Below are 57,411 nucleotides of genomic sequence, written 5' to 3' on the forward strand. Positions count from 1 at the left end.
GTGCCCCTCACGGACGAGATTTTTGAGAACCTTCACCACCTTGACGAGGCCCGGAAAATTGCCCGCTATCACCATGAGACCTTTGACGGGAAAGGGTACGTCATGGGCCTTAAAGGCGAGGAGATCCCTGTAGGTTCGAAGATCCTCGCCATCGCCGATGCCTTTGATGCAATGACGAGCGACCGCCCTTACCGGAAGGCCTTCACCGTGGAGGAGGCCCTCACCATCCTTAATGATCCCAACATCACCCAGTGGGACAAGCATCTCATAGGCCTCTTCGACAGCTTTCTCCACGGTGATGAATTCCTCAGGCTCGCCGAGGAGCGCGGCATGATAAAATACACCGATGAAGAGAGAATCTTTTACGACAGGGAATCATCGATTCTGCGCTTCAGGGACCTCGGGAAATTCTTCCAGGGGACTCCCACCTTAGAAGCCCGCTTCAGGAAAAAGAAAAAGATGGGCCGGGGCGGGAAGATAAAAATATCAGAGGTAAGCCGTATACGGTAACCCTCTGATAGTATCTCCGCTCTTTTTCCATGACGCCGCTATGCGGGCACCTTTGCCTTTACTTCAATGAGCTCCTGGGTGAAGAGGTTGTGGCCCTCCATCACCGTTGACTGGAAATTCGAGGTAAAGCTCGAGTTGATCATTGATTTCACCAGGAAGCCTTCCTTGTGGGCAAAAAGGATCTCTCCCGTGGTCTTGATTGAGTACTTGATGGTATTGACACGGTCCGGCGCAATTATGTCAAGGTTTGCCTCCTCTGAAGCCACGCTTATCTTTGCGCACTGATAGGTTCCATGGGTCTCGAAGCCCTGGAGGGTGAAGGTGCGCATCTGCCTCACGGGTTGAGGAAGGCCGGGAAGCTCCACGTCGGTGCTGTCCTGCCAGGTATCGCCTTCCTTGAGGGCGCCGTCGGGAAAGTTCACGATTCCCTGGAATCCTATTCCCGATGCCTCAAGAATGATGCCCCTGGTGTCCATGAGCACGTAGATAATCTGCTTTTTATTAAGCACGCCTATCATCTGCGCCTCCATGGGGATTGAAACGGGGGTGCTTCTGTAGATGATATGGGCCTTTTCCCCGTCCTCTATCTCAAGAATGCGCTGATCAATCTCGATTTCCCACGCAGCATTCTGCGTGCCGATGTCCCTCCCCTTTTCCAGGTCCCTTGCCTTGTTCTTTATCTCTGTTTTTGAGCGGTATGTGATGACCTGGCCCTTGTCAAAGAGATTCCTGAGAATGACTTCCATCGTGTGCTCTCCTTTCGTAGCGAACCCTACTTCTTTTTTCTCTCCTTGGCGTAATCCACCTTGAGTTTCCGCGATGAAAACTCGTAGTTGTTGAACTTCGCAATGGCCTCACCGGCCTCCTCGTCGGCTGAGAACTCGACGAAGGCAAAGCCTTTTGAGGCTCCCGTCGAGGGGTCCCGGGCGAGCTTCACTTCCGTGACTTTTCCGATGCCGGAAAAAAGCTCCTCTATATGACCTTCCGTGAGTTCATAGGGAAGATTTCCCACATATACTTTTCTTTTCATGATCTCCTCCCGATGCAGAGTTTCCTTTAGGTAGTTCTCACACTGGAAGATATTATCCTTCTTGGTGCCCTCCCCGGTTCCCCCGGTATGGGCACTGGCGTCAAGAGGGGGGGCTCATTGAGGGAAAATGCTCCCAATGAGAGGGACGAGTTCCCAAGGGGACCTGACTGAATGGTCAGGGGCAGCCTTGAGGAGCTTTTCCAGGGTGTTCCACCCGTAAAGAACGGCAATATTTTTTATGCCAAGGGCTCTTGATGAGGTGATGTCCATCACCGTGTCGCCGATCATTACCGCTTCATGGGATTCTCTGCCCAAGGTGGTGAGGACAAGCCCGATCTTGCTCTTTTTCTCGCTGGTCCCCTCGTCACCTCCCGAGATCAAGGCGAAGAGGTTTTCGAGTCCCTCAAGGGAAAGCTTTTTCCTGATATCGCTGCTTTTTGTAGTCGAGGCGATGGCAAGGGTATAACGGCCCGCCATGTCGGCGATGACTTCTTTTATGTCGGGGAAGAGAGGGATGGTATTGTAGTCGGTGAGGGATGCCTGGTACTCAAGGAGGGCCGGGATGTCCTCTTCAGGGAAACCAAGGTTCAGGAAGTTGTTTTCCCAGGCTGAGTCATACCATTCCCGGAATTCCTGGAGGGTGCCGCAGGGGAAGGTCCGCCCGAAATGCTCTGTCATGAGGCGGTAATTCCTGAAATAGAAGGGGCATGAGTCTACTATGACGCCGTCAAAATCAAAAATGACCAGTCCTGCCATGGAACCACCTTCCCCGGAGTGAGTAGTGTGCAGGTACTTCGTGGCGCACCGGTAAACCCCTTTTTCAGCCTATCCAGAGCCCTTCAAGCCTCACCTGGATCCCCTCGGCCGTCTTGCTGAGGTAGTTGACGAGGCCGCTGTGGCGCCACTGGAGCATGCACATCCTGGGCTGGAAGTAATAGCGCATCCCTATCTTTATCTCTGTGCGCGTCTCATGGATCAGTCCCTCGTAGCCCTCGGCGGAGTAGTACCCCAGGTCCTTGTAACCTTCGCTTCGCGGCTTGAGGGGGCCGGTGACGCACCAGACGATGACTCCCGTGGTGCTGTCCACGTTGCTCACTATGCCGCAATGGGTGATGGGGCAGCCGCATGACATTCCCAGAGGCCTCCCGATGAGGGTGTCACCGATTTGCACGGAGAGCTCCCTCGTCCTCATAGGATTCCGCGGGATTATGATCTCACGGGGTCCCGGGTCCTCGGGAAAATGCTCAAGGTAGAAATCAAAGTCCCTTCCCAGGCTGTCGCGCCATTTTTCGGCGCTCTCCGCATAGAGGTATCTCCCGTCACCGGCGGGGCTTGCTTCGGCAGGGGCGGCAGGGCTTTTTACGGTTTCTTCCGGCTTTACCGAGAAGCTTTCCTTTGAGAGGTGGATGCAGCGCTTGATAAGGTCAGGTTTTTCATCAAGCTTCTCCGAGAGATCGCTGCAGAGCCTGTAGCCGCACAGCCCGCAATCCAGCCCCGGAAGTCCTTTACGTAGCTCCATACGAGTGCTCCTTTCCCCTGCTGTTCTTTATTCCCCACGGTAAAACATCTGGTTTTCCAGCGACCGCACGACGCCAAAATGCGACTGCCACCCTATCTCCTTTTTCCCCACGCAGATCGTGCAGGTGCCGACAGGGGGGCTTCCCCTCAGCAGCAGGAGCTGCCCCGCTTCAGGCGTTGCAATGAGGGCTTCCACAAGGGGATCGATGCCGATGCCGTGGAGGGCGTTGACTTCGCGGATCCTCACCTGCGGCGCCACATCCTGTATTCTTGCCCTGAAGACCTCCCTTTCCGCCTGGGAGACGCGGTCCACCTTGGTGACGACGGCTATATCAGCCAGCGAGAGCATAGGCCCCACCTTGAGGGGGAGATTGATGCCGCTCGTGGCTTCAAGGACCATGACACCCAGCCCCCCGTCCACGTAGGGAGAGCACCGCAGGCAGAGCCCTGCCGTCTCCACGAGCAGGATCGCGCAGCCTAGGCCCTCGGCCCATTTTATCGCGTCCCCGAGGACCATCACGTTGCAGTGATCAGGGCAGAGCTCCCCCGAATAGACCTTCCTGGTGGGGATACCGTAGTCCCTTGCTATCTCTTCATCCTCTTCTGCGTACTGCACGTCAACCTTCAGATATGCCGAAGAGCGGCCCTCTGCTTTCAGCTTCCTGATGAGGTGCTTCATCACCGCGGTTTTGCCCACGGTGGCAGGTCCTGCAAATATTGCCAGTTTCATGCGAGTCCCTCCATATCTGAGACTGTGAGCCTTTCGCCGAACCGGATCTTCTCACGGAGCACCGCGAGGATATTGTCGAGCTTGATGACGGTGTGGAATATTTTCTTTTCCTCCTCGTCGGCCTCAAGAATCTTCATGATGGCGCCGTTTTTCATCACCACCCTTATATCGGCAAGGAGGGAGATTCTGGGATCATGGGTGACGAAGACAAAGATCTTCCGGAATTTTCTCAGGAGCTCCAGGGCCTTGGAGCGGTTGATCCCCGCGTTTTCCACCTCGTCGAGGAGTATGACGGGAGCCTCGCAGAGTATGGTGGCATCGGCGATGAGAAGGGCTCTGGTCTGCCCTCCCGAGAGCTCTGTCATCCTGTTGTCGATGATGATGGGCTCGCCGGTGAGCTGGTTGGCAAAACCGAGGGTTCTCTCCACTTTTTCCGAGACACAGGTTTTGTCATGGGAGCGGATCCGTGCGTGGGTTTCGAGAAAGTCCTTGACGGGAAGGTCGGAAAGAAATGTCGTGTGCTGCGTGATGTGTGCCACAGGGTGCATTGAGGGATCATCACGGAATTCAGGCGGCGCCACGAGGCCATTGATGAGAATCTTCCTTCCCGTGGGCGTGGTGCCGTCGGCAAAAAGCTCAATATCGTTGATCAATGTCGTTTTCCCGGAACCTGTAGGGCCGACAATGCTCACTACCGTGCCCATTTTAAGCTCAAGGCGCTGTACAGGCTCGATCTCTCCTGATTTGTTTTTGCCCCCCAGTATGGTGATGGTGTCAATCATGGCAGTACCTCTCTTTCCGGTGCGTCTTTACACTACGTCGGCCAGGGTGGTGCACTCAAGCTTTGATGCCACCATATCCCTTATTCCCCTGAACAGATCCACAAGGGCCCGCTCCTTCTCTATAGGCGTGCGCCCATAAAAATACACGCTTACTGATTCGGTAGGAGCAAGGGCCCCGTCGATCAGTCTTATGATTTCCGCGATGGTGATGGATTCTCTCCGCTTCGCGAGGCGGTACCCCCCGCCATGGCCCTTGCTGCTCTTCACATAGCCCCCTCTCTTGAGGGTAAGGAGTATCTGCTCCAGGAACTTGGAAGGGATATGCTGCGAGTCTGCAATGGTTTTTACGGAGATAAAGGCGTCGTCACCGCAGCGGGCAAGGTGGATAAGGGCCAGGAGGGCATATTCACTCTTGTTGGTGAGCTTCATGGAATGGTCCTCAAATATGACAAATCCTATCATATTTATAACATATTTTTGGAAATAGTGCAAGAGCCGAAAGTACCCGGCAAGGCGGGAAATTCACAGGAGAATAATTATCAAAAGTTACTTGTAAGGGTAATGCATTTCGTGTATAATGAAAAAGATTGAATCATTCTATCTTGAAATCATCTAAACCACTATGAACGTACCACTTTTCCAGAAGCCCTTCATGAAAGTGGTCTTCTGGATTTTTCTTGCCGTTTCACTTGGGCTGGGAATATATTACCTTTCAGGCGCCGGCTCTGAGAAGGTTGATTTCGGAGGAAATGCAATCGAGACCAACGTGGCTGAAGACCCGCCCGTAGAGTTTACCGCCACCCTCCCAGGATATGGTGATCCCGGTAACACAACGCCTGAGCCCACGGAAACACCGGGGATTCCCAGGAAGACTCCCAGGGCCACGAAAAGCCCCAAGGCCTCCAAGTCCCCCCAGGGAGGGCAGAACCAGATCCTGACCCTCCCCTATCTGTCACGGGTGCCCATTGCGGTCAGGGACAGGGGCAAATCGGGCGTCATGACCTATAAGGAAAAGGAATGCTACGACGGCCTCAACCTCTATGCCTCCAAGTGGAGAAGCGAGGCCCGCCTCATGGACATGCGCGGTAAAGTAGTCCACCGGTGGGCCATCGATTCCAACAATGAGTGGCAGAATACCGTAGTGGACCCCCAGGGCAACCTTTACTTTCTGGAAGTGGGTGTCAGGGTGGGAAAGCTGGACTGGTACTCCAATTATCTCTGGACAAACGACCGCGAATTTCACCACTGGATTGACATAGCCAAGAATGGCGATATCTACACACTAATATGGGATAAGTACGAGCTCCAGTATGACAACAGGCTCGTTCCCGCCCTCACAGACTTCCTTGCGGTGCTCTCACCGAAGGGGGAGATGAAAAAGGCCATTTCTGTCTACGAGCTGCTGGGCTCCCAGATCCCCAAGAAAAGGCTCAAGACCCTTTCCGAAAGCGTCTATATGACTCAGCAGAACATGCCGCCCATGCCCGGAGGCGACTTTGATCTCTTTCACACCAACACCATTGTGAAAATAGAGCGGGACATCCCCGGCCTGTGCAAGAAGGGTGACATGCTTATCTGCGTGAGGCAGCTTGATACGGTCGCCATTGTCGATCCCGACAGGAAAAAGGTGCTATGGCAGTGGGGCCCCGGGGTGCTCAGCATGTCCCACAGCCCCGTGCTTCTTGACAACAATAATATTCTGGTCTTTGACAACGGCACGGTGGAGAAGCATTTCAGCAGGATCGTGGAAGTCGATCCCTTTACCAAGAAAATTGTCTATGAATACAAGGGAAATCCCCCTCAGGACTTCTACACCGTAGAAGCCGGAGCGGTGCAGGCACTCCCCAACGGGAACATGCTCATCACCGAGTCCAACAGAGGGAAAGTCTTCGAGGTCACAAGGAGCGGGAAAGTGGTGTGGGAGTTCTATAACCCCGATATAGAAAGCAACCAGCGCTCCACCATCTTTCGCATGACAAGGCTTGACAAGGCATTGTCCGAAAAGCTTCTCAAGAAAGTGAAAAAAGACGAATCATCAATGCCGGGGCAGCAGATGCCGGGGCAGCAGATGCCGGGGCAGCAGATGCAGGGGCAGCAGATGCCGGGGCAACAGATGCCGGGGCAGATGCCGGGACAGCAGATGCCGCCGGGACCGGGACCCGGGGGATTTTAAGCGCGGAAACAACCAGATGGAATATCTTGACGAGCTCGAAAGCAAAAGCATCTTTATCATACGGGAGGCTTACAGCCGCCTGAAGAACGTTTCCCTTCTGTGGTCCATCGGGAAGGATTCCACTTCCATGCTCTGGATTGCCCGGAAGGCCTTTTTCGGGTCCATCCCCTTCCCCGTGATGCATATCGACACGAGCTACAAGTTCGGGGAGATCTATGAATTCAGGGACAAATATGCGAGGGAGTGGGGGCTTGAGCTTCTCATCAGCAGGAACGATGAAGCTCTCAAGGGGGGGATGTCCCCCGAGGTGGAAAAGCTCCAGTGCTGCAATGCTCTGAAGACTGAAGCCCTGAAGGGGACCCTTGCAAGCCGCCGCTTCCAGGGGCTGATCCTTGCCATCAGGAGGGATGAGCACGGCATAAGGGCCAAGGAGCGGTACTTCTCCCCCAGGGACAGCGACTTTCAGTGGAACTATCAGAACCAGCCTGCCGAGCTCTGGGATTATTACTCGGGGGAGCCTTCCAGGGAAAAGCACTTCAGAATCCACCCTATGCTCCACTGGACAGAGCTTGACATATGGCGCTATGTCCAGAGGGAGCGCATTCCCATAGTGAGCCTCTATTTCGCAAAGAAGGGGAAGCGGTACAGGAGCATAGGCTGCGAGACCTGCTGCAGCCCCGTTGACTCCCAGGCCACCACCGTCGCCAAGATAGTGAAGGAGCTGGAAACCACCAAGGTTGCCGAGAGGAGCGGTCGTGCCCAGGACAAGGAAGATACTTACACCATGCAGAAGCTGAGAAGCCTGGGTTACATGTAACTATGAAAAGAAAGACGCTCAAGATAATAATTATCGGCCATGTGGATCATGGCAAGTCCACCCTCATAGGCCGCCTGCTCCTGGATACCAACTCGCTCCCGAAAGAGACTGTGGCTGAGCTCAAGAAGATTTCAAGGGAGCTGGGGCGGGACACGGAGCTTGCGTACCTCACTGATCAGCTCAAAGAGGAGCGCGAGCAGAGAATCACCATTGACACGACGCAGATATTTTTCAAGACGCCTAAAAGGGATTATGTAATCATTGACGTGCCGGGCCACGTGGAGTTTCTGAAGAACATGATAAGCGGCGCCACCCTCGCCGAGGTGGCCGTCCTTATCGTGGACACCAACGAGGGCATCATGGAGCAGACAAGGCGCCACGCCTATATCATCAAGCTCCTTGGGATAGAGAGGGTCATCGTCCTTTTCAACAAGATGGACCTTGTAGGATATGACCGTGCAAGATTTGAAGCGGTGCGCAGAGAACTGCTGCAGTTTCTCGAAAACCTCGCCATTGTAAACCCCATTGCCATCCCCGTTTCAGCCTGGAAGGGCGACAACATCTCAAAGCCTTCCCGGGCAATGGCCTGGTATGAAGGCCTCCCCTTCCTGGCTGCCCTGGAATCGGTGGAGAGCGGAGAGAAAAAGGCAGGGAGATACTTCAGGTTCCCCGTCCAGGATGTCTATGAACGACTTGGCGAGAGAGTGATGGTAGGAAGGATTGCCTCGGGCACCGTCAGGGAGGGAGACAGGGTCCTCAGGCTTCCCGAAGGCACCGCGGCAATGGTAAAGAAGATAGCGGTCTACCCCGCCACGAAGCCAAGCGCCGATGAAGGGGAGAGCGTGGGCATCATTGCGCCCGAAGCCCCCGGGGCGAAAAGGGGCGACGTGCTTGGCGATATAAATGATCCCCCCCTTGTGACCACGTCCTTCACGGGTAACGTGTTCTGGATGTCCCAGGAGCCCCTTGAAGCGGATAAGCCCGTGACGCTTCTGCTGGCCACGCAGGAAGCCACGTGCCGGCCCATCTCCATTGAGAAGCGTATCAACTCTTCAACGCTTGAAGTCATCGAGGAGCATGCTCGAAAGCTTGAAATGAATGAAGCAGCCATCGTGAAGTTCGCTGCCGAGTCCCCCCTGGTGGTGGAGCTTTTCTCCCATGTCGAGGAGCTCGGAAGGTTTGTCATCGAGAAGGACTACACCGTAATGGGCGCAGGAATAGTGACTGCAATTGATGCACAGGGGCATCCACGAGCGCGCTAGAAGAGCGGTGTGCCGTCAAGATCGCATTTTTTCAGTTCCTCGTCGCTCATCCCGCAGATTCTCAGCAGCGTAGGGGTCACATCCATGATGGAAGGCTTTTCCCTGGTGATTTTCCTGTTTGAGAAGAGGACTCCGGGGATGAGGGCCGGGTCAAAGAGGTGATCGCCTGACCATTTCTGGAGGTTGTCCTCAAGGAGCGCCGGGGGCACCCCGCCCAGGGCGGTCTGCCACGAAGCCCTGTAGCCCGTGTTGAAGCCGATGAAGAGGTCGGGCGTCTGCTCGGCCTTATTCCCCCAGAAGATTTCCTCCCTGGTGTAGACATTGTGAATGACGGGCTGCAGGTACTGGCCGTCTCTCCAGTTTTTCATCTTCTCCTTGAGCTCCTTCTTGAGGCTCTCGGCTTCCTCGCCGGGAGTCACGATGCCGTCCCTTTCGCGGCCTTTCAGGTTGAGGTAAAGGGCGCCGAACCCTGCGGCGTACACCCTGGTCTTTGACCAGTCGATATCCTTGAGAAGTTCCACACCCGAAGGAGCCTTGGGATCCCGGAGCTCGAGGTAGCCGTTCTTCCTGAGCCACGTGTTGACATGGACCATTCTCCTGAAGGAATTGAAGCCATGGTCGGAAAGGACTATCAGGATGTCCTCGCCGCCCATCTGAGCCAAGACTTCGCCCAGCACGGCATCAAGCTTCTTGTAGGAATCCTTGATGGCGTCGCGGTATCGGGGAGGGGCGTCCCTTTCGAAGAGAGGGTGGCTGCTGTCAATGTAACGCCAGAACATGTGAGAAGTCATGTCGGCTGTTTCAAAATAGGAATAAAGGATGCCCTTGGTAAAGCGCTTCAGCTCAAGGGAGAGAAGGGCCATTTTTTCTCTCTGCACCTCGTCAATCTGAGCAAGGAAGGGGTCCTCAGGGAGGATGTTCTGGTTGAGGGCCCACGTGTCCATGGGCATGCCCATGGTATAAAAGAGCCCTGTCTTTGAAGAGACCTCCTTGCTGTAGTTCCTGGGGGCTGATATGTCAAAGAGGGGATCACGGGGATCAAAATTGATGGGGCTGATGTAAAGCTTGAAATCGGGATTCGCGCCGAGAAGGTAGAATTTCACTATCCCCTTGGCCTTCCTGAAAGTGCCGATCTTGAAGGTCACGTCCTTGAAGTCGCTCCAGCGGTCCTTTTCAAGATCGAAGCTGTTGTTCTGGTATTCAATGGTCACCTTGTCGCCCTGGGGAGGAACGGTAACCTTTATCGGCACTTTCACGTTGTCAGACTTTCCCCTGGCGCTCGCGACCTTGGGGCCGATGAGGTTCATTACCATTACGGGCGCCTTGGCCACATGGAAGAAATTCCCCACGGAGACCTCGTCTTTCTCCACCTTCTCCGAGGTGTAAAGGGTAAGAGTGCCTTCCGTGCCCAGGATGTCGGGCACGCCCATGCCGGAGAGCATGCGGCCCATGATCCTGTCGGGGGGGAAGGTCACGGGGCAATGGAGCACCGTGGCGGGAATCCTTTTCTCGGTGGTGTAGTTCCAGAAGCATTTGCCGTCCACCACGCGGATGAAGCGGCCTTTGTCCATTTTCGAGAGGGAGAGGCTCAGGCCGTAATTGGCGGGGTCTCTCACGATGAAGTCAAAGAGGCCGTTCTTGCCGGGGTTCCTTCCTGTGGAAAATCCTGTCCAGGCCACGGGGGACTGCGAGGGATTGGTGGTGGAGAGGCGGCGGTAGGAGCCGGTTTCACTCAGTTTCTTCAGGTTGGGGAGCTCCCCCTTTGCCATCATGGGCTCCACGAGGTCGGGGGAGAGGCCGTCAAAGCCCAGGATAATCACCTTTTTATTGAAGTTCGCTGCCGGTTGGTTCATATACACTCCTGCCGCTATGGCAATCGCCAGGATAAGAATGAGAATGATCAGGAAAAGCTTGCGGTGATCCCAGAAGAACTTGAAGATCTTCTTGAAAAAGAGGCCTGCCGCGCCGAAGAGGCCCAGGATGAAGAGGAGTATCCCCGTCCCTGTTCCCACGAGGGTCATGCCCGTTCCCGGATCAATGTAGCCGAAGTCCATCGATGCCCCTTTATGCCGCGATGATAATGGTTTTCGGAAAAGTACTTTGCTGTTGTGCCCTCATGTTCCTCTGTAATGATAGCATAAAAAGGTTTTTCCCACAATCCTGCCGGAGAGGGAAATGGAGAGGATTCCCCGGGCATTCCCGTGGGAAAGGCCTCCACGACCCAGCGCCTTGAAAGCGCAGGTCTTTGCAGGCAGGAGTATCACCTTGATTACGGCCTGCAGACGGGGCAGGGAAGATACCCTCTCCTGAGGGCCTGCTCTCTCGTGAGAGAGGTCCCGCCGGTGAGCTTCTTGCAGGACATCTTGTGAAAGAACTTGCCGCTGCTCCCGATGAAGACCGTGGTGGTCCTGTCAGCGGGAGTGGTAGTGGCCGGTTTTTTTATCACCACTGTGCGGCGGGGCTGAACGGCCTGCGCAATGAGGCTGCCGGGGCGATCCCGTGAGTCGGCAGAGGCGGTGGCACAAAGGGGCAGCACGAGTGCCAGCGCCATGACGAGGATCATAGCTCCTTTGACAAAAGTCCTCCCGAGAATGCCGCTTTCCGGTGGGGGCTTATGCATGGCCCTTGTTCCTCCTGGTTTTTTACCTCTTGAAATAATACTCAAAGATAAAGGAGTTCGTCGGGAGCCCTCTTTCCCCTCCAGGGAGGGGAACCCTGAGGCAGGAGCCATGGTCACGGTCGATAATCCCGGGAAGGCTCGAAAGAGGAACGGAAGGATCTTCAGAGAAAGATGAGGGGTGTAGTGCTCAAATCGCTCTTGAGAAAGGTGAGTGACGGTATGGGGAGCCTCTTTGGAAAGAAGAAGGAACCCGCGGCTCCGGCGGGGCCCGTGGTGGTGCTCGAGACAGGCCAGGGTATCATCGAGATAGCCATCTGGCCGCATGTGGCGCCGAAGGCATGCGAGAACTTCACCAAGCTCGTGGAAAAAGGCTATTATAATGGAACAACCTTTCACCGGGTCATCAAAGGCTTTATGCTCCAGGGCGGCGACCCCGAGGGCACGGGATCGGGGGGCTCGTCGATATGGGGGAAGCAGTTCGAGGACGAGACAAGCCCCAGGGTGAAATTTGACAGGGAAGGGCTTCTTGCCATGGCCAACAGGGGCCCGAACACTAACGGAAGCCAGTTTTTCATCACCACTTCAAAACCGTCGCACCTCAACATGAAGCACACCATATTCGGAGAAGTGATAACCGGCTATGACGTCGTGAAGAAGATAGAGAACACGCCGACAGAAAAGCCCCAGAACAAGCCTGTGACACCGCAGAAGATCCTGAAGGCCTCACTGAAGCCGAAGCATTAGCCTGTCAGGCCCGCGCTCCCTCTTTTTCCGGTAGGGTAGGCCTGGTATAATGAAAGGAGCATTGATGGGAACTACGAGCGGAATATTCTCAAAGGCATGAATTTTCTCAAAAAGCTTTTTCCCGGAAAGAGGCAGTCCGCCGCGGCCAGGGATTCAGGACTTTTCCCCGAGAGCACCGTCGTCTTAACCGTTGATGACCACGCTGTCATCAGTGCCAGGCCGGGAGGGCTCACGGAGCGGGTCACATGGGACGAGCTTTCCCGTGTGGAGATCATGACTACCGATGAAGGTCCCCTGGTGGCCGATGTATTCTGGGTGCTCCATGGGAAGGACCGGGGATGCGTGATACCCCAGGGTGCCACCAACGAGCATGACCTCATCGAGAAGCTTGTCAGGCTTCCAGGGTTCAACCACAACGAAATGATAGAAGCCATGGCCTCGACGGAGAACCGCACCTTTCTGGTCTGGGAGAAAGGGGGAGAATCCCGCTAGAGCTTTCTCTTCACCCTGTCGCCGGTCCTGGCGGTGCCGCTCCCTGCGATTTTTTCCGCCGTGCTCTCGTTTTTGTCCACAAAGGTCACTTTAAGATCACAGGAGGCCGCTCCCTTCTCCCTGGGGATCAGGGTAAAGATCATGCCCTCCAGGACTCCCTTGGTCTTTCCTATGTCCAGCGTGACTCTCCCCTTGGTCACATCCAGCACGTAGCCTTCAAGCGCGGCCTGATGCGGGGCTTTCTTGAGTTTCATTTTCTCAATTTTCACTGAAAGTTCCCGGGCGAGGGCCACAAAGCCCTTGCCCAGCGATGATTCCTTGAATGTCTCCGTTTTATAGGGGAGGGCCGTGCCCTCCTTGAGGTCCTCTGCAGGCACCTCGATGGTCTTCTCGGCTTCAACACCTCCGGCGATGAAGCCCCCTTTTTTGTCGGTGAAGGTGAGGGCGCAGGCCACCGTGATATTGGTATTGTCGCTCTTGGCGAACTTCGTGACGGTGCCCCTCACAAGGTAAACTGGAGTACCGGCTTTCGCTCCCTCGGGGGTACTGCCCAGCACGAAGCGCTTTGATTTTTTTATCTGCCCTTCCATAAGCCTGGAAAAGAGTGTCGCGGGGTCAAGGGCGTCGCCCCACCAGGGCGAAAATCCCGTGGCCACCTTAAAGGAGTCTATCTCCACGGGAGTTTTCACTGGCGCCGCTTTGGGTGCTGCGTCACCGGAGGGCGCCGCCAGGGTGAACAGGGCTGCACACAGCAGTGCTGCAGAGATGATTTTTCTCATGGGATGGTTATTCTCCTTTCCTTAATTCATCCCTTACCCTTCGGCGCGGTTGTACCCCATGCCTTCAATGGTAAAACGGCATGGATGCCACTGGGAAAAGGGGCCGTCCCAGAAAAAATTGGAGGTCCCCCTGCGGGGGGTATCCCGGTAAATTCTCCGCTTCAGCTGCTTTCCCTCTGTGGTAAAACCAGGGGCTTGCAGGAGAAGAGGAAAAGGCATGGAAAAGTCACGGGATAAATTTTCTCGAGGAGGAAGTCGGCGATGAAAAGATCTTTCTGTCAGGCCCTCGCGGCAATCCTTATCCTGGCAGCCCTTGCAGCGGGGAACAGCGTTTATGCGGCGCCGGTGAAGTTTCAGGACAAGATGCTCTGGATACAGCTGGGGAACCAGATCAAGGACATTGATGACGCCATGCTGGAAAAGATAGCCGAGTGCGGCTTCTCCAAGGTGATTCTGCTGCACTCTTCAATCAATGAGCAGGGCTACTTCCCTGTCCTCCGATCCCTCACGAAGCGCTGCCATGCAAAGAAGATCAAGGTGAGCATGGGGACTCTTGTCTTCAAGGACACCTACCAGAAGCCTTACTGGCTCCGCAACCCGGGCCTGAGGAAATGCGACAGGGACGGGAAATACAGCGACACCAAGTATTATCACTACCAGATATGCCCTAACAACCCTGTAAACCATGAGTACGCCGCGGGCCTCCTTCTCAGGGAGGCACAGGAGGCCGGCGTGGACGAAATCCATATCGACTATGAGATAGAGCCCTGCTTCTGCCCGTACTGTGTCGCCGATTTCCAGGAGAAGCACAAGAAGGACCCGCGCGTGCTCTCTGACAAGGACAGGGACTGGCTCGTGTGGCGCTCCCGCAAGACCCGCGATTTCTTCGAGGTGCTTGCCCGCAAGTGCTACGGGAGCTTCCCCACCTTCCTCATCTCTGCCACGGCGCCCGTCATCGGCCTTCCCGGCGGCTTCACGGCCTATGGCACAGACCTGCGCTATGAGGATCTCACCCAGTATGTGGACGAGTTCCAGCCCATGATCTACCTTTCGGTGAAGACAGACCCCTCCGTTGCCGGCGACAAGTTCGCTGCCATCCAGCGCCGTGTGCTGGACAAGTATGTGGTCCCCGGCATCATTATCAACGAGGAGGGAACGATGCAGATAAAGACCAGGGACCGTCTGATGGCGGAGCTTGAAGGGCTCGCCCGCAAGGGGGCAAAAGGCATTGCTGTCTTTGAGGTTCGTTACATCAACGATGAGCTTAAGGGACTCCTGCGCGACCTTTAGCCCTCGCGGTCCAGCGCTTCCCTGATGGAGCGCACAAAGTCTCTCACGGTGCTGCAAAGCTTTTTTCTGTCGCCACGATGTTCCTCGATGATGGTGGCGAGAGCGCTTCCCACTATGACGGCATCAGCACCCGTTCCCCTGAAGAGAGCCGCATGGTCCGGCTTTGAGATGCCGAAGCCCACGGATACAGGTGTATCCGTCACTTCCCGCACTTCGTTGATTTTCCCGATGGTCCGTGCTGAGACGGAAGACCGCTCGCCCGTGACGCCCAGCACCGCCACGAGGTAGATATAGCCTGTCGTAAGGCCTGCAATGTCCCTGATGCGCTCCCGCGGTGTCGTGAGGCCCACCATGAACACTGATTCAAGATCATTTGCCGCAAGCCCCTCCATAAGAGGGGCAGCGCTCTCTGGAGGGAGATCGGCCGCCAGCACTGCATTGACGCCGCAGGCGGCGGCATTACGGCAGAAAGCCTTGATGCCATAAGCATGGATGAGGTTGTAGTAAAGAAGGAGCCCCAGGGGCACCGGTGAGAGCTTTCTCACCCTTTCTATCAGAGCAAGGCATTTTCCCGGCGTCATGCCGGCGGCGAGAGACCTTGCCGCCGAGCGCTGGAGCACGGGGCCGTCGGCGATAGGGTCGGAAAAGGGAAAGCCCAGCTCGAGGCCTTCGGCGCCTCCCTCAAGAGCTGCCGAGATAAGGGCAAGGGATGTCTTCTCGTCGGGATCTCCCAGGGTGAAGTAAGGGATAAAGGCCTTTCCGGCCCCCGGGGTCTCTCTCTTTTCCAGCAGATACCGGCGGAATCCCATAGGTCACCTCTTCATGGCAAAATAGCTATCCAGGTCCTTGTCGCCTCTCCCCGAGAGGTTGATGAGCATAAGGGAGCCCCTGTGCTCCCCTGCCGCGGCAAAGGCCGAAGCGAGGGCATGGGCAGGCTCAAGGGCAGGGATAATCCCCTCAAGGAGCGAGAGCGTCTCGAAGGCCTCGAGGGCCTCTTCGTCGGTCACCGTCACGTAGCGGACGCGCCCCCTGTCGCGAAGTGCGCTGTGCTCGGGTCCCACGCCGGGGTAATCAAGGCCTGCCGCCACCGAATGGGTCTCCTCAATCTGCCCGTGGGGGTCCTGGAGGAGATAGCTCAGGCTCCCGTGGAAGACCCCGGGCCGCCCGAAGGTGAGGGGGGCGCCATGATGGACACCGTCGCCTTTTCCGCCGGGCTCGACTCCCACAAGCTTCACCTCACCGTCACCGAGGAAGGCGCTGAAAATTCCCATGGCGTTTGACCCGCCGCCTACGCAGGCATAGACATAGTCGGGGAGCCGCCCTTCCTTCCGGACTATCTGGCGGCGCGCCTCGCGGCCGATGACGCTCTGGAACTCCCTCACCATGAGGGGGAAGGGATGGGGGCCGCAGACGGTGCCGAAGAGGTAATAGGTGGTTTCCACATTGGCAATCCAGTCGCGGAGGGCTTCATTGATGGCGTCCTTGAGGGTGGCTGTCCCCGAGGTGACGGGAATGACCTCGGCTCCCAGCAGTTTCATGCGCTTCACGTTGGGGCTCTGGCGCTCTATATCGGTGGCGCCCATGTAAATGTGAGTCTTGATGCCGAAAAGGGCCCCTGCCATGGCGGTGGCGACCCCGTGTTGCCCGGCGCCTGTCTCAGCGATGAGGCGCCCCTTGCCCATCTTTTTCGCAAGCAGCCCCTGGCCCAGGCAGTTGTTGGTCTTGTGGGCGCCGCCGTGGAGGAGATCCTCCCGCTTGAGGTAGATAGTGGCGCCCAGCCGCTCAGAGACATTGGCGGCAAGCGTGCAGGGTGTGGGCCTCCCGGCGTAGTCCCTCAGCAGGGCGGCAAGCTCACTCCTGAAGGCTTTCTGCCGCGCTATGTCCAGAAAGGCGCTCTCGACCTCCTCGAGGGCAGGGATGAGGATCTCGGGCACATAGAACCCGCCGTACCGTCCGAATTTTCCAGTTTTGCGCATGGGTGCTCCTTTTCAGCGCGGCGAAGACCGTGCAAGGATGGCCGTGAACTCCCTCAGGCACGCCTCGGGATCTCCTCCCGCCATGAAGGCCGAGCCTATGAGAAATGCCCCGGCATAGGGCATGAGCTCCTCAAGGTGATCTCCTGAGGTGATTCCCGATTCGCTTACGATGAGGATTCCTTCCGGGATGAGGGGGGCGATCCTTTTTGTCGTCTCCCTGGTAATGGTCATATCTTTGAGGTTCCTGTTGTTGATGCCTACCATGGGGGGGCTGAGGGGAAGGACATGCTCCAGGGACACTTCCTCGTGGACTTCCACGAGAGCCTCCATCCCGAGCTCTCTCACAAGGGAGTAAAGGCCGGCAAGCTCGCCGGCTTCGAGGGCTTCGGCAATGAGAAGGACGGCATCGGCACCTGAAGCCCTGGCTTCGTGAACCTGGTAAGCGTCAATGATGAAATCCTTCCTGAGGAGGGGCAGCTCCACGAGGCGGCGCGCCGTGAGGAGATCGTCGAGACTCCCCGAGAAGTGGTCCTCTTCAGTGAGGACGCTCATTGCATCGGCATAACGCCCGTAAAGGGCCGCCTGTGTGGCAAGGTCAGGGGCGTTATGAAAGGTGCCTCTTGACGGCGATGCTTTTTTGTACTCGGCGATGAGGCCATGGCCTTTCCTGCTGAGAGCTCCTGCGAAATCCCTGGGAGGAGGTGCCTCGCGGTCCCTCAGTTCCCCGAGGGGCACCCTCTTCTTCGCCTCGGCAAGACACTCCCGCTTTCTCTCCACGATGCGATCAAGGATCACGGCTTTCTCACTCCCTCCTCCCCCCGGGAAAGCGAGGCCTGTATCGTGAAGGCCTTGATCTCCTCAAGCTTTTGAAGGGCTTTCCCCTTTTCTATGAGGTTTCTTGCGGCATTCACGCCTTCCTTGATGGATGGCGAGTGGCCCGCCACGTAGAGGGCCGCCCCGGCATTGAGGAGGGCCATGTCCCTTTTGGGGTCCTTTTTCACCTTTCGCGGCGTCAGCACATCCCTTATAATCCCGGCGTTCTCGGCGGCGTCGCCGCCCAGGAGGCTCTCGTGCCTGGCCCTGGTGAGGTCGCATTCCTCGGGGTAGAGGATCTTTGCCGTGATGCGCCCGTCGCGGACCTCAATGTACCGTGAAGGCCCCGTGACAGTAAATTCATCGGTGCCGTCGCCGTGGACGACAAGGGCCCGCCTTGTGCCCAGCCTTTCCAGGACATGGGCCACTGTCTCAAGGTGATCGGGCGAGAAGAGGCCCACGACCTGGTGCGTGGCCCCCGCGGGGTTCGTGAGGGGGCCCAGGAGGTTGAAGACGGTCCTTATTCCCAGGTCCTTGCGCACGGGGGCAATGGCCAGCATGGCCTGGTGGTGCTCCCTGGCGAAGAGAAAGCAGAAGCCTGTCTTGAGAAGGCATTCCACGAGCTTTTCCGCGGGAAGGGAGAGGGAAAAGCCCAGGGCCTCAAGGACATCGGCGCTCCCGCTCTTTGATGAGGCGGCCCTGTTCCCGTGCTTGGCCACTCTTATTCCCGCCGAGGCGGCAATGAGAGCTACCGTTGTCGAGATATTGTAGGTGCCGACACCGTCGCCACCAGTGCCGCAGGTGTCCAGCAGGGGCTCTTTCGTGGGAAAGTTGACGCGGTGGCAGAAGGTGTGCATGACGCGGGCGAAAGCAGTGATCTCATCGACGGTTTCCCCTTTTATCCTGAGAGCGGTGAGAAGTGCACCGGCCATCACGGGGCTGTATTCGTTCCGCATCATCTTTTCCATGAGGTGTGCGGCCTCATCGGCAGTGAGATTCTCTTTTCTTGTGAGCTTGTTCAGCATGGCCTCATCCCTCCCTGCCGGAAAGCACGTTGTCGATTATGGCACCCCCTGCGGCAGTGAGAATGCTCTCAGGGTGAAACTGCACTCCCGTGACCGGCAGGCTCTGGTGTCGCACTGCCATTACAATGTCTTTCTTGCGCGCCGCCACTTCGAGGACCAGAGGGATCTCGAGGCCCGCGAGGGAATGGTAGCGCCCTACGGGGAGAGGTGAGGGAAGCCCTGAGAAGATCCCTTTCCCGTCGTGAGTGATGAGGGACGTTTTCCCATGGACGATCTCCCCGGCATGGCCCACTTTCCCTCCGAAGGCCTCGATCATGCACTGGAGGCCCAGGCAGACGCCGAACATGGGGACTTTCCCGGCGTAAGTCTTGATAAGGTCTATACTGCACCCGGCGTCACGGGGTGCCGAGGGCCCGGGGGAAAAGACCAGCAGATCGGGCGAAAATTCCCTGAAGAGGGCTTCATACTCATCCATGGCAAGGTTATTCCTGTATATTTTCACGAGGCAGCGGCGTTTTTCAAACTCGTCCACCAGGTTGTACGTGAAGCTGTCGAAATTGTCGATGAAGAGTATCTTTTTCATCTCTCTGCAGCTCTTTTCAATGCCGTGAGCGGGGCGGCAAGCTTTTTTTCCGTCTCCTCGTATTCGCTCTCCGCGATGGAATCGTAGACAATGCCTGCCCCTGCCCGCAGGTGCGCCTTTCCCTCCAGAATCCTCATCGAGCGGATGATGATGCAGGAGTCCATCTCGCCGTTCCGGCTGAAGTAGCCGCAGGCGCCGCCGTAATAGCCGCGCTTGAATTTTTCACAGCGTCTCAGGAGCTCCATTGCCTTGAGCTTGGGTGCCCCGGTGAGGGTCCCGGCATTCATCACCGAGAGGTAGGCATGGAAGGCGTCAATATCTTCCTTGAGCTCACCCTTCACCGTGGTCACAAGGTGCTGCACATGGGAATATTTCTCCGTGCAGTACGGCGACTCGACGACTCTCGTACCGGGCTTTGCCACGCGGGCGATGTCGTTGCGCGCCAGGTCGATGAGCATGGAGTGCTCGGCAAGCTCCTTGAAGTCAGTCTTGAGGGAGACCTCGTACCGGGAGTCAAGGTCGGCATCAGGGACTCCTGCAGCGATCCCCCTGGGCCTTGTACCCGCGATGGGCCTCGTCTCTACGATTGGCTTTTCTGTGCCGGTGACCCTGAGGAGCATCTCGGGCGATGCCCCCAGCAGCACACCGCGCCCGTCGTTCATGTAAAACATGTAAGGTGAAGGGTTGAGGGAACGGAGCTCTCTGTAAATTGCCCAGGGGTCTGCTATGCCTTCTGCAGTGACGGTCCTGGAAGGGACGGCCTGGAACACATCGCCCTCGACGATATGGCTTTTCATTGTCTCTACGAGGCTCATGTATTCCTCCCTGCTGAACTCCTGGGAGGTGGTGATGGCTCCCCCGGTGCTCCCCGCCTCAGGAGGTGCGGTGCCGTTGAGAATGAGGCGCTCGATACGTTCTATCACTTCTGTGGCGTGGAGGAACGCGCCGCCTGCCTCTTCGTCGGTGATGACCATGGCGTTGGAGACTATGGCAAGCTCATGCTTCGCATGGTCTGCCACGAGCAACGTGGTGCCATAATAGAAGGTGAAATCATCCTCATTAAGGGGATCGCTCAAAGGCGGGGGAAGGCTCTCGAAGGTGTCTATGAAGTCGTAGGTGAGGGCGCCGAAGAGGCCGCAGAAAAGGTGGCCGGGCCAGTAAGCCGGCGTGAGCTTCCCGAGGACAAGGCGGAGCACGTGAAAGGGTGTGATGGCTCTCAGCCTCGCCTGCTCGTCAATATGGCGGGGAACAGGGGGAAGAATTCCCTCTGCAAGCGAAGGCTCATTCCTTATCACGCTCCCCAGCAGGGCAAGATCGGGCATCAAGGCATCTATGAATCTTATACCAAAGCGGTCAAGCGCTTCCAGGCGGTAGCCCGTTCCTCTCCCGCAGATGCGCAGGCACGGCTCGATGACCATGATGCTCATTTTCCCATAGAAGGGCACGATGTCGGCCGATTCCAGGAACATGGCATGGGGTGCATGGCCTCCTCCCGAGACCAGCGAGAAGATCTCCGAGGCATCACGGGTGAGGGCGATGCTCTTCACGACGGGGATGAGGCGGAGAGAGCCTCCGGGCTTCACTGTTTCTCTCATTGGCACTCCTTTGCTGAGAGGTGCATGAGCTTCTCGATTTCGCCCACGAGCTTCGAGAAGCGCTCCGTCGAGATGGTCTGCTTGCCGTCGCTTTTTGCCCTGTCGGGGTCGGTGTGGACCTCGATAAGGATGCCGTCGGCGCCTACGATGGCCGCCGCCTTCGCCATGATATAGGCCAACTCCCTGTCGCCGGTACCATGGGATGGATCCACCACGACGGGAAGGTGGGTCTCGCGTTTGAGATAAGGGACAGCGGCGAGATCCAGGGTGTTGCGCATGGCCGTCTCAAAGGTCCTGATGCCCCGCTCGCAGAGGATTATCCTGGGATTTCCCGCAAGGGCAATATACTCGGCGCACATGATGAGCTCCTCGAGCCGCGCCGAGAGCCCCCTCTTGAGGAGCACGGGCTTGTCAATCTTCCCTGCCTCAAGGAGGAGGTCGTAGTTCTGCATGTTCCGGGCCCCGATCTGCAGGATGTCATAATAGTCGTAATAGCGCTCCACATCCTTTGTGTGGATTATCTCGGTGCATATGGGGAGGCCTGTGACAGCCCTTGCCTCCTTGAGGTATTCCAGGCCTTCCTCCTTGAGGCCCTGGAAGGAATAGGGCGAGGTGCGGGGCTTGAAAGCGCCTCCCCTGAGCACGTGGCCCCCCTTGTCCTTCACTTGTCTTGCGATCTCGATGATCTGCTCGCGGCTCTCGACAGCGCAGGGGCCGGCGATGAAGGTGAAGGTCCCTCCCCCGATGGCGTGGGCGCCCAGGGTGATAACGGTGCTCTCGTCGTGGAACTTCCTGTTCACAAGCTTGTGGGGCTCCAGGATGGGAATGACGCGCTCCACGAAGGGGAGGGCTTCGAGCTGGAGGGCCTGGAGCTTCCGCTCGTCGCCGAGGGCGCCTATCACAATCTTCTCCGAGCCGGGGAGGTAAAGGGGCTCAAGCCCCAGATTCTCTATCCCCTTGAGGATGCTGTCGGATTCCTGTTTTGTCACGTTCTTGCGAAGCACAATAATCATAAATAGCTCTCCGGAAAAATACTGCTTATGATTATAGCCCTTCGGGCATGATCTGTCAATTTCCGACGGCAGGCGGCCTTCGCACCTGCCCCCTCCCGCGATGCTCAAAGTGCTTCAGACTCCGCAAGATTCTCATACTGCATAAGGGCGTCCAGAATGGGGCGGGTCAGCGCCTCGCCGTTTCCCTGCCCGGAGGTGATGGCTTTCCACAAAGTCTCGCGCGCCGTGGTCTCTGCCTTCTGATAGGGCTTGCTTTCCGGGTTTTCAATGCCCCAGGCCTCACAAAAGGTATGGGTTGCCCGATTGGTGCCATTTTCTAAATATCGGAGTCTGTTCCCATTTTTCCCCTTGATCGAAGTGGTTAATGCTGGTATAATTATTTCTGAATTTTCCTGAAGGGACGATGGACCACGAGCAAGGTAAAAGGGAACCTGCTGGGGCTCAAGCCCCGGCAGAAGCACCTGCTGGAGAAGATTTACGAGCGGCGCATCCCGCCCCGCCGCGTCATTACCCCCGAGGTGGCGCGATACCTCACTGAGCTTTCTCATGAACTGGGCAGGCAGGTGGGGATCCTTGTGGACCGCCGGGGCCACGTCTATGATGTCTTCGTGGGCGACGCGAAGGGCATCGAGATCTCGGGCCTGGGGCGCTACCGCGCGGGACGCTCCCGCTTCAGGGGGCTGCGCTTCCTCCACACCCATCTCCGGGGCGAGGAACTCAGCACCGATGACCTCATGGACCTGGCTCTCCTCAGGTTTGACCTCGTGGTCGCCCTTGAGGTGCTCCCTTCGGGTCTCCCCGGCCTTGTGCGCATGGCCCACCTTCTCCCCAGGGACTCACGGGAGAAGCTTTACGAGGTCCTCGAGCCTCTGTCGGTCCATGAGCTGGACCTTGACTTTCACCAGTTCATTGAGTCCCTCGAGGAGGAGTTCGCTCTTTCGGCAAAGAGCTCCGACATATTGGATGGAAGAAAGCGCGCCCTCCTTATCGGCGTCACGACGCGAAGCACGGAGAAGGCCAGGGAATCCATGGAGGAGCTCTCGGCACTGGCCGAGTCGGCAGGCATTGAAGTGCTCGAGACCATCATCCAGCGCAGGCAGACCATAGACAACCGCTACGTGATGGGGAAAGGGAAGATCAAGGAGATTTTCATCACGTCGCTCCAGCTCGGCGCCACCCTCATTGTTTTCGACAGGGAGCTCACGGGCTCGCAGATGAAGTCCATCTCCGAGGCCACGGACCTCGAGGTCATCGACAGGACGCAGCTCATCCTGGACATCTTTGCCCAGCGCGCCCGCTCAAGGGAAGGCAAGATCCAGGTGGAGCTCGCCCAGCTCAAATACTCTCTTCCCCGCCTCGTGCTGAAGGATGACTTTCTCTCACGCATCACAGGGGGCATAAGGGCCAGAGGGCCCGGCGAGACAAAGCTCGAGATTTACCGCCGCAGGATCAAGGAGCGTATCGACCGCCTCAACAGCGACATTGATGAGATTGTGAAGGGCCGCGATGAGCGCAGGAAGGCGAGGGAGAAAACGGGCATCCCCGTCCTCTCCCTCATCGGCTATACCAACGCGGGCAAATCCACGCTCCTCAACAGCCTCACCGAGAGCAGTGTCTTCGTGGAGAACCGCCTCTTCGCCACGCTTGATCCCACGACGCGAAGGCTTCGCTTCCCCCGTGAGCGGGAAGTAATAATCACCGATACCGTGGGCTTCATAAGGGAGATACCCCGCGATCTGCTGAGCGCTTTCCGCTCAACCCTCGAGGAGCTGCGCGAGGCCCACCTCCTCATTCACCTCTTCGACGCGAGCGGCCCGACCTTCAGGGAGCACATCAGCGCAGTCAACGACATCCTCCAGGAGCTTGCCCTGGACAATATCCCCCATCTCCTCGTGGGGAACAAGGCGGACAAGCTCACTGACGAGGAAAAGCAGCGCATAGAGGAGGAGCTGGGCTGTATCACTATAAGCGCCATAAAGAAGGAGTCCCTGGGCGTTCTCACCAGCCTTATGGAAAAAGAGATATGGAAAGACGCTTAGTGCTTATACCTTCATCACCACGAGGGTCATGTCATCCTTCTGCTCGAGGCCCTGGGTGAACACCTCAACTTCATCAAAGAGTGCGTCGAGGATCTCCTGGGCGGACTCGTCCTGGTGGACCGCCACAATCTTCTCGACGCGCTCGGTGCCGAAGAACTCCTTGCTCTCGTTCTCAGCCTCGACAATGCCGTCGGTCATGAAGATCAGGATATCCTTGGGATAGATCTTGATGCGGAACTCCTTGTACTTGATGTTGGGACGGAAGCCCAGAATGGGGCCCTTGCCCTTGAGCGGGCGGGCATTGAGCTCGGTTGCCCTGATGAGGAGCGGCGGGTTGTGGCCCGCATTGGTGAAGGCAAGGGTCTTGTCCGTGGCTCTGTAAGTGCAGTAAAAGAGCGAGGACATTTTTCCGAAGCTTACGAAATCGTTGTAAAGCACGTTGTTGATAGCCGTGACCACCTCGCATGGGGCGTCTATCTGGGAAGCCTGTGATCTCAGCACGCTCCTGAGGAGGCCCATGATTAGGGCGGCCCCCATGCCGTGCCCTGTCACGTCGCCGCAGGCAATGCCGATTGACCCGTCGGGCGTCGTGACAAAGTCGAAGTAGTCGCCGCCCACCTCGCTCGCCGAAATGCAGCGGCATGCTATGTCCGCACCCTTGACGGGCGGCGCTTTTTCCACAAGGAGGGCCTTCTGTATCTTTGAGGCGAGCTCAGCCTCGAGCTCCAGGCGCTTTGATTTCCTCACCTTTTCCATGAGCCTCATGGTGTAAAGGCTGATGAACGTGAGCTGCGAGAGGGCCATCATCATCTGGAGCTCCTGGGAGGTGAAGCTCTTTTTCTGGAGCTTCAGGACGCCGTAGTGGACATTTTCTCCCATCATGAGGGGGACGACGAGCGAAGAGGTGGTAAAAAGAGGCTTTTTTGCCTTGATCATGGCGTTTATCTCGCCTTCGTAGAGGCTTGGGGTCTCTTCGGGAGGATAGCAGAAGGCTTCACGTCCTTCGGGACCTGCCCGATCCTCCCTGTTGATCATGAGGACGCCGCGGGTAATGCTGAGGGGCTGGCATATCAGGGTGAGGAGGGAGTTTCCCCAGTCGGGACTCTCGCTGTCCTCTATGGATTTCTTGACGATGGTCCTGAAAGCCTCGAGGTGCGCCTCGGTCTGCGCCTGCTTTTCCTCGGGCGATGTGTAGGTGCTGATGAAGAAGATGCCCGTGATGAGAAAAAGAAAGGGAAAGATGTCAAGGTAAGTCGAGAAAGCCATAAATACCAGGACTGTCAGGACAAGGTAGGCAGCGGCGGCGGCAGGGAAAATCCTGCGCATTCCCCTGAGCGGCGAGTGGAAAAAGAGAAAGTAGCAGCCGCCGCCAAGGACGAGCAGGATGATGTCGTAAAGGATCACGGGGATGTGAAAGAGGACGGGGCCTTTTACCACCGAATAGAGAGCCTGTGCGAAGATCTCGCAGTCCGACATGATGCCGAGGGGCGTCATGGTGAAATAGCGCTCCATGGGATCGATTGAGCCCAGCAGTACGATTTTCCCCTCGATCTCGGCAGGCGGCACTTTCCCGCCGAGGAGCTGCTCCATGGAGAAGTAGGAATAGGTCCTGCTGGGCCTCGCGTTAAATCCCATGGTGGCCGAAGTGAAGTAATTGATGAAGAACTGGTTTTTCCCCTGGAGAGGAAGGCTCTTGGCAGTCCCCAGGGACACGGAGCTCCCCAGGATGGTGCTCGAGAACCTGATATCTTCTTTTTTTATCCTGTAGTAATGGGCGAGGGTCTCCAGCACAAAATGGTCATATTCCTTGCCTTCAACGTTTTCGCGCAGCGGAATGAAGCGCATCTTCACGTTTGAGCTCACCTCGATGAGCCCCAGGTCTCCTGCAACCTTTTCCAGGGCCTGGCCGGGGCTCCCTATGATCGTTGCCGTTTTCCCGCTCCGGTAAAAAAAGGCAGGGAACAGAAGGCTGCCCTGGGAAGAGGCGTCAGGAGGCTTCAGGCTCTTTGTATCAAGCGCCGGGGGAATGAAGTTGAGGGCAATCACGGCGGCCTTCTGGGAGCGGAGGATGTTGATGCTCTTGGTATAGGCTCCTTTAATCAGCTCAGTGTCTTTGTATTTTTTCTGCATTTCCTGGTAGGAGGGGATGGCGATGACGATGACAGGCGAGGGGGATTTCTTTGAAAGCTCCTCGTAGGTGCCCTTCAGAAGCGAGGAGCGCAGCTGAAGAAGCCTGTCAAGCCAGAGGTAATCAAAGCTGTCCAAGAGGGAAAGGTGGGTGATGACAAGCACGGCAAGCACCAGGACTGCGTAAAAGATGACATTGATTCTGAGTTTCTTCACCGTGCACTCCCCTGACGGAACACTCGAAAACCCTGCTGCCCAATAGTTCGAGGTAAGGGCCCGGTCTCCCTTCTCGCCGGCACTCTCCCCAAGGTTTCCGCCCTTTATTCAATAAAAGAGAGGCCCCCTTTGGCAGGCCTCTCACAGTTGCGGTACCTTCATTACCTCAGTCCCTGTTGCGGAGCGCCAGGAGGTAGAGAAGCTGCGCCACTGCCGTGAGGGCGGCGGCCAGATAAGTGAGGGCTGCCGCACCGAGCACATCGCGCACAGCCTTTTCCTCGTCTCTTCCGACAATTCCCTTTTCCGTGAGGAGCGCCACTGCCCGGGAACTGGCGTTGAACTCCACGGGAAGGGTGATGACATAGAAGAGGACCGCGCAGGAAAAAAGCAGGATTCCCAGGTTCAGCATGAAACCCGACTGAAAGGCAATGCCTATTACTGCCATGATCCACCCGGCGTTGCTCCCGAAGCCTGCAACAGGCACGAGGCTTGAGCGCAGCTGGAGGGGAAGGTAGCCCTGGGAGTGCTGGAAGGCGTGGCCCGTTTCATGGGCTGCAACGCCAACGGAGGCAAGAGAATTGCCCTCATAGACTTCCGGGGAAAGGGAAAGCCTCTTTCTCAAGGGATCATAGAAATCGCTCAAAAAGCCGCCTCCCTCCTCGACGGCCACGTCCTGGAGCCCTCCCCCGTTCAGAAGCTCCCTTGCCGCCTGGCTCCCTGTAAGGCCCGACCTTGCCGGCACCTGCAAGTATTTCTTGAAAGTTGTCTGCACCTTTATGCTCGCATAAAGTGAGAGAAGCACAAAGGGCATCACAATGATGAGGTAAAGGGGATCGAAAAACATAATGCTTCATCTCCTCTCTTTTCTCACTAAAGAAGCACCATAGCCATGATGCCCCCTTAATTTCTCCTTGTGACGATGCCATTCCTCTTGGAAAGATTCTGTACCCCGGGCAAGGAAGGTGAGAGAGAATCACTGCAAGAATAAGGAAGAGAGGTGATAAGCGTGGGAGCGACAGTGGTCACGGGCGCCAGTGGGCGCGTGGGAGCCTCGATAGTGAGGAAAGCCTCTGCACAGGGTCTCGAGCTTTGCGGCCTTTATCACTGCCGCTGCCTGACCTCTCCCGGCATCGAGGCGTACCAGGCCGATATTGCGGACAGGCGGTCACTTTTTACCCTTCTTGACAGGATAAGGCCTGAAAAGATTATCCACTGCGCCGCCATAGCTCATGATGACGAGGAGGAGCGCCTCAGGTGCGTCAACATAGAGGGAACAGCCAACCTTGCCGAGTATTGCAAAGCCCACGGCGCCTATCTTGTTCACCTCTCAACGGATCTTGTCTTTGACGGGGAGAAAGGCCGTTACCGCGAGGATGATGAGCTTTCACCCGTGGGAAGGTACCCCCTCTCCAAGGCCCGCGCCGAAGAGGCTGTCCGGGAAAGCGGAGCCCGGGCCTCAATAGCCCGTATCCCTATTAATTACGGATGGTCCCGCGACGGAACAACCTTTGCCGAGTGGATCCTCTCCAGGATGAGGCAGGGGGTGCAGGTCCCCCTCTTTGTCGATCAGTTCCGCTCCCCAATTTATCTCGGGAACCTGGCGGAAGCCCTCCTGGAGCTGGCCCGGCGGGAGTGCCCCGGGACTTTCCATCTTGCCGGGGCAGACAGGATTACCCGTTATGACTTTGGCCTCAGGATGGCCGATCTGTTCCGCTTCCCCCGCGAACTTCTCGCAGGAGTAAAAATGGAAGAGGTGGCCTACCGGGGGAGCCGCTCTAAGGACTGTTCCCTCGATGTCACCAAGGCGCGAAGCCTCCTTGCGACGCCTCTCCTCGGCGTCGAGGAGGGCCTCAGGGCCTTCAAAGAGGAGGAAGGGCAAGCGGTTATGCCATGAGGGGGACGACGGCCTGCTGAAGGGGCTGCCCAAAGACCTGGACGGTCCTGTTCCCCACATAGACGTCAATTTCGCTCCTCACGCCGAAGTCTCCCTCGAGGTAGATCCCCGGCTCCAGCGAGAAACAGCAGCCGGGGAGGATGAGGCGCTCGTCCTGGGTTTCCAGGTTGTCAATGTTGACGCCTGTGCCATGCACATCCTCACCGATTGAGTGGCCTGTCCTGTGGATGAACCTGGGGCCGTAGCCGGCGGCTTCTATGAGAGCTCTGGCCCTGTCATCGATTTCCCAGCCGCGGAGCTCCCTGCCGCCGGTGACGCGCTCTTCCACAAGGGCCAGCGCGCTTTCGCGGGCTCTTTTCACGATATCAAATACCGCCGAATATTTTGGCGGCACCTCGGTGCCTGCGAAGGCAGTCCACGTGATATCGCCATAGACGGCCAGAGGAGCGTCCTTCTTCGCCCAGATGTCCAGCAGGATGAAATCGCCGGCCTTGAGGGCTTTGGAGGAGCCCTCAAGGGGTTCGTAATGGGGATTGGCAGTGTGCTCGTTGAAGGCAACCACCGGGTAGTGATGGGTGATGAGGGAGCGCTCTCTGAAGCGCTCGAGCACAAACTGCTGGAGGGAATATTCCGAGGCCGTGAGGTTCTCCGCTATGTGGCGCCTTATCTCTCCGAAGGTGAGATCCACGATCCTCCTGAGGTCTTCCACCGCCTCGCGGTGGCTTGCGAGCTGAGACTCCGTGAGGAGAGACTCGAATCGCTGTATGAGATCGGCAGAGGAGACGATATCGACGCCGAATGAGCGGATAAGCTCTATGGTGCCCCCGTCCACGGTCGAGACATAAGGGATGGCGTTCATGGGGGAATATTGCATGGCCACTCTTCTCGCCCCATGGAGTGCCTCCCTGAGGCTGCGGTGAAGCTCTTTCCATGAGAGATAGATCTTTTTTTCTCCCGGCAGGGCGTCAAGCTGCCCCTCCTCGATGATATGCACGATCTTCACCGGTTCCCTGCGGGCCGGGAGGTAGTAGAACCATCGGCGCGTAGAGGCTCCCTTTTCTTCGAGACGGAGCACCCTCGACGCATAGGGATCGCTTCCCCGGAAGCTGCAGAAAAGCCAGCCGTCAAGGTCCATCTCTGCAAGGGTTTTCTGGATATCCTCAATATGGGTTAAGACAGTCATGGTTCCTCCTTTTCAAGACAATAATCCCCCAGAGGGCATACGATGACTTTTTCACCAGGGAGCAGGATAATCCCTCTGCTGCCATGGTGGTGCGAGAATTCTCTTTTCCGGGGCAGGTAAAAAGGAAACTTCATAGAATCTCTAGAATCTCCGGGTTGGCTTTGAAAAGAGCCAGCAGGCCTCTGGCATAAAAGGCAAATCTCTGCTAAGATAAAAAGGGGGCCTCCCGCCACACTGTGAAAATGGGGTGATAGTATGAAAGGATCGTTCCTCTCTGGAACAATAGGAGCCATGATGCTCCTGACAACGGCGCTCTGCCATGCAGGAGGCGATGTGCAGATCTACCGCTCATCGAAAATGGACACCCAGGGCAACGAGGTGCTTGTCATTACCAACAGATCCGCCCAGAATATTGACCGGTATGTGCGCCGGACCGGCAGCGGCAGTTATATTTACAAAAATTACACTTCTCTTACCCCCAGAAGCGCTTCCACAGTTCCCGCAGCGCCTTCGTCGCCGGCAGCCCTCAGGGGACCTTACTCCGATTATGACGTGTCACACAGCGCGAACAGCAGCAGATATCTGGAGCCCATAATCGTGCCTTATCCCGGCACAGCAGGCGGGACAATAGATATCGCACCAATAATTTTCATGGAGGCACGGCGCTATAACGTCGATCCAATTCTTGTGAAGACCGTGATCAAGTACGAGTCAGGATTCTGCCCCTCGGCCATCTCGCCGGCCGGTGCCTGCGGCCTCATGCAGCTCATGCCGGGCACTGCCGAGGCGCTGGGGGTGAGCGATGTCTTTTCACCCCATCAGAATATATCGGGAGGGGTGCAGTACATCAGGCGCCAGCTCGACAACTTCGGCAACAACGTGGCCTATGCGCTGGCAGCCTATAATGCCGGCCCGGGAGCCGTCTCCACTTACGGCGGCATTCCGCCCTTCGAGGAGACGCGGAATTACGTGAACATGATTCTCTCCGACTATCTGCAGGAGGCGAGGGTCACCAGGAAGCGCACCGGCACTGCTACGGCAGTAACGGCTCCATACCGCGAGCCCAGGAAGATTGACGTGATATCAACGCTCTCCAGGATGCAGAATACTGCAGGGGACGCCGGAAGCCGGGGCATCCCCGCGGGGGGAGAGAGGGCGGCACAGGAATCGTCACAGGTTCTTCCCCTCACGGGAAGCCAACCGTCGCAGCAGAACCTGCTGGAGAACAGGCTGACTGTTCAGGGGAATCCTTTTGAAAACAACCCGTCGGTGAAAGTACCCGGTTATTAGGAGTCATGAAGAGCGACAGAGTGCTTTTTTACGCACCGGTGAGGGCTTGTTGCGCCGCCATTCATTGCCGCGTCCCATGCCTTGTCCTTGCCCTCTATCTCCTGGCGATTTTTTCTTCATTGGGGGCATATTCCCAGCAACAGAGCCCTCAGGAGAATGACAAGGCCCCTCTCGCGCTTCCTTCGTCCTCATCGATCCTCTGCACTGTTGACTTTACCAAGGCTATGGGGGATTTCCCCGGAGGCTCCATCGTAATGGCCTTCCCGGCAGACTCCTCGAGGGGTGGGGAAGCCGGGGCAGGGCCTGTCGATGTGGTGAAAGCTTCAGGTCTTGACGTGATGCAGCTTGAAATAGCAGAGGACTTTTACAATGTCTTTCCCGATAAAAGCCTGGATCCTTCGGCTCCCGGGAGCTATCGCTTTGCCGATCTTGATAACACCATCATGAAGGCCAGGGAACAGAACCTCTCTCTGGTATTCTCCTTCAAAGCTTCCCGGTTTCCCGACGATGTGGGAAAATTCAGAACGCAGCTTGAGCAGGTGATGAAGCACCTTTGCATTGCCCTGGGTCCCGGAAAGGCTCTCAAGGCTTTTCTCTTTGACGCCCGGCCCGATGAGCCCGGTTCATACTGGAACGGCAAGGACGATGAATGCCTCCGCCTTTACACGCTTTTTGCAAGGTCAGCCCGAAAAATCGATTCTTCAATCCCCGTGGGGGGGTGCGGCTTTCTCAATGTCTTTGCCGGCGAGAGCGAAGGCACCTTCAAGGACGTCTCACCACGGCTCCTCCAGTGGATTGACGGTATCACACGGGATAAGGTGCCATGCGATATGCTCTTTTTCCGCCATTGTGGCTTGATCCCTTACGGATTTTTCCTTGTGACCCGCACCCTCGAGGAGAAAGTGCTCCGTGGCCGCCCTTCCCTCTCGACCCTGTTCAGCAGGCCAAAACTCTATTGTGCCATAGAGGCCCTCCCTGAAAAGGCTCCGTCTCTTTTCAGGGCAACGGTAACAGTCAATGCCCTCATATGTGCCATCAAGGGCGGTGCAAATTATGTGGCCATAACAAATGGCTCAGGTGAGGTGAGCGATCCCCTCACGGCGGCACTCAAGGAGTGCTGCAATTTTTCGCGGTATCCTGTGCAGCTGGAGACAGTGGGGCTTGACCGCCTCTGCTTCATTATCATGGCCTGCCGCTCAAAGGATGGGAAGTCGCTGTTCTTTACCCTGAGCGGCAACAATCCTACAAGCTACCTGCTCTCCGGTGAGGGAGGCGAAGATAAGGCTGCCATGGAGAAAGAGTACCGCGCATATGTTGACACCTTTACCGAAAAAGTATTCCCTCCCCTTTACGAGCGCTATCATCTCAACATAGAGGGCCTCCCCTGGGGAGGGCAGCCCATCCTTCTCAGGAGGTACATGCTGGAAGGGCAGAACGGGCTTCGCCTCGCTGAAGAGAAAGTCCTTGCGGGGAACAAGCAGTTCTACTTCAACAAGAACTTTACCCAGCCCGGAATACAGTTTCTCCACCTGGAGGTGCAGGAGAAGCCGAAAGAGGAGAAGGCGCAGCCTTCTCCGGTGAATCCTCAGGAAAAGAAGGGAGTGGTGCCATGAGGCTCCTTACACGGTCTGATTTTGACGGTCTCGTATCGGCAGTGCTGCTGAAAGCCGCGGGAGTCATCTCGAGCAGGCAGTTTGTCCATCCCAAGGATGTGCAGGATGGGCTCGTGGAGGTCTTCGAGGACGATGTCCTTGCAAACATCCCCTATGTAAAAGGCTGCGGACTCTGGTTTGATCACCATTCAAGCGAACAGGAAAGGCTGGGCAATCTGGGGAGTTTCAAGGGCGCTTATGAGGTCGCTGACAGCACCGCGAGGGTCATCTTCAACTATTATGGAGGTCATGAGAAGTTCGGCCACCACTATGACGATCTTCTTGAGGCGGTAGACAAGTCCGACGCCGCCAAGTTCTCCATGGATGAGGTGCTGCACCCCCGGGGCGGCGTCCTCCTCTCTTTCATCATTGACGCCAGGACAGGCCTGGGACGCTACAAGGATTACCGCATCAGCAACTATGACCTCATGGATAACCTTATCGATTACTGCCAGACCTTGAAGATCGATGATATCCTGGAGCTGCCCGATCTGAAGGAGCGCACAGTGCGCTACATTGAGCACCAGCATTGGTTCGAAGAGCTGCTGCGCAAGCACTCGACCCTCGAGGGGAACGTGATCGTCACCGACTTCAGGGGCCTTGCCGAGACGCCTTCGGGGAACAGGTTTCTGGTCTATACCCTCTTTCCGGGAGGGAACATCTCGCTGCGGGCCTTTGACGGGAAGCTCAAGAATATTGTCTTTGCCGTGGGGCACAGCATTTTCCTCAGGACCTCGAGGACCGATGTGGGAAGCCTCATGCTCCGTTACGGCGGCGGCGGCCACCAGAAGGCCGGCACGTGCCAGGTGCCGGTTGGTGAAGCCGACAGGGTCCTCAAGAAACTCGTGGAGGCCATGAAGCGTGACGGGTGACAGGCGGTGCTATCGGAGTCCGTCCCCTTTCATGTGCTCCAGGATTTTCCCTGCCATCGTGTAACACTCGCCTGCCTTGGCTTTCTCGCCTCTCTCTCTGAAGGCGTCGCCAAGGATGGTGTAGAGCCTTGCAAGCGAAATGGTGAGATATGAGCCGTTGCTGCTCATCAGGTCCAGCTCGTTCCGCACCTCATCGAGCCTTCCCGCATTGAAGAGGGCCATAATGAGGCCCCCGGAGATGAAGACCGGTGCGGCGGGATTTTCAAGGCTCCTGAGGGCAATTCCTTTTCTGTAGGCTTCTATGGCCTTCTCATACTCCTTCATTTTCAGCAGCAGGGCGCCGCGTCTTCCGTGGGCATAGATGATGCGCTCGGCTCCCGTGGCATTCAGCATGTCAAAGTCTTTTCCCTGAGGGTACGCGGTCCCCGGTGAAAAGCTCCGTGCGTAGAGATCCTCAATATATCCTGGGTGGCCCGGCATCAAGGTTTCCATCAGGGCAAAATCAGGCTTTCCTCTTATCCCTGCGATGAGAGCCCTCAGGGTGAGCGGTAAGGTCTCCCGCTCAGAGGCATTGGCGCTTTCAAGAAAGGCTTCATAAGCCTTGAGGGCCGCCGCACCATCGCCTGATTTCTCAAGAGCCCATGCCCTGAGGAAGAGAAGCCCCGCCGGAGCAGGCTTCACGGAAAGCCCCCTTCCGACCTCTTCAAGGGCTTCCCTCGCGATGGATGCGCGCTGGTATCCCTGGCCCGAGATGGCAAAGAGCCTAAAGAGGCAGCACACTATCTCGTTTCCCCCCCCCATCAGCGAGGAGAGCTCTCTGCGCGCCCCTTCATAATCGCCTCTGGCAAGCGCTGCCCGGGCTTTATAATAACGGGGGAAGCACCCCGGGCCGGTGGTGGGGCTTTCCCCGAGGGTCTCTGCACCTGTCCACTTATCCGCCAGGCCTCCATTGAAAGCCTCCATGAGCCCTGGGGCTGACGGGGCGAGGGTTTTCAGCAGGGCCCATCCCCTGAGCTCCCCGTTCCTTATGAGGAGCGCCGGCTTGTTGAGGTGAAAGGGAAGAAGCCCTGGTGAAGGGACTTTCCTCGCCCGGGGCATGTCATGATAGGTGCCCACCGTTCCCGCCACGGGCCTGAGGGCTTCAATCTCATCGACTTCGACTACCGTGAGGGTCCCCACGGTGACTCTTGCTCCATCCTTTCCCATTCCGCTGATATCCCCCCCGGGGGTGAGAGCAAGGTCAGAAGTGCCTCCGGGGATGATGATCCCTGTGGAATATCCTTCAGGAGTCACAAGGTCTCTCTCTTGCCTGAGAGTGAACGAGGCGGTCCTGGTGAGGGAGGACCGACCATCCTTCCACACTCTTACCAGGCAGGTGCCGGCAAGGGCGCCGTCGAGAGCCTTCCCTGTAGGGATGGTGCTCGCGCGGAGGAACTCGAAGAGATAAATGAGGGCATTACCCCTGTCTTCGTCCCTGAGAAGCTCTGCAAGGGGGAGATAGGCTTCGTAGCTCCGGGAGGGATCGCCGCCGAGGCTCTCCCGGAGAAGGCGGAGGGCCTCTCTGCGGTTCTCTGCCCCGAGGCCGAGGAAAAGGAGAGACCGGGAGCGCAGCAGGTTCATGGGGCCCCACGATGACAGGGGGGGGCACAGGCCAAGGGCTTTTTCAAAGTAAGGGCGCGCCGCGGTGAGCGAGCCCTCCCGTGCGAGGAGGTATCCCACATTGAAATTCAGAAAAGCGTTCAGGGGCTGCCTTTTAAGGGCCTCACCGGCCATTTCCCTGGCTTTCCCGATGTCGCCCTGTCTCTCATGATAGAGGGAGCACCATGAGAGGGCCTCGATCACTGAAATAATGGAGTCACCGCCCTCATTGAGGGCTTTTTCGTAAAATGGCCTTTCATCGTCCTCTCCCCAGGCCATGACTGTGGCGCGGAGCTCATCGTTTTTTACAAGCTCCAGTCCCGTGTCGGTGAAGACCTGCCGCTCTCCCTTTCCTGCTGCGAAGAAGGAAGTGCAGGGACTGCCTGCCATCGCGCTCCTGAAAGCAGCGGCGCGGGCTTCGCCGGTTCCGGGAAGAAAAAGCTCCCGTGGCGAGAAAAGTGATCGGGAGAGGAGAAAGCCCGCTCTCTTGAGGTCTCCCTCCCTTGCTGCAAGCGAAGCCAGCAGGAAGGCGGACTTTGCTGCCGGCAGTGAAGGGCCTTCCAGGCCTCCCGAGGCTTCAATGGGCAGGCTGCCGCTTCGGGGAGCCTTCAAAATCGCTGAAGAAAGCCATTTGGTGGCCTCATGGCCATGGCCGAGGGAGTAGTGGGCAAGGCCCACCATGAAGAGACCCGGGGCATACCCGGGGGAAAGTTTCGCCTCTTCTTCAAGGTAATAGAGTGATTTTTCCCTCAGCCCCCTTTCCCAGTAAAGGTTTCCCAGCTTAAGCCACACCGGGGCCATGGCAGGGTCTATACGCAGGGCCTTTTCCCATTCCAGCAGCGCCTCGCCAGCCTTCCCCTGGCGGAACAGGGAGTCGCCAAGCCTTTCATGCATGGATGCCCCTTGCGGGGAGGCTTCAGAGTCCTGGCCGGCCATAAGGGTGCCGGTCAGGGAAAGGATCAGCAGGAAACTCAGGAACAAGGCGGGCATTTTTTTCTTCATGGGGCCTCCTATTGAAAGGGGAGCTTGAATTTTTCCCCTGTCACAAGCTCGGTTTTGGTCATGATGCGGGGAGGCACCTGCTCTCCCCGGAGGGCTTTCAGGAGATTTTCGACGCCGAGAGCGCCCATCTCATAAGGGCTCTGGGTGACCGTAGCGTTTATCTGCCTTTCTTTCACCGCCTTGAGCCCCTCCTCAGAAGCGTCGAACCCTGCAATGAGTATTTTTTGCTTCAGGACCACCTTGGCTGCGTCGGAGACGCCCAGGGCCATGAGGTCATTGAGGGCGAAAGCGCCCTTGATGTCAGGGTGGGAGTGGAAGGTCTCCCTGGCGATCTCAAAGGCCTTGGTTCTGTTGAAGTACGCCGGCGGCGCGGTGATGATTCTGATTTTCGGGGAGCCCTGCAAGGCCTCCTTGAAGCCCTGGCGCCTCAGGTTCCCCGTGAAGCTGTCGCTTTTCCCTTCCAGCAGCAGCAGGGACCCTTCATGGTTGATTTTTTCGGCGAGGTATTCTCCTATGTGTCGGCCTCCCTTCAGGTTGTCGCTTGTTATAAGCGAGAGAACCTGGGCACCCGTCTCCTTCGCGAGCTTTTCATCGATGCCCGTATCAAGGAGGATCACGGGGATCTTGAGGCGGTTGGCCTTCAGTATAAGGGGCATGCATCGTTTTTTCCCCTCGGGGACAATGAGAATCCCCTCGATCCTGGTGTCCAGGAGCCTGTCTATGAGCATGGCGTTTTCCTCGGCATCGAGGCGGTCCTGGACCAGGATGGTGGCCTTGATGCCGCGGGCTTCGGCCGTCTCCCTGATCCCCTTCTCCATGTCGCTGAAATAGGGATTCATCGATGATTTCAGGACGGCGCCGATCATGGAAGTTTTTGCCGGTCCCGACCCCTTCCCGCACCCCCAGAGAAGGCAGAGCAGGGAAAAACACAGTATCGTGAGAGGAAATTTTTGCATCGGCAGGCCCTCCCTCCATGACTATTCTTCCCGGGTACCAGGAGTCCTCTTGCCCCGCATCATCCCAGGACCCATCGAGGGCGGTGGCACCGGAATTTTTCTTTGGGAGTTGACAACCTGGGGGGACCTCTCTATAATTATCACCTGACTATGGTCCCGCCCGGGGAAAGAAAGGAGTGATCATTATGGGTGGGTTTATAAAGGCCTTGCAGCTTTTTTTCCAGGTCCTCAGGGACAGGGAGCTGGCCGAGGGAATTGAGAGACTGAAAAGCGGGCAGCTCTGCGACCCTGCACGGGTCCTTTACCTTTTCCAGCGCGAAGCGCGCTTTGTGGATTTCATCAAGGAAGACCTGGAGGGTATCGGCGATGCCCAGGTGGGCGCCGTGGCGCGCACCTTACACCAGGGGTGCCGGAAGATCCTCAAGGAGTATCTTGTCATAGAGCCTGTGAGGAGCGAAGAGGAGGGCTCGCCTCTCACCGTGGAGAAAGGCTTTGATCCCTCGGCGATCCGCCTGGTGGGGAATGTGAGCGGTGAGCCCCCTTTCAAGGGAACGCTGGCCCACCATGGGTGGAAGCTTGCCTCTTCCAAGGTTCCGGCCGCACCCTCCGGCCAGGATTCGTCAATAATCCAGCCTGCCGAGGTAGAGCTCTAGCGGGAGCGAAGATAAATTTGCATTTTCTGTTATGAAATGAGGTGTACTATGAAAGATTCAAAATATGTGATAGGAATAGACCTTGGCACTACCAACAGCGCCATGGCCTATGGAGACACCACTGTTCCCTCCGGGGAGCAGCGCCACGTGATTTTTGACATCCCGCAGGTGGTGCAGGCCGGCGAAGTGGAGAGCCGCCCCGTCCTCCCCTCCTTCACCTACCTGCCTGGCGACCATGAGCTCCCCGAGGGGAGCCTTGCCCTTCCCTGGGACGGCGGGAGAGCCTTTGCCGTGGGAGAATTTGCCCGCGACCAGGGCGCCAAGGTCCCCCACCGCCTCGTGTCGTCCGCCAAGTCATGGCTCTGTAATGGCGGCGTGGATCGCACGGATGCCATCCTTCCCTGGAAGAGCCCAGATGAGGTGGAGAAAATCTCTCCTGTCGAGGTGTCAAGGCGTTACCTTGCCCACATGAAAGAGGCCTGGGACCATCATCCCGAGATTTCTGGCGGGTCCCCCTTTGAGGACCAGGAGATTGTGCTCACTGTCCCCGCGTCCTTTGATGCCGTCGCCAGGGAGCTCACCGTGAAGGCTGCCACCGAGGCAGGCTTCACCTGCACCCTGCTGGAGGAGCCTCAGGCAGCTCTCTATGCGTGGCTCAGCACCATGGGAGACAAATGGCGCAAGCTCCTTGCCGTGGGCGACCTGATCTTTGTCTGCGACATAGGCGGCGGTACCACAGACTTCAGTCTTATCTCCGTCAGTGAAGAGGGAGGTGACCTGGTGCTTGAGCGGATTGCCGTAGGGGACCATATCCTGCTGGGCGGCGACAACATGGATCTTGCCCTTGCAATGGCCGTAAGCAACCGCCTCAGGGAGGACGGCACAAAGCTCGATTCGTGGCAGCTCAAGGCGCTCTGCCAGAGTGCACGCACGGCCAAGGAAAACATGCTCCGCGACATGAAGATGAAGAAGCACCAGCTCGTAGTTCCCGGAAGGGGAAGCAAGCTCATAGGCGGCTCTGTGAAAGCCGATCTTACCCGCGACGAGCTCGAGACGGTGCTCATCGAAGGATTCTTTCCTCAGGTTGCCTCCGATGACCACCCCGAGCGGGGGACGAGGATAGGCCTCACGGAACTGGGCCTCCCCTATGAGGCCGATGCCGCCGTGACAAAGCACATCGCAAAGTTTCTCTCTGTCCATCAGCGCTCCATGGCCCGCGGCAGAGATGATGACGGCTTTGTTCTTCCCACGGCCATTCTCTTCAACGGGGGTGTCCTCAAGAGTCCCCTCATCTGTGAGAGGATAGTGAAAGTGATCAAAAGCTGGGCATCCGACGAGAGTGCCGGGGAGATTAAAGTGCTTGAAGGCACTGACCGTGATCTCGCCGTGGCGGTGGGGGCCTCCTATTACGGCATGGTGAAGAAGGGGAGCGGGATAAGGATAAGAGGCGGCACGGCACGGTCGTACTATATAGGCATTGAAACCTCAATGCCTGCCGTTCCCGGCATGAGACCGCCCCTCAAGGCCCTCTGCGTGGCTCCCCAGGGGATGGAGGAAGGTACAGAGGCGGAGCTTCCCGGCAGGGAATTCGGTCTTGTCGTGGGAGAACCCGTGGAGTTCAGGTTCCTTTCCTCGTCGCAGAGGAATGAGGACAACGTCGGGACCCTCGTCGAAGAGTGGGATGACGAGCTCCAGGAGCTTCCCGCCCTCAGGGTCGAGCTTCCCCCCGAGGGTGTCGAGCACAGGGTGGTGCCTGTGACCCTCAGGGCCAATGTCACCGAGGTGGGAACCCTTGAGCTCTGGTGTGTCGAGGGTGAAGACGGGCGGCGCTGGAAGCTGGAGTTCGACGTGAGGGAAAAGGACGAGTGACTTTAAAGAAGCGGAAGGGCTCACATGGAGGCTTCATCACGCTATTCCATAGGGATTGACCTGGGCACCACCAACTCATCGGTGGCCTATATCGACAGGAACTCGCGGGCGAAGAGGCGCCCCATCCAGTTCCTGGAGATCCCTCAGGTCGTGGCCGAGGGCGAGGTGGCCTCGAGGCTGCTCCTCCCCTCCTTTCTTTACTTTCCCCGCGAGTTTGAAGTCCCCCGGGAGCAGCTTGGCCTCCCCTGGGACAGCGAGCGTGATCATGTCATCGGGGAGTTCGCCCGCGCCCGTTCAGCACTAGTGGCCGGCCGCGTGGTCTCATCGGCGAAGTCGTGGCTTTGCCATGCCAAAGTGGACCGCAGGGCCCCCCTGCTCCCCTGGGGCTCACCGGAGGGAGAGCGCACCATCTCGCCTCTTGATGCCACGCGATGCTTTCTCTGTCACCTGAAGGAGGCCTGGAATCACGACATGGCATCTCATGATGACGGAGCCCGCATGGAGCAGCAGGAGCTGGTCATCACCGTCCCCGCCTCTTTTGACGAAGCGGCGCGGGAGCTTACAGTGGAGGCAGCACGGACCTGCGGACTCTCAAGAATCATCCTGCTGGAAGAGCCTCAGGCAGCCTTTTATTCCTGGCTTTATTCCCATGAAGCCTCATGGAGGAGGAGCCTCAAGGGGCTCTCAGTCATCCTGGTCTGTGACGTGGGAGGGGGCACAAGCGATTTCACCCTGATCAGGGTGGAGCATGGCACCGACGACCTCTCCCTCAGGAGAGTCGCCGTAGGTGAGCATCTTCTTCTGGGCGGCGACAACATGGATCTTGCCCTGGCCCGCCATATGGAGAAGAAAGTCTTTCATGGCGAAAGGAAGCTTGACAGCGCAGGGTGGTCCATGCTCTGCCAGCAATGCAGGAGCGCCAAGGAAAAGGCCTTCATGGAGAACCCGCCGCCCGAGTTTTCCCTCACCATCACAGGGCGGGGAAGCCGGCTCGTGGGAGGGGCCTCTTCTGCACTCATCACAAGGGATGAGGTGGTGAGCCTTCTGATGGAGGGCTTTCTTCCCGATGTCCTCTACGGTGAGCCTGTAATCTCTTCAAGGGGAGCGGGCCTCAAGGAGTGGGGCCTTCCCTACGCCAATGACCCTGCCATCACAAGGCACCTCTCGGAGTTCCTTCGGCACCATCTCCCCGGCAGTGAATTTCCCGACGCGGTGCTCTTCAACGGGGGAGCCCTCTCTCCCGTTGCGCTCCAGGAGCGGATCGTCAATATTCTGGAGAAATGGCGAGGCCCCGGTAATCCCCTCAGGATCCTTCCCAACCGGTTTCCCGAGCATGCCGTGTCAAGGGGCGCCGCCTATTTCGGGCTGGTGCGCACAGGCGAAGGGGTGCGCATCGGCGGCGGCACGCCGCGCTCGTACTATGTCGGCGTCGAGGTGGCCGACAGAGGCCGCGGGCTTCCTCCCCCCGGCACACAGGTACTCTGCCTTGTCCCGAAGGATCTCCTCACGGAGGAGGTACAGGAGATCAGGGGGCATGAGTTCTCCCTGCTGCTGGGCCGCCCCGTGAGCTTTGCCCTGTTTTCCTCAACGCGCAGGGATGAAGATCTCCCGGGAGAGCTGCATCTCATCGATCCCGACGAGCTTGAAAAGCTCCCTCCCCTCTACACCGTCCTGTCCCATGAAGGCACTGAAGGCGAGGTCCCTGTCCATCTCAGGGCCTGGATCACCGAAATCGGCACCCTTGAGCTCTGGTGCGTCTCCGAGGCTGAGCAGTGGAAGCTTCAATTTGCCCTCGCGGCGGGCCCTGCCGCCGCCGCAGAGAAAGGTGAAGAGCCGCCATCCCTGGCGCCATCCATAGCAAGGGATGCCAAGGAACTTGTGGCAGCGGCATTTCAGAAGAAAGGATCGCAGGAGGTGAAGCCCCGCGGCCTTCTCTCGGCTCTTGAAGAGATGACGCACGGGAAGCGCGAGCTCTGGCCCATGGCCTTTTCCAGGGAAATCGGGGATGCCGCCCTCCAGGTGGCGGGAAGAAGGAGGAGCACTCCCACCGCCGAGGCGAGCTGGTTCAATGTTGCAGGCTTTGCGCTTCGCCCGGGATTCGGCTACCCTCTTGACGAGTGGAGAATGGAAAAGGTGTGGTCTCTTTTTCCCCACTGGCTCCAGCACCACCGCGATCCTCAGTGCCGCCTTGAATGGTGGATTTTCTGGCGCCGCTGTGCAGGCGGTCTTGATGAGAAAGCTCAGGAGCAGATCTTTGACAGGGTGAGCCCTTACCTTTTCCCGGGGAGAAAGCACATCAGGACATTTCCCGGCCCTGCTCCCGTGCGCATTGAATTTCTCGAAATGATGAGGACGGCCTCATGTATTGAAAAAATTTCAGGACATGGCCGCTCCATGCTGGGCGACTATGTCCAGGCCCACCTGAAAAGCCATCCCGAAGCCGCCGACTGGTACTGGATGATTGCGCGGATAGGCTCCCGGATCCCCTTTGCTTCAGGTGCTGACAAGGTCCTTGCGCCTGAGACCGTATCCCCCTGGGTGGAGACCCTTGTCTCCCTCCCATGGCAGGGCTCCCAGGGAGCCTTTGCCCTTTCAAGGATTGCCCGCCTCACGGGCGACAGGGCCCGCGATATCGATGAGCCGCTGAGGATGGCGGCGGTAAAGAGGCTTCGGGCCTCGGGATGCGATGAAGAACTAATTGCGCCGCTCCTGGAGGTCGTGGAAGACAGGACTGCTGACCAGAGTATGGTCTTCGGCGAGTCACTCCCGCCGGGCCTTACGGTAAAATCCTGAAAATGCTTGATTTTATTGTCAGTATGGTTTACAATAGAAGGGTAAAAAAAGGGGGGAAAAATTATGGATAATCTCGGCAGCGTTTACGGACCTTCATTTTCCAAGGGGCCTCTGATGCTGGTAGGGTGGAATGCAAGGGAGGACAAGCTTTCGGTGCAGACAGGCACCACCTTTATTGACTATCCTGGAACCGACAAGGATGTCATGATCCGTTGTGAGCAGGATTCCATCATCATAGACAGGAAAAGCGACGTGCCCGCGGTCATCATAAAGAGAAACGGCGACGATATAGAGGTCCACAAGGAAGGACAAGATGCCGATGTGAGGATCAAGCGGAGCGGCAATGAGATTTACGTGGACAGGAAAGGGATGGATGAAGACGTGACCATATCGCGCCAGGGCACCCTCGTGATCTTTGACCGCATGGGGCAGGATCGCGATGTGAAGATATCATCAACCTCCGATCACGGCGTCAATTTCCCTGTGTACATCACATGGGAAGGCGAAGTCATTGAGCAGGTCTGATGACAGCTTGTGACCAGGACCCAGGGATCTCTTAAGAGAGATCTTTTTCTTTTTCAGGTCAGGCCCTTCCCCCTTATTGACAGCGGCCGAAAAGGGGTGTAAAATCTCTATATTCCCCCTGTAAGGAACTCTCCTGATGCTTGGAACGGTATTTATAGGAAGATACAAGGTAATAGAAGAACTCGGCCGCGGCGGCATGGGTATTGTCTACAGGGGAGAGGATCCTGCCCTGGAGAGGCCTGTCGCCATCAAGGTACTTCCCCCCAAGAAGCTTTCACAGAAAAAAGCCATCAAGCGTTTTCTCCGTGAGGCCCGAGTCTCGGCGCGCCTTGATCACCCCAGGATTGTCAAGATCTATGACATCGGCGAGGAAGAGGGCATCTACCACATTGTCATGGAGTACGTGTCGGGGAAGGGGCTGCGCGATCTCATCGAGGAGCGCGAGAGTGTCGGGCAGATCGACATAGACGACATGACGCGCCTTTTCAAGCAGATATGCCAGGCCATCGAGTATGCCCACAGCCTGAAGATTGTGCACCGTGACATCAAGCCGGAAAACATCATGGTGACCACCGAGGGGAATGCCAAGGTCATGGACTTCGGCCTTGCCGTCCTCGAGGACCGCCATTCAATCACCGAGATGGGCGCCGTAATGGGGACGATAGCCTATTTCTCCCCTGAGCAGGCCCGCGGTGAGCCTGCCGATCACCGTGCCGATATCTACTCGCTCGGCGTGGTATTCTACGAGATGCTCACTAACGCGCTTCCCTTTGAGGCTACCAACCCCTCGGACATGATCCAGAAGCATCTCCAGGCGCTTCCCCTCTCGCCTGTCAAGCGGAACCCCTCGGTGCCGCCCCTCCTGGAGAGCCTTATCCTGAAGTGCCTCCGCAAGCTCCCCGACGACCGTTATGGTGACGTCTCCGAGCTGACAGCCGAGCTTTCGCGCTACATCCGCTCAAGGGAGAAGCAGAAGGAAGAGCCTCGCCCTGAAGCGCTGGCGCCGGAGCCTGTCCAGGGGCCGCCTCCCAAGGTTGAATGGCCCTTTTCTCCCCCTCAGAGTGACTCTGTGCCCCACGTCCATTACCAGCCGCCACGGGAAATGGAGCACCTGGCCACTCCCCAGGGAGAGGAGGAAGAGGACGAGGGGCCTGTTCCCGAGCTTCCTCATCATCTGATCCCGCCCGAGGAGGCCGATGGCAGGGCCTTTCACCCCGCGGACATACCGGCCCAAACACCTCCACCCGCCGAAGCGCCGCCCGGGCAGAAATTCCAGCCGGTTGCAGGAACAACTCCCCTTGCGAGTCCTCAATGGATGATGGAGGCCAAGGAGGAAGCCGAGCAGGATCGCTACCAGGCCTTCATGGACAAGCTCAGGCGCGATGCCGCTGTCCGCTCCCATGCCACTGAAATGGAGGTGGCACCCACGCCTGCCGCCGTGGTATGCGCCAAGTGCGGCCTTGAGAACACGGGAGACAAGAAGTACTGTGTGGACTGCGGGAGCCTTCTCGCCCCCAGCTACTTTGTCGCTGCCCGCGAGGCGATCCATCACAATGACCAGGGGGTCATCTACTTTGAGGAGGGCCAGCTTGAGAGGGCTCTCTTCGAGTTCCAGCAGGCTCTTGCCCGCGATCCCGACATGGCCGAGGCGCGCTTCAACATTGCAAGGGTCTATCTGGAAAGGGGGGAGTTTGAAAAGGCTTTCGAGGCTTTCAGGGAATTCTCCCATCTTCAGCCAGACAACCCCCAGCCCTATCTTTACCTGGCCGATATTTACCGGAAGCAGGATCGGAAGGATCTTGCCATCAACGAGTACATTAAGGCCATCAAGCTCAATCCCTCAGACGCGGCGGTGCGCTGCCAGCTCGCTTTCCTCTATTCCCAGCAGGGTGCCCTTCCCCAGGCCATCCAGGAATACAGAGTGGCCCAGAACATTGACCCCGAGAATATTGAGGCTCACCGCCAGCTCGGCTTCATCTATGCGGGCCTCGAGCAGGTTGATGACGCCATAAGGGAGTTCGAGTGGGTCGTGAAGCTCGACCCCGGCAACCAGCAGGCTTACACGTGGCTGGGAAACCTTTATACGAAGCGCCGTCGCTATGGCAATGCCGAGAAGGTCTATACCATGGCCCTCTCCCTCAACCCTGCCGATGCCGGCATTCATGCCCAGCTTGGCGGCCTCTACGAGATGCAGAACAGGGAGGAGCTCGCCTTCCAGTCGCTCTTCCGGGCTGTCTCCATCGACCAGGGAAATGCCGAGGCCAGGACCAGGCTTGCCGATCTCTACCTGAAGCACCACCAGCCCCAGATGGCCGTCAAGGAGCTTGAGGCCGTCGTCACCCACCACCCCAACGATCTGAAGATCCACCAGCAGCTCGGTGAGCTCTATCTTCATCTCAACAAGTTTGATGAGGCCCTCGATCACTTTGAGAAAACAGTGAACCTCTCGCCGGGGACTGCCGACCTTCACAACAAGCTGGGAAGACTCTATCTGAAGAAGGACTTCAACCAGCTCAGCATCCTGGAATACCAGAAGGCCGTGAGTCTCGATCCCTGCAACCCCGAGTATCATGAGGATCTTGGAATGGCCTACTACTGCCAGAACAGGAATGATATGGCCATCCAGGAGCTCAGGAAGGCCGTCACCCTTGACAGTCGGAACGTCGATTACTACAAGGCGCTTGGCGTGATGCTCGAAGAGGAGGGCCGTCTCGACGAGGCCATAAAGATGCTGAAAAAGGCCCAGGAGATGGACAGGAAGGATCCCATGATCCATGCCCTCATGGGGAAGGTCTATTTCTCCCAGGGCCTGATGAACATGGCCATCTTCGAGTACCAGAAGGCCCTTGAGCTCCAGCCCACCAATTACCTCTTCCATATCTACATGGCCAAGGCCTATTCCCGCCAGGAGAAGGTTGACGCCGCAATCGAGGCATTCAGGAAAGCGATTGAGCTCATGCCGGGCGCCCGAGGCGCGGAATACAACATCGTGATGGGGAAAGCCTATGTCGATCTTGGCAAGGCTTACCTGGATAAGGGCGATCTCAACCTTGCAAAGGAAGTGCTCCTTACGGCATACAAGCTCACCCCGCAGAATGCCAGGGTCTCCCATTACCTGGGGATCATATTCCTGGGCCTCAAGGACTTCAAGAACTCGCTGCACTATATCTCGGAGGCTCTCAACCTTGAGCCCAACAATGCCGATATCATGGCGGACCTGGGGAACCTTTACCTCGCCCGGGGCGACATTGAGCTCGCTATAAGGGCTTTCAGGAGATCCATTGATCTCTCGCCTGACAGGTTTGATGTCTACGAGCTGCTCACCATGGTCCTCACCAGGGCCGGAAAGTTCTCAGATGCTGTCGAGGTGCTCCGCTCTGCGAAGGAACTCAATCACTCGCAGGCCGATCACTATCACTGGCTTATCGGAGGCCTTTTCCTGAAGCTCAAGGACCCGGAGAGCGCACGGGAGGAGTTCACGAGAGCCATCGCGATAAACAACAGGAACTGGAATTACTACTTTGATCTCGGCGGGGCATACCGCCTTCTCAACCGCAACGAGGAGGCATTCAGGGAGCTTGAGACGGCCTTCAGCCTCTGCAAGGACAAGAAATCCTCGGAGCTCATCATGGCAGAGCTTAAAAAGATAAGGGTGCGGTGAGCCCCCTGCCAGGAATATCCGGGCGGATCCCTGTGTATCGTGAAGTACCCTCCTCTCTTCAGGACAGGACCTATGAGTGACAAATCTTTTGCCCAAATCGTCGTGGATCTCAATGTAAAGGGGCTTGACAGGCTCTTTACCTACCATGTTCCCCCACCCTTTCGGGACATGCTTGAGATTGGCTCCATAGTGAGGATCCCTTTCGGAAATAAAATGAGAGCCGGGTTTGTCGTTGAGTTCGCCGCCACAGGGGGGACCCTGGAAAAGGGGATAGAGATCAAGGATATTGATGCAGTGCTCCGTACCGCCTCGCCATGGCGCCGGGAGCTCATAGAGCTTGCCCAGTGGATGTGCCGTTATTACGGGTGCACCTTCCTTGAGGCCCTCAGGGCAAGCCTGCCGCCTTCCATGGTCATCCGCCAGGCCAGGGTGAGAGAAAACGAAAAATTCAGGAAGCTTGTGGTGTTGAAAGCTCCCCTTCCGGCGGGTTATCCGGAGAAATTCCCGGCAAAAGCTCCGCGGCAGAGAGAGGCCCTCGATAAGCTCTCAGCCCGGGGCTCTCCCCTCCCGGCGGCGGAACTGGGAGTGTCCCTGCAGGTTTTGAGGGATCTTCAGAAAAAAGACCTTGTGGAGATAAGAGAGGAAAGGATCAACAGAATCCCCGGCATCACCCGCTCATTCGATCCCACTTCACCCTTTCAGCTCACCAGCCAGCAGCAGGAGGCTTATGATAAGGCGGTACTCCTGATGAAAAATGGGGAAGGCTCTGTCATGCTTCTTCATGGCGTCACGGGAAGCGGGAAAACCGAGGTCTATCTGCAGGCAATTGCCCACTGTCTCAGCCAGGGAAGAACAGCCCTTGTCCTTGTCTCGGAAATCGCCCTCACTCCCCAGGCACTGGACCGGTTCAGGGGAAGGTTCGGTGCTATGGTGGCCCTTCTCCACTCGGGGCTCTCGGCAGGTGAGCGCCACGATGAGTGGCGGCGCATCATGGAGGGCGAGGCCCGGGTGGTTCTAGGCGCCCGGGGCGCAGTCTTTGCCCCCCTTGAGGACCTGGGCCTCCTGATACTTGACGAAGAGCATGAGACTTCTTACAAGTCAGAAGCCGATCCCCGCTATCATGCCCGCCATGTGGCCGTGAAAAGGGCCCTCCACAACAGGGCGGTCCTTCTTCTCGGGAGCGCCTCGCCTTCCCTCGAAAGCTACTACAGGGCCCGGCAGGGTGCCTACACCCTGGCTGAGCTCCCTGAACGCATTCCGGGGACCAGCTTCCCTTCAATGAAGATCGTTGATCTCAGGAAGTATTACAACCGTCCCGGGGGAAGGCTTTTCAGCCCCTACCTCACAAGGAAGATAAGAGATGTCCTCAAGAGGGGGGAACAGGCGATTCTTCTCATCAACAGGAGGGGGCTTTATAATTATCTCTACTGCACTGAGTGCGGCCATATCATCTCCTGTCCCCACTGCGACATCGCGCTGAGAATCCACCGCGATCCCATGCTGATGAGATGCCATTACTGCCTTTACGAGCACGGGGTCCCCGAGGCCTGCCCCCATTGCAAGGGCCCTGGCCTCTCCTCCCGCGGAGGGGGAACCCAGCGGGCCGAGAGCGAGCTTGCCCATCTTTTTCCCCAGGCCCGCATCATAAGGATGGACAGGGACACCACGAGAAAAAAGGGAGCCTATGACTATTACTATGATCTTTTCAGGCGCGGTGACGCCGATATCCTGCTGGGGACCCAGATGATAGCCAAGGGCCTGGATTTTCCCCGGGTAACCCTCGCGGGAGTTCTCATGGCCGACGTGGCCCTTTCCCTTCCTGATTTCCGGTCAGGTGAGCGCACGTACCAGCTCCTTCTCCAGGTGGCGGGAAGGAGCGCGCGCAGCGTTCTGGGGGGCGAGGTGGTCATCCAGACCTACAACCCCGATCATCCGGCACTCGCAGCCCTCATGGGACACGATCACAGGTGCTTCTATGAGTGGGAGCTGCGAAGCCGCCAGGAGCTCAGCTACCCTCCCTTCATGCACATGGTGCGCCTTGTCTTTTCGGGCCCCCAGGAGGGACTCGCAGGGGCCGTGGCGGGATCCTTCAAAGATGAGCTCTCCCGGGGCGCCCTGGAGGGCCACATCATCATGGGCCCCGCTCCCTGCCCCCTTTCATTTCTTCGCAATGAGTTCCGCTTTCAGATCCTCATCAAGACAAGAGCTGTCACCGATATCGTGGCCCTGGCAGGAGGGATAAGGGAGCGCTTCTCGAGGAAAGAGGTAAGGGTCACTCTTGATGTCGATCCCGTGTCGTTCCTTTAGCAGGGCATTGCATAATGGGCCATAAAGAGGTATCATAGAGAGGGACAGAGGAATTTTGGGGCATGTATTGAATATTCTGGAAATTGCGAGATATTCTGAAGGGGAGGCTCATACCATGAAAAAGATCTTGTTATATGCAGGCTGTGTCATCGTGCTCATAGCCCTGCTATCACCCCTGGTGATGGCGGCGGATCCGGTATATGATCAGGAGTGGACCATTTACGTGAGGAACAGGGAGCTCCAGGCACCCTTTCAGCTCACGGGCGGGAGATTCTTCGTTCCCCTCTCCCCGCTCCTTGATGCCCTCAAATACAGCTGCTCGCAGGGCGATGACGGGGTGATCACGATAAACTCAACGCCCGGTGCGACGGGCGGCGTGACGATAAGCGGGGGGCGTGCCACTTTTGCTTATGGCGACAACAAGTTCAGCGTCAACGTGATGATGACGAGAGGGGAGAATTATGTCGAGCTCGCCACCTTCGCGAGAAATATCGGATTGGGTGTCGTAAGCAACAATGACACGGGCATCGTTGATGTGGTGGTGCCCCAGGGTATTTCGGCCAAGGATTTTGAGAAGGAGCACAACCTTGCGGTGCTGAAGGGGAACGCCGAGGCCTCCGAGGCAGACAACACCGTGGGCGGTACCTATGCCACCATAGACAAGGGCCCCGGTTCCGACGCCACGTCACAGGGACTTGACACGAGCGGCCCCAAGGCTACCACGGCAGCTGCAACCGGCGCCGGCCCCGGCCAGTCGGTGGACCAGGGCCCCAAGACCTCCACGGCAAGCTCAACGGCGGAGCCCGGAGCGAAAACGGGCCAGAGTGCTGCAGCCACCACATCCGCCACGACGCAGAAAGGCAAGGAAGAGGAATCGCCTATCAAGCAGGTCGGAGATTTAGGCGGATTTGCCGACACGAGGACCTGGAACTGCTGGTGGAATGCCACCCTGAAGAACACCGGGGAGGATACGGTCAACAACGTCATTGTCACGCTCCATATACAGGACGGCTACGGCAAGGATTTTGACACGCAGATCAAGCCCATCGGAAACATGCGGCCCGGCGACATTTCAAAGGTGGATTTCACCTGGATGAACAAGAGCAGGCTCAATGTATTTCCCAAGCTGGAGATCAAGCACGATCCCCTTCCCAAGAAAGAGGAAACCCCTGCGGGGCAGCAGCAGGTCAAGCCCGTGGTGAAGCCAAAGTAAAACATCGCAGCTTATATTCACGAAAGGAAGTTGAATGGCAATGGCGCTCAGGCCGATAAGGTTTCTCGGTGAGCAGGTGCTGCGCAGGAAGGCCAAGGACGTGGAAAAGCTTGACGCCTACATTATCCAGCTCCTCAATGACATGGTCGATACGATGTACCAGAACAGAGGGATTGGCCTTGCGGCAAACCAGGTGGGCGTGCTGAAGAAGCTCATTGTGATAGACATAGGCGAGGGCCTTATCAAGCTCATCAATCCAAGGATATTGAAGAAGGAAGGGAGCGAGGTGTGCACCGAGGCCTGCCTGAGCATGCCGGATATGCTCGGCGAGGTGGACCGGGCCACCGAAGTGACGGTGAAGGCGTACGATGAAAAGTTCAAGCCCTTTGAAATCACGGGGCGGGGACTTCTTGCCCGTGTGCTTCAGCATGAGATCGACCACCTTCAGGGCAGGCTCTTTATAGACATGGCTACCAACGTGAGGAAATGCCCTCCCCCGGAGGAAGAGCAGGAGAATCCTTGACGCCCACTCCGGCACCGGTAAGGGGAGCGGCCCTCTCCCGAGGAGACTGTGGTTCACCATGAAAGTCTTGTTTTTCGGCTCCGAGGATTTTTCCATTCCGGCGCTGCGCATGCTCTCGGAAGGACCCCATGAGGTGGTGGCTGTGGTGACGCAGCCCGACAGGAAGAAGGGCCGGGGTCACCAGGAGAGCGGGACGGAAGTGGCGGAATACGCTCATTCCCGCGGGATTCCCCTCCTCAAGCCGGAGAAACTGAAGGATCCGGGATTTCTGGAGACTTTGAAGGATCTGGCGCCGGATCTTGTGGTGGTCTGCGCCTATGGCAAGATCCTCAGGCAGAGGGTGCTCGTCTGCCCTCGCCTGGGATGCATAAATGTCCATCCTTCCCTTCTTCCCCGATACCGTGGCGCCACACCCATCGAGGCCGCCCTGAGGTCCGGTGACACGATAACGGGCGTCACGATCTTTTACATGGACGAGGGATGTGACACGGGAGATATAATTGTACAGAAACAGTATCCAATCGGGCCTGATGATACAAGAGGCTCCCTCAGGGAGAAGCTTTCCCATTTTGCCACAGGAGTGCTCGGGGAAGCCCTTGAACTGATCAGCGAGGGAAAGGCACCGCGGTGCCGCCAGACCGATGAAGGGGTCTGCTGCACCGCTCTGATAGAAAAGGAGGACACCTTCATAGACTGGTCGCTTCCGGCAGAGAACCTGGTCAATTTCACAAGGTCCCTCTGGCCGAGACCCTCGGCTCAAACTCTGTTCCGCGGGAAGCTGCTCAAGGTGGCTCCTCTGTCAATGGCTCCTGTCAGTCATGGGGGGACGGCACGGCCGGGGGAGATACTCGAGGTGAGGAAGAATGAAGGACCCCTTGTGGCGACGGGAAAAGGGGTAGTGAAACTGGGAGAGGTGAAGCCTGAGGGAAAGAAGCTGATGACGGCATGGCAGTTTTCCCTTGGCTACAGTCCAAGGGCAGGCGAGAGCTTTTCGCTGCCGGAGGGGTGCCCTTCCCTTTAGAGGGGCCATAAAAAGGAGGAAATATATGCGAAACCGTATTCTCTGCATCATCGCAATCCTGGTGCTGTGCGCAGCCCTGGCGGGAGGCTGCGCCTGGGCCAGTGATGATGAGAAAGGACTCACCAACTGCTCCACCCACATGAACACTCTGGTGCAGGCAATAGAGCTCTGGGCCAACGATCACAGGGGAAATTTCCCCACGAAAGAGGAGTTCTCAAGCCCCCGGTTCCTGGAGTACGTGAAAAAGGTGAAAGGGGGCTTTGCGAAAAAGGAGGTCTGCTGCCCCGTCTCAGCCAGGCCCTATCTCTATCAGTCCCTTCCCCTCCAGAAGAGCTACGTGATCAAGTGCCCCACACCCGAGATGCATGGACTCGCGTCTTTCTATTACTCCCGCGACAAGATGTTTGTCAAAGGGAAAAAGGTGCCGGTTGCAAAGAAGCCTTCCGGCACTTCTCCCGTCGCGGCGGCAGCTCCCACACCCGCGGCCACTGTAAGTGCAAAACCTTCCCCTTCCCCCTCGGCCAAGGTGAGCGCAAAGCCCACCCCTTCTCCCACGGCTTCACCTGCTGCGGTCAAAAAGCCGGGGAAGACTGAATCTCCCGAGCACCAGGATGTGCTGAAGGAAGACAGGGAGAAGATTATCACCGTCATCACGGCCCTCTATAATGCCTATTCCGAGAAGAACCTCGACAAGATAATGGAGCTTGAAAAGGAGTCCATCGAAGCATCAGCCACCGATTACGAGAAGAAGGGAAAAGGGCCGGCCCAGGAAGTGAGGGAGGCCTTTAAGAGCGCCACGAAGGAAATAATAGAGCACAAGGATTTCAAGATGCTTCCCCTCAACATGAGCGATCTGACCTTCCAGAAAAGGGGAAAGTTCGTCAAGGTCACGAGCGTAGTACCCATCATAGCCACCGAGAGGCTCGAGGTCATGGAGGAGGGGAAATACTTTTTCGTGAGACTCCGGATAGGAGAGCTTGTCTTTGACCAGCGCTCTGACGGATGGAAAATTGTCAACATGTATCTTTACTGAAAGGAAGGGCCATCAGGGGAAAGGCTCTCGCGGAGGACTGATGGAGGGGAACAGCGACTCCCCTCTTTTTTTCCCGGCCGGCCTGGCTCCCTGAAAGCCATGGGTGCAGGTGAGTGGATCTCAAGGGAATGGACCTCCGGGAGCTTGAGGAGTTTTTTATCGTGCTCGGTGAGGAAGCCTACCGCGGGAAGCAGATGATGAAATGGCTCTATGGCAAGGGAGAAAGCAACTTTGCCGCCATGACTGATTACGGCAGGGAGCTTCGCGGGCGCCTCTCTGAGGCAGCCTCCATCGGTCAGCTGAAGGTAGTCACACGGCAGGTGTCGTCTGACGGTGACGCCGAGAAGTATCTTTTTGCCCTCGCTGATGGCCATCTTGTCGAGAGTGTCCTTATGAGCTACGAGGATCACCTTGGTCCCTCGAGGATGACCGCCTGTATCTCCACGCAGGTGGGATGCGCCATGGGATGCACCTTCTGCGCTTCATCAATCGGGGGATTCGTGAGAAACCTCACCGCCGGCGAGATAGTGGACCAGGTGCTCCAGATCCAGAAAGAGATAGCCTCCCGCCAGGTGAGGGTCGCCAATGTGGTGATGATGGGCACGGGAGAGCCCCTCCTCAATTATGACCATGTGATGAAAGCCGTGAGGATCCTGAACCATCCCGACGGGATTGCCATCGGGGTGAGGCATATCGCCATATCGACCTGCGGCATAGTCCCCGGGATTGAAAGGCTTGCCACCGAGGGCATGCAGGTAAAGCTTGCCGTGTCCCTTCACAGCGCCAATGACGAGGTGAGGAGCTCCCTGATGCCGGTCAACAGGAAGTATCCCCTTGCGAGGCTCATGGAGAGCCTCCAAAATTACCAGAGGATGACGGGAAGGCGTGTCACCATAGAGTATGCCCTTATCAGGGGCGTGAATGACGGGGTTCATGATGCCATAGCCCTCCGTGAGCTCCTCAGGGGCCTTACTGCGCTCATCAACCTCATACCCCTCAATCCTGTCGCGGAGTTTTCTTGCCAGAGAAGCAGAGATGACTCCGTGGAGCGTTTCAAGAAGGTGATGGATGAGGCGGGAATCAGGACCACCGTGAGAAAGGAGCGGGGCGTCGATATAGACGCGGCCTGCGGCCAGCTCAGAAAAAAGGCGCGAGCGGCAGAAGGATGCCATGGAATACCTGAGAAAGCTTGAAAAGAGTCTTGAGCACCTCATAGAGGGAAGGATACTTGACCATTTCCAGGATGGCATCCACCCCATGGAGGTGGCAAAAAAGCTTGCCTCCATGATGAGGGAAGAGAAGCGCCTCATCCTGCAGAAATGTTACGGGCCCAATCATTACGTCATATCTCTCTCAGGGGAGGATTACCATGAGTTTTCCCGCCTTATGGCCACATTCAGGGGGGAGCTGGTACAGTTTCTCGCCATGGAGGCAGAAGATCTCGATCTTTCCTTCCTTGGCCCTCTTGGCGTTGAGCTTCATGAGGAGGGCTCTGTCAAAAGAGGCTTTGTAAAGCTCTCCTGCTCCTACACCTCGGGGGAGTCTGTCAAGGAGGGGGGGGCATCGCTCCAGGTGATCAGGGCCGTGCTTGCCGTCAAGGAAGGCTTCGGCAAGGGGAAGATTTACCCTCTCCTGGCAAGCGCAGTGACCCTCGGGCGCTCAGAGGATAACAGCATCATCATAAGCGATCCCAAGGTGTCGTCCCTTCACTGCAGGATAGAGCTGCAGGGCGACGAGTTTGTTTTAAAGGACATGGACAGCAGGAATGGCGTGGAGATTAACAGGAAGCCTGCCACAGGGGCGGTGCTCAGGGACAGGGATGAGATCGCTCTCGGTTATTCGATCCTCCAGTTCTTCAGGCTTTCCACCCAGTCCTTGTAGGCGGGGAGGTGACTGCTTCAACCATGGGAGAGTTAAGGGAGTTCTGGAAGAAGTACCGCAGAAACAGGCTTGCCGTGGCGGGCTTCCTTGTCATTCTGCTGATGGTTCTGGTTGCCCTTACCTGCGGGCTCTATTCCCCCTATCCTCCCGATCGTCAGGATCTGAGCTTTGAAGGGGTTCCCCAGCCTCCCGGGGGCGCTCATCTCTTCGGCACTGACAACTACGGGAGAGATGTTTTCAGCAGGGCCCTCTACGGCACGAGGATATCACTCCTTGTGGGCATCCTGGCCGTTTCCCTCTATATGCTGATAGGCATTCTGCTCGGCTCTTTCGCAGGCTATTACGGGGGGTGGGTTGACGGCCTCATCATGCGCGTCGTTGACGTGATGCTCTCCATTCCCACTTTTTTCTTTATCCTGGCCATCCAGGTGCTCCTCTCCCCCTCGGTGTTCAACGTGATAGTAGTAATCGGCCTCACCAGCTGGGCGGGGCCCACAAGGCTCGTGAGGGGACAGGTCCTGGCTCTCAAGGAGACGGCCTTCATCGAGGCGGCAAGGGCCTGCGGAGCCTCGGACTCCCATATTATTTTCAGGCATATCATCCCCAACTGTCTTGCCCCTGTCATTGTCATGGCAACGCTTGGAGTTGCGGGGGCCATCCTCACGGAATCGGTGCTGAGTTTTCTTGGCCTTGGTGTGCAAGAGCCCCAGGCAAGCTGGGGAAACATGCTTATGAGAGCCCAGGAATACATCTCCACTGCGCCATGGATGGCCCTTTACCCCGGCGTGCTCATCATGCTCACCGTGCTTTCCTTTAATTTTATGGGCGAAGGCATCAGGGATGCCGTTGATCCCAAGATGAAGCTCCAGTGAGGTCCCCCGTGAGGTCCCCCGTGAGTGAACAGGACTATGGGGGGATATATGGAATACCTAAAGGTCCGGAATGAACCTTCCCCCTCATCACAAGAGAGCAAGGAGAACGCACGCAATGCCAGTGCATGTCACAAGCCACCCCATGATCCAGCATAAGCTCACCGTACTGCGCAGGAAAGAGACGCCACCGAAAGATTTCAGGGAGCTTGTCGTGGAGATTACCACCTGCATGGCTTATGAAGCCACCAGGGAGTTTCACCTCAGGGAGGTGGACATAGAGACGCCGCTCATGAAGGCGCGCCTGAAGGGTGTCATTGAGAACGGCATCATCATCATGCCGATTCTCCGCGCAGGCCTGGGTATGGTAGACGGGATGCTGCGCCTCTTCCCTGATGCCCGCGTGGGCCATATAGGGATTTACCGCGAGCACGACACCCTCAAGCCTGTTGAATACTACTGCAAGTTTCCCCAGGAAATGGAAGGCGACGCCATCTTCCTTATCGATCCCATGCTTGCCACGGGGGGCTCGGCCTGCGCCGCCATTGAGTTCATGAAGACCAGGGGAATTCCGGGCTCCCGTATAAAATTCCTCTGCATCCTTGCCGCGCCGGAAGGTGTGGCGGCAGTGGAGGAGGCCCACCCCGATGTGGATATCTATGTCGCTGCCATTGACAGCCGCCTCAATGAGCAAGCCTATATCCTGCCCGGCCTCGGAGATGCCGGCGACAGGATGTTCGGCACTTAAGAGCACCGCAAGGAGCACCGAAGGAGGTACTTATGGATCTTGTGATAAAAAATGGAATGATAGTGATGGCCACCGACACTTTCAAGGGTGATATCGCCATCAGGGGGGGGAAGATCGCTGCCCTCACGCAGGGCGTTCACCTCGAGGCCAGGGAGGAGATCGACGCTGAAGGAATGCTTGTCCTTCCCGGCGTGATTGACGGCCATACGCATTTCTCCGATCCTGCGGGAGGTCTCCTCACGTCCGATGATTTTCTCTCGGGAAGCAGGGCCTGTGCTGCCGGCGGTGTCACGACTTTTATAGACTGTGCCGTCCAGGAGAAAGGGCAGTCTCCCCTTGAAGCCCTCAAAATGCGCCGCAGCGAGGCACAGACCCATGCCTATGTGGACTATGCTCTCCATATGGCTTTTACCGATTTTTCCGAGGGCACGCTGAAGGACATACCAAAGCTCATAGAGGCGGGCGTCCCCACTTTCAAGCTCTTCATGGGACTGGGAAAGGCTGCCTGGATGGCTGATGACGGGGCTCTCATCACCATGCTCGAGCAGGCAAGGGACCAGGGCGCCCTTATAGGCATTCATGCAGAGAACCACCACCTTGTGGAGAGGAACAGGGCACTTCTCCTCAGGGAGGGGAAGAGAGAGCCCCGGTGGCACTCCGTGTCGTCCCCCCACTACGTGGAGGTCGAAGCCCTCAGGAGAGCCCTCTACCTTACGGAGGTAACCAACAGCCGTCTCTTTGTCTTTCACCTCACCACTGCCGAGGGGACGCGCCTCGTGGGCGAGGCCAAGGGAAAGGGAATGATGGTTTTTGCCGAGACTTGCCCCCAGTACCTGCTGCTCTCGGATGAAAAGCATGAAGGTCCCGAGGGTCTTCACTTCGTGGCAAGCCCGCCGCTCAGGAAGGCAATTGACAATGAGATACTCTGGCGGGGCATCTCGGTAGGGGCCATCCAGGTCGTCTCTTCGGACCACTCCCCCTTCACGAGGGCTCAGAAGAGCTCGGCAGGCAGCGATTTTACCTCCGTGCCTCCCGGTCTTCCAGGCGTGGAGACCCTTCTCTCCCTTCTTTACTCAGAAGGAGTGAAAAAGGGGAGGATCACGGCAAGCCAGATGGTGGAGATCGTCTCGGCAAACCCTGCCAAGCTCTTCGGGCTCTATCCGTCAAAGGGGAGCCTGGCTCCCGGTGCAGACGCCGACGTGGTCATCTTTGATCCTGCAGCACAAAAAACCCTTCGTGCCGCTGATCTTCACATGAACACCGATTTTTCCCCCTATGAGGGCATGGAAGTCATCGGGGTGCCCCTTACGACCCTCTCCCGGGGAGAGATAATATTCAAGGACGGAGCCTTTCCCGCCTCTCCCGGCCGCGGCATGTTCCAGGAAAGGCATTACCGCGAGCAGGAATGGGAGGCCAGATCCTTTGCCCATGGCGGGGAAAGGAGTCGATAGCAGTGCTCTCTTTCAGGAAATACCCTGTCATCTACGAAGTCAACACACGATTGTGGCTTTCTGCTCTTTCGGCAAAATACGGTACCCCCATGCATCTTGGCGCAGTGACTGAAGAGGAACTTGCCCTTTTGCGCAGCCGCGGCTTCGATGCTCTCTGGCTCATGGGGATTTGGGAGCCTTCCCCTGTGGGGCAGGCCATTGCAAGGGCTCATGAAGGGCTCAGGAGAGAGTTCATCAGGGCCC

49 protein-coding genes and 1 pseudogene (2 of these 50 cut by a window edge) are annotated in these 57,411 nt (G+C 57.4%); 28 read left to right on the forward strand and 22 right to left on the reverse strand.

Features of this window, described 5'->3' with window-relative positions:
• A protein-coding gene (locus RDV48_03370; protein MDQ7821816.1) for an HD domain-containing protein crosses the window boundary here: on the forward strand, window positions 1-510 show its end. Its footprint begins 792 nt before the window's first position; only the last 510 of its 1,302 coding nucleotides appear in the window; the start codon falls outside the window, past its left edge; it ends in the stop codon at window positions 508-510.
• A 38-nt stretch (window positions 511-548) separates the two neighbouring features.
• Here the strand turns inward: RDV48_03370 and RDV48_03375 are convergent, their stop codons facing one another.
• The 7 genes from RDV48_03375 to RDV48_03405 all read right to left on the reverse strand — a co-directional run bounded on the left by RDV48_03375 (window position 549) and on the right by RDV48_03405 (window position 5,032).
• Window positions 549-1,256: a hypothetical protein gene (locus RDV48_03375; GenBank protein ID MDQ7821817.1), complete on the reverse strand. Its 708-nt coding sequence runs from the start codon at window positions 1,254-1,256 to the stop codon at window positions 549-551.
• Window positions 1,257-1,282: 26 nt separating this feature from the next.
• Complete coding sequence (locus RDV48_03380) at window positions 1,283-1,540, reverse strand: RNA-binding protein (GenBank protein ID MDQ7821818.1); 258 nt, start codon at window positions 1,538-1,540, stop codon at window positions 1,283-1,285.
• Between the two features lie 114 nt (window positions 1,541-1,654).
• A complete protein-coding gene (locus tag RDV48_03385) occupies window positions 1,655-2,296 on the reverse strand; it encodes an HAD family hydrolase (protein MDQ7821819.1) in 642 nt (213 codons plus the stop codon).
• A 64-nt stretch (window positions 2,297-2,360) separates the two neighbouring features.
• Complete coding sequence (locus RDV48_03390) at window positions 2,361-3,059, reverse strand: (Fe-S)-binding protein (protein ID MDQ7821820.1); 699 nt, start codon at window positions 3,057-3,059, stop codon at window positions 2,361-2,363.
• A gap of 27 nt (window positions 3,060-3,086) precedes the next feature.
• Complete coding sequence (locus RDV48_03395) at window positions 3,087-3,788, reverse strand: GTP-binding protein (protein ID MDQ7821821.1); 702 nt, start codon at window positions 3,786-3,788, stop codon at window positions 3,087-3,089.
• Complete coding sequence (locus tag RDV48_03400) at window positions 3,785-4,570, reverse strand: ATP-binding cassette domain-containing protein (protein ID MDQ7821822.1); 786 nt, start codon at window positions 4,568-4,570, stop codon at window positions 3,785-3,787. The genes RDV48_03395 and RDV48_03400 overlap by 4 nt, the downstream gene beginning before the upstream one ends.
• 27 nt (window positions 4,571-4,597) lie before the next feature.
• On the reverse strand, window positions 4,598-5,032 hold the full coding sequence (locus tag RDV48_03405; protein ID MDQ7821823.1) for an Rrf2 family transcriptional regulator: 435 nt from the start codon (window positions 5,030-5,032) through the stop codon (window positions 4,598-4,600).
• Window positions 5,033-5,222: 190 nt separating this feature from the next.
• Between RDV48_03405 and RDV48_03410 the strand changes: the two genes are divergently transcribed.
• The 3 genes from RDV48_03410 to RDV48_03420 are packed head-to-tail and all read left to right on the forward strand — an operon-like array spanning window position 5,223 to window position 8,822.
• Complete coding sequence (locus tag RDV48_03410; protein MDQ7821824.1) at window positions 5,223-6,743, forward strand: arylsulfotransferase family protein; 1,521 nt, start codon at window positions 5,223-5,225, stop codon at window positions 6,741-6,743.
• A 16-nt stretch (window positions 6,744-6,759) separates the two neighbouring features.
• Window positions 6,760-7,560 carry a sulfate adenylyltransferase subunit CysD gene (gene cysD, locus RDV48_03415; protein MDQ7821825.1) on the forward strand — a complete coding sequence of 267 codons (801 nt, stop codon included), beginning with the start codon at window positions 6,760-6,762 and terminating at the stop codon, window positions 7,558-7,560.
• A 2-nt stretch (window positions 7,561-7,562) separates the two neighbouring features.
• Window positions 7,563-8,822, forward strand: a complete 1,260-nt coding sequence (locus RDV48_03420) for a GTP-binding protein (GenBank protein MDQ7821826.1) — start codon at window positions 7,563-7,565, stop codon at window positions 8,820-8,822.
• Here RDV48_03420 and RDV48_03425 read toward each other — a convergent pair.
• Both RDV48_03425 and RDV48_03430 read right to left on the reverse strand, forming a co-directional pair.
• Window positions 8,819-10,876, reverse strand: coding sequence for an alkaline phosphatase family protein (locus tag RDV48_03425; GenBank protein MDQ7821827.1), 2,058 nt, complete (start codon window positions 10,874-10,876; stop codon window positions 8,819-8,821). The two genes, RDV48_03420 and RDV48_03425, sit on opposite strands and share 4 nt — an antisense overlap.
• A 215-nt stretch (window positions 10,877-11,091) precedes the next feature.
• The gene (locus RDV48_03430) at window positions 11,092-11,442 is read right to left on the reverse strand and encodes a hypothetical protein (GenBank protein ID MDQ7821828.1); all 351 of its coding nucleotides are present in this window, start codon (window positions 11,440-11,442) and stop codon (window positions 11,092-11,094) included.
• Window positions 11,443-11,661: 219 nt separating this feature from the next.
• On the opposite strand from RDV48_03430, the gene RDV48_03435 reads away from it, so the two are divergent.
• On the forward strand, window positions 11,662-12,186 hold the full coding sequence (locus RDV48_03435; protein MDQ7821829.1) for a peptidylprolyl isomerase: 525 nt from the start codon (window positions 11,662-11,664) through the stop codon (window positions 12,184-12,186).
• A gap of 96 nt (window positions 12,187-12,282) precedes the next feature.
• Complete coding sequence (locus RDV48_03440; protein MDQ7821830.1) at window positions 12,283-12,678, forward strand: hypothetical protein; 396 nt, start codon at window positions 12,283-12,285, stop codon at window positions 12,676-12,678.
• Here RDV48_03440 and RDV48_03445 read toward each other — a convergent pair.
• Window positions 12,675-13,457: a hypothetical protein gene (locus tag RDV48_03445; GenBank protein MDQ7821831.1), complete on the reverse strand. Its 783-nt coding sequence runs from the start codon at window positions 13,455-13,457 to the stop codon at window positions 12,675-12,677. The two genes, RDV48_03440 and RDV48_03445, sit on opposite strands and share 4 nt — an antisense overlap.
• A 261-nt stretch (window positions 13,458-13,718) precedes the next feature.
• On the opposite strand from RDV48_03445, the gene RDV48_03450 reads away from it, so the two are divergent.
• Window positions 13,719-14,747: a hypothetical protein gene (locus RDV48_03450; protein ID MDQ7821832.1), complete on the forward strand. Its 1,029-nt coding sequence runs from the start codon at window positions 13,719-13,721 to the stop codon at window positions 14,745-14,747.
• Here the strand turns inward: RDV48_03450 and trpA are convergent.
• The 7 genes from trpA to aroF are packed head-to-tail and all read right to left on the reverse strand — an operon-like array spanning window position 14,744 to window position 21,752.
• On the reverse strand, window positions 14,744-15,556 hold the full coding sequence (gene trpA / locus RDV48_03455; protein MDQ7821833.1) for a tryptophan synthase subunit alpha: 813 nt from the start codon (window positions 15,554-15,556) through the stop codon (window positions 14,744-14,746). The two genes, RDV48_03450 and trpA, sit on opposite strands and share 4 nt — an antisense overlap.
• A 3-nt stretch (window positions 15,557-15,559) precedes the next feature.
• The gene (gene trpB, locus RDV48_03460; protein MDQ7821834.1) at window positions 15,560-16,723 is read right to left on the reverse strand and encodes a tryptophan synthase subunit beta; all 1,164 of its coding nucleotides are present in this window, start codon (window positions 16,721-16,723) and stop codon (window positions 15,560-15,562) included.
• A gap of 12 nt (window positions 16,724-16,735) precedes the next feature.
• Window positions 16,736-17,518, reverse strand: coding sequence for an indole-3-glycerol phosphate synthase TrpC (trpC, locus tag RDV48_03465; GenBank protein MDQ7821835.1), 783 nt, complete (start codon window positions 17,516-17,518; stop codon window positions 16,736-16,738).
• On the reverse strand, window positions 17,515-18,561 hold the full coding sequence (gene trpD / locus RDV48_03470; protein ID MDQ7821836.1) for an anthranilate phosphoribosyltransferase: 1,047 nt from the start codon (window positions 18,559-18,561) through the stop codon (window positions 17,515-17,517). The genes trpC and trpD overlap by 4 nt, the downstream gene beginning before the upstream one ends.
• A gap of 4 nt (window positions 18,562-18,565) precedes the next feature.
• Window positions 18,566-19,144 (reverse strand): aminodeoxychorismate/anthranilate synthase component II, encoded by a 579-nt coding sequence (locus tag RDV48_03475; GenBank protein MDQ7821837.1) that lies wholly within the window; start codon window positions 19,142-19,144, stop codon window positions 18,566-18,568.
• Window positions 19,141-20,739 carry a chorismate-binding protein gene (locus tag RDV48_03480; protein MDQ7821838.1) on the reverse strand — a complete coding sequence of 533 codons (1,599 nt, stop codon included), beginning with the start codon at window positions 20,737-20,739 and terminating at the stop codon, window positions 19,141-19,143. Before RDV48_03480 ends, RDV48_03475 begins: the two co-directional genes overlap by 4 nt.
• Window positions 20,736-21,752: a 3-deoxy-7-phosphoheptulonate synthase gene (gene aroF / locus RDV48_03485; GenBank protein ID MDQ7821839.1), complete on the reverse strand. Its 1,017-nt coding sequence runs from the start codon at window positions 21,750-21,752 to the stop codon at window positions 20,736-20,738. Before aroF ends, RDV48_03480 begins: the two co-directional genes overlap by 4 nt.
• Window positions 21,753-22,327: 575 nt before the next feature.
• Between aroF and hflX the strand changes: the two genes are divergently transcribed.
• The gene (gene hflX / locus RDV48_03490) at window positions 22,328-23,791 is read left to right on the forward strand and encodes a GTPase HflX (protein MDQ7821840.1); all 1,464 of its coding nucleotides are present in this window, start codon (window positions 22,328-22,330) and stop codon (window positions 23,789-23,791) included.
• Between the two features lie 3 nt (window positions 23,792-23,794).
• Here hflX and RDV48_03495 read toward each other — a convergent pair whose 3' ends face one another.
• Both RDV48_03495 and RDV48_03500 read right to left on the reverse strand, forming a co-directional pair.
• Entirely contained in the window at window positions 23,795-26,134 is a 2,340-nt protein-coding gene (locus RDV48_03495) for a SpoIIE family protein phosphatase (GenBank protein MDQ7821841.1), read from the reverse strand.
• 166 nt (window positions 26,135-26,300) lie between these two features.
• Window positions 26,301-26,978 (reverse strand): zinc metallopeptidase, encoded by a 678-nt coding sequence (locus tag RDV48_03500; GenBank protein ID MDQ7821842.1) that lies wholly within the window; start codon window positions 26,976-26,978, stop codon window positions 26,301-26,303.
• Between the two features lie 153 nt (window positions 26,979-27,131).
• Here RDV48_03500 and RDV48_03505 point away from each other — a divergent pair, with 153 nt between their 5' ends.
• Complete coding sequence (locus RDV48_03505; GenBank protein MDQ7821843.1) at window positions 27,132-28,028, forward strand: SDR family oxidoreductase; 897 nt, start codon at window positions 27,132-27,134, stop codon at window positions 28,026-28,028.
• Here the strand turns inward: RDV48_03505 and RDV48_03510 are convergent.
• Window positions 28,018-29,211 carry a M24 family metallopeptidase gene (locus RDV48_03510; GenBank protein ID MDQ7821844.1) on the reverse strand — a complete coding sequence of 398 codons (1,194 nt, stop codon included), beginning with the start codon at window positions 29,209-29,211 and terminating at the stop codon, window positions 28,018-28,020. The two genes, RDV48_03505 and RDV48_03510, sit on opposite strands and share 11 nt — an antisense overlap.
• 657 nt (window positions 29,212-29,868) lie before the next feature.
• On the opposite strand from RDV48_03510, the pseudogene RDV48_03515 reads away from it, so the two are divergent.
• The 3 genes and pseudogenes from RDV48_03515 to RDV48_03525 all read left to right on the forward strand — a co-directional run bounded on the left by RDV48_03515 (window position 29,869) and on the right by RDV48_03525 (window position 33,025).
• Window positions 29,869-30,183, forward strand: a pseudogene (locus tag RDV48_03515) (lytic transglycosylase domain-containing protein).
• 323 nt (window positions 30,184-30,506) lie between these two features.
• Window positions 30,507-32,114 carry a hypothetical protein gene (locus tag RDV48_03520; protein MDQ7821845.1) on the forward strand — a complete coding sequence of 536 codons (1,608 nt, stop codon included), beginning with the start codon at window positions 30,507-30,509 and terminating at the stop codon, window positions 32,112-32,114.
• Window positions 32,111-33,025 carry an exopolyphosphatase gene (locus RDV48_03525; GenBank protein ID MDQ7821846.1) on the forward strand — a complete coding sequence of 305 codons (915 nt, stop codon included), beginning with the start codon at window positions 32,111-32,113 and terminating at the stop codon, window positions 33,023-33,025. Before RDV48_03520 ends, RDV48_03525 begins: the two co-directional genes overlap by 4 nt.
• A 9-nt stretch (window positions 33,026-33,034) precedes the next feature.
• On the opposite strand, the gene RDV48_03530 is transcribed toward RDV48_03525, so the two are convergent.
• Window positions 33,035-35,665, reverse strand: coding sequence for a tetratricopeptide repeat protein (locus RDV48_03530; protein MDQ7821847.1), 2,631 nt, complete (start codon window positions 35,663-35,665; stop codon window positions 33,035-33,037).
• A gap of 8 nt (window positions 35,666-35,673) precedes the next feature.
• Window positions 35,674-36,621: a sugar ABC transporter substrate-binding protein gene (locus RDV48_03535; protein MDQ7821848.1), complete on the reverse strand. Its 948-nt coding sequence runs from the start codon at window positions 36,619-36,621 to the stop codon at window positions 35,674-35,676.
• A 185-nt stretch (window positions 36,622-36,806) separates the two neighbouring features.
• On the opposite strand from RDV48_03535, the gene RDV48_03540 reads away from it, so the two are divergent.
• From RDV48_03540 to RDV48_03615, 16 genes are all read left to right on the forward strand, one after another.
• The gene (locus tag RDV48_03540) at window positions 36,807-37,274 is read left to right on the forward strand and encodes a DUF2760 domain-containing protein (GenBank protein MDQ7821849.1); all 468 of its coding nucleotides are present in this window, start codon (window positions 36,807-36,809) and stop codon (window positions 37,272-37,274) included.
• Between the two features lie 48 nt (window positions 37,275-37,322).
• Window positions 37,323-39,143: an Hsp70 family protein gene (locus tag RDV48_03545; GenBank protein MDQ7821850.1), complete on the forward strand. Its 1,821-nt coding sequence runs from the start codon at window positions 37,323-37,325 to the stop codon at window positions 39,141-39,143.
• Window positions 39,144-39,167: 24 nt separating this feature from the next.
• Window positions 39,168-41,936 carry an Hsp70 family protein gene (locus tag RDV48_03550; GenBank protein MDQ7821851.1) on the forward strand — a complete coding sequence of 923 codons (2,769 nt, stop codon included), beginning with the start codon at window positions 39,168-39,170 and terminating at the stop codon, window positions 41,934-41,936.
• A gap of 63 nt (window positions 41,937-41,999) precedes the next feature.
• The gene (locus tag RDV48_03555) at window positions 42,000-42,461 is read left to right on the forward strand and encodes a hypothetical protein (protein MDQ7821852.1); all 462 of its coding nucleotides are present in this window, start codon (window positions 42,000-42,002) and stop codon (window positions 42,459-42,461) included.
• Window positions 42,462-42,597: 136 nt separating this feature from the next.
• The gene (locus RDV48_03560; GenBank protein ID MDQ7821853.1) at window positions 42,598-46,122 is read left to right on the forward strand and encodes a tetratricopeptide repeat protein; all 3,525 of its coding nucleotides are present in this window, start codon (window positions 42,598-42,600) and stop codon (window positions 46,120-46,122) included.
• A gap of 72 nt (window positions 46,123-46,194) precedes the next feature.
• Window positions 46,195-48,429 carry a primosomal protein N' gene (priA, locus tag RDV48_03565; GenBank protein ID MDQ7821854.1) on the forward strand — a complete coding sequence of 745 codons (2,235 nt, stop codon included), beginning with the start codon at window positions 46,195-46,197 and terminating at the stop codon, window positions 48,427-48,429.
• Window positions 48,430-48,544: 115 nt separating this feature from the next.
• The gene (locus tag RDV48_03570) at window positions 48,545-49,642 is read left to right on the forward strand and encodes a hypothetical protein (protein ID MDQ7821855.1); all 1,098 of its coding nucleotides are present in this window, start codon (window positions 48,545-48,547) and stop codon (window positions 49,640-49,642) included.
• Between the two features lie 40 nt (window positions 49,643-49,682).
• Window positions 49,683-50,165: a peptide deformylase gene (def, locus tag RDV48_03575; GenBank protein ID MDQ7821856.1), complete on the forward strand. Its 483-nt coding sequence runs from the start codon at window positions 49,683-49,685 to the stop codon at window positions 50,163-50,165.
• Between the two features lie 58 nt (window positions 50,166-50,223).
• Window positions 50,224-51,186: a methionyl-tRNA formyltransferase gene (gene fmt / locus RDV48_03580; GenBank protein MDQ7821857.1), complete on the forward strand. Its 963-nt coding sequence runs from the start codon at window positions 50,224-50,226 to the stop codon at window positions 51,184-51,186.
• 25 nt (window positions 51,187-51,211) lie between these two features.
• Complete coding sequence (locus tag RDV48_03585; protein ID MDQ7821858.1) at window positions 51,212-52,219, forward strand: hypothetical protein; 1,008 nt, start codon at window positions 51,212-51,214, stop codon at window positions 52,217-52,219.
• 113 nt (window positions 52,220-52,332) lie between these two features.
• Window positions 52,333-53,412 (forward strand): 23S rRNA (adenine(2503)-C(2))-methyltransferase RlmN, encoded by a 1,080-nt coding sequence (gene rlmN, locus RDV48_03590; GenBank protein MDQ7821859.1) that lies wholly within the window; start codon window positions 52,333-52,335, stop codon window positions 53,410-53,412.
• On the forward strand, window positions 53,390-54,100 hold the full coding sequence (locus tag RDV48_03595; GenBank protein ID MDQ7821860.1) for a DUF3662 domain-containing protein: 711 nt from the start codon (window positions 53,390-53,392) through the stop codon (window positions 54,098-54,100). The genes rlmN and RDV48_03595 overlap by 23 nt, the downstream gene beginning before the upstream one ends.
• A gap of 23 nt (window positions 54,101-54,123) precedes the next feature.
• Window positions 54,124-54,972, forward strand: a complete 849-nt coding sequence (locus RDV48_03600; GenBank protein MDQ7821861.1) for an ABC transporter permease — start codon at window positions 54,124-54,126, stop codon at window positions 54,970-54,972.
• 115 nt (window positions 54,973-55,087) lie between these two features.
• Window positions 55,088-55,717 carry a uracil phosphoribosyltransferase gene (gene upp / locus RDV48_03605; GenBank protein ID MDQ7821862.1) on the forward strand — a complete coding sequence of 210 codons (630 nt, stop codon included), beginning with the start codon at window positions 55,088-55,090 and terminating at the stop codon, window positions 55,715-55,717.
• Window positions 55,718-55,749: 32 nt separating this feature from the next.
• Complete coding sequence (hydA, locus tag RDV48_03610) at window positions 55,750-57,168, forward strand: dihydropyrimidinase (GenBank protein ID MDQ7821863.1); 1,419 nt, start codon at window positions 55,750-55,752, stop codon at window positions 57,166-57,168.
• 2 nt (window positions 57,169-57,170) lie between these two features.
• Window positions 57,171-57,411, forward strand: the 5' portion of a protein-coding gene (locus tag RDV48_03615) for an alpha-amylase family glycosyl hydrolase (GenBank protein ID MDQ7821864.1). It continues 1,295 nt past the right edge of the window; 241 of the gene's 1,536 nt are visible here — the first part of the coding sequence; the start codon lies at window positions 57,171-57,173; the stop codon falls past the right edge of the window.

Source organism: Candidatus Eremiobacterota bacterium (genome assembly GCA_031082125.1).
In the GTDB taxonomy this organism is placed as follows: Bacteria; Vulcanimicrobiota; CADAWZ01; order CADAWZ01; family Ess09-12; genus Ess09-12.

What these genes read in the sequence shown, in the direction of transcription:
- RDV48_03450 (MDQ7821832.1), top strand. Translation starts at nt 13,719, where the DNA reads ATGAAAAGATCTTTCTGTCAGGCCCTCGCGGCAATCCTTATCCTGGCA.
- cysD (MDQ7821825.1), top strand. Translation starts at nt 6,760, where the DNA reads ATGGAATATCTTGACGAGCTCGAAAGCAAAAGCATCTTTATCATACGG.
- RDV48_03390 (MDQ7821820.1), bottom strand. Translation starts at nt 3,059, where the DNA reads ATGGAGCTACGTAAAGGACTTCCGGGGCTGGATTGCGGGCTGTGCGGC.
- RDV48_03535 (MDQ7821848.1), bottom strand. Translation starts at nt 36,621, where the DNA reads ATGCAAAAATTTCCTCTCACGATACTGTGTTTTTCCCTGCTCTGCCTT.
- RDV48_03405 (MDQ7821823.1), bottom strand. Translation starts at nt 5,032, where the DNA reads ATGATAGGATTTGTCATATTTGAGGACCATTCCATGAAGCTCACCAAC.
- RDV48_03420 (MDQ7821826.1), top strand. Translation starts at nt 7,563, where the DNA reads ATGAAAAGAAAGACGCTCAAGATAATAATTATCGGCCATGTGGATCAT.
- RDV48_03440 (MDQ7821830.1), top strand. Translation starts at nt 12,283, where the DNA reads ATGAATTTTCTCAAAAAGCTTTTTCCCGGAAAGAGGCAGTCCGCCGCG.
- RDV48_03560 (MDQ7821853.1), top strand. Translation starts at nt 42,598, where the DNA reads ATGCTTGGAACGGTATTTATAGGAAGATACAAGGTAATAGAAGAACTC.
- RDV48_03510 (MDQ7821844.1), bottom strand. Translation starts at nt 29,211, where the DNA reads ATGACTGTCTTAACCCATATTGAGGATATCCAGAAAACCCTTGCAGAG.
- RDV48_03525 (MDQ7821846.1), top strand. Translation starts at nt 32,111, where the DNA reads ATGAGGCTCCTTACACGGTCTGATTTTGACGGTCTCGTATCGGCAGTG.
- RDV48_03555 (MDQ7821852.1), top strand. Translation starts at nt 42,000, where the DNA reads ATGGATAATCTCGGCAGCGTTTACGGACCTTCATTTTCCAAGGGGCCT.
- RDV48_03400 (MDQ7821822.1), bottom strand. Translation starts at nt 4,570, where the DNA reads ATGATTGACACCATCACCATACTGGGGGGCAAAAACAAATCAGGAGAG.
- RDV48_03395 (MDQ7821821.1), bottom strand. Translation starts at nt 3,788, where the DNA reads ATGAAACTGGCAATATTTGCAGGACCTGCCACCGTGGGCAAAACCGCG.
- RDV48_03545 (MDQ7821850.1), top strand. Translation starts at nt 37,323, where the DNA reads ATGAAAGATTCAAAATATGTGATAGGAATAGACCTTGGCACTACCAAC.
- RDV48_03595 (MDQ7821860.1), top strand. Translation starts at nt 53,390, where the DNA reads ATGGAATACCTGAGAAAGCTTGAAAAGAGTCTTGAGCACCTCATAGAG.
- aroF (MDQ7821839.1), bottom strand. Translation starts at nt 21,752, where the DNA reads ATGATTATTGTGCTTCGCAAGAACGTGACAAAACAGGAATCCGACAGC.
- upp (MDQ7821862.1), top strand. Translation starts at nt 55,088, where the DNA reads ATGCCAGTGCATGTCACAAGCCACCCCATGATCCAGCATAAGCTCACC.
- RDV48_03570 (MDQ7821855.1), top strand. Translation starts at nt 48,545, where the DNA reads ATGAAAAAGATCTTGTTATATGCAGGCTGTGTCATCGTGCTCATAGCC.
- RDV48_03385 (MDQ7821819.1), bottom strand. Translation starts at nt 2,296, where the DNA reads ATGGCAGGACTGGTCATTTTTGATTTTGACGGCGTCATAGTAGACTCA.
- fmt (MDQ7821857.1), top strand. Translation starts at nt 50,224, where the DNA reads ATGAAAGTCTTGTTTTTCGGCTCCGAGGATTTTTCCATTCCGGCGCTG.
- RDV48_03530 (MDQ7821847.1), bottom strand. Translation starts at nt 35,665, where the DNA reads ATGAAGAAAAAAATGCCCGCCTTGTTCCTGAGTTTCCTGCTGATCCTT.
- trpB (MDQ7821834.1), bottom strand. Translation starts at nt 16,723, where the DNA reads ATGCGCAAAACTGGAAAATTCGGACGGTACGGCGGGTTCTATGTGCCC.
- RDV48_03520 (MDQ7821845.1), top strand. Translation starts at nt 30,507, where the DNA reads ATGAAGAGCGACAGAGTGCTTTTTTACGCACCGGTGAGGGCTTGTTGC.
- RDV48_03600 (MDQ7821861.1), top strand. Translation starts at nt 54,124, where the DNA reads ATGGGAGAGTTAAGGGAGTTCTGGAAGAAGTACCGCAGAAACAGGCTT.
- RDV48_03435 (MDQ7821829.1), top strand. Translation starts at nt 11,662, where the DNA reads ATGGGGAGCCTCTTTGGAAAGAAGAAGGAACCCGCGGCTCCGGCGGGG.
- RDV48_03550 (MDQ7821851.1), top strand. Translation starts at nt 39,168, where the DNA reads ATGGAGGCTTCATCACGCTATTCCATAGGGATTGACCTGGGCACCACC.
- RDV48_03475 (MDQ7821837.1), bottom strand. Translation starts at nt 19,144, where the DNA reads ATGAAAAAGATACTCTTCATCGACAATTTCGACAGCTTCACGTACAAC.
- hydA (MDQ7821863.1), top strand. Translation starts at nt 55,750, where the DNA reads ATGGATCTTGTGATAAAAAATGGAATGATAGTGATGGCCACCGACACT.
- RDV48_03445 (MDQ7821831.1), bottom strand. Translation starts at nt 13,457, where the DNA reads ATGAGAAAAATCATCTCTGCAGCACTGCTGTGTGCAGCCCTGTTCACC.
- RDV48_03585 (MDQ7821858.1), top strand. Translation starts at nt 51,212, where the DNA reads ATGCGAAACCGTATTCTCTGCATCATCGCAATCCTGGTGCTGTGCGCA.
- RDV48_03480 (MDQ7821838.1), bottom strand. Translation starts at nt 20,739, where the DNA reads ATGAGAGAAACAGTGAAGCCCGGAGGCTCTCTCCGCCTCATCCCCGTC.
- trpD (MDQ7821836.1), bottom strand. Translation starts at nt 18,561, where the DNA reads ATGCTGAACAAGCTCACAAGAAAAGAGAATCTCACTGCCGATGAGGCC.
- def (MDQ7821856.1), top strand. Translation starts at nt 49,683, where the DNA reads ATGGCGCTCAGGCCGATAAGGTTTCTCGGTGAGCAGGTGCTGCGCAGG.
- RDV48_03500 (MDQ7821842.1), bottom strand. Translation starts at nt 26,978, where the DNA reads ATGTTTTTCGATCCCCTTTACCTCATCATTGTGATGCCCTTTGTGCTT.
- RDV48_03410 (MDQ7821824.1), top strand. Translation starts at nt 5,223, where the DNA reads ATGAAAGTGGTCTTCTGGATTTTTCTTGCCGTTTCACTTGGGCTGGGA.
- RDV48_03540 (MDQ7821849.1), top strand. Translation starts at nt 36,807, where the DNA reads ATGGGTGGGTTTATAAAGGCCTTGCAGCTTTTTTTCCAGGTCCTCAGG.
- RDV48_03380 (MDQ7821818.1), bottom strand. Translation starts at nt 1,540, where the DNA reads ATGAAAAGAAAAGTATATGTGGGAAATCTTCCCTATGAACTCACGGAA.
- RDV48_03375 (MDQ7821817.1), bottom strand. Translation starts at nt 1,256, where the DNA reads ATGGAAGTCATTCTCAGGAATCTCTTTGACAAGGGCCAGGTCATCACA.
- RDV48_03430 (MDQ7821828.1), bottom strand. Translation starts at nt 11,442, where the DNA reads ATGCATAAGCCCCCACCGGAAAGCGGCATTCTCGGGAGGACTTTTGTC.
- trpA (MDQ7821833.1), bottom strand. Translation starts at nt 15,556, where the DNA reads ATGGGATTCCGCCGGTATCTGCTGGAAAAGAGAGAGACCCCGGGGGCC.
- priA (MDQ7821854.1), top strand. Translation starts at nt 46,195, where the DNA reads ATGAGTGACAAATCTTTTGCCCAAATCGTCGTGGATCTCAATGTAAAG.
- RDV48_03425 (MDQ7821827.1), bottom strand. Translation starts at nt 10,876, where the DNA reads ATGGACTTCGGCTACATTGATCCGGGAACGGGCATGACCCTCGTGGGA.